The following is a 55624-nucleotide window of genomic DNA, read 5'->3' as shown; positions in this document are numbered from 1 at the left end:
ATAGCTGTCGTCCTTGTGCAGGCTCACCGAGGCGCGGCTCTGCAGGACGGCCAGCAGCATGGCCACGCGTGAGCTGTCGAGTCCGCTCGTGGCGCGTCGGGGCTGCGAGTTGGCCGACTCCGCCAGGAGCGCCTGCACTTCGGCGAGCAGGGGGCGGCGCCCCTCGAGGGTCACGGTGATGCAGGTCCCCGACACCGGGTCCTTGGTACGCGAGACGAACAACCCGCTCGGATCGGCCAGGCCCTCGATCCCGCCGTCGGTCAAATCGAAGCAGCCCACCTCGTCCGTGGGACCGTAGCGGTTCTTCACGGCCCGCAGCAGCCGGAGGCGCGAGTGCCGCTCACCCTCGAACTGGCAGACGACGTCGACCAGGTGCTCGAGCAGGCGCGGGCCCGCGATGGAACCGTCCTTCGTGACGTGCCCGACCAGCAGCGTCGTCATTCCGCGCGCCTTGGCGGCGCCGATGAGGGACGCGGCCACCTCACGGACCTGGGTGACCCCGCCGGCACTGCCGTCGACGGCCGCGCTGCTGAGGGTCTGCACGGAGTCGACGATCAGCAGCGCCGGATCGAGCGTCTCCACCTGGCCCAGTGCCTGCCCGAGATCGGTCTCCGCACTCAGGTAGAGGGAATCGGCCACCGCGTCGATGCGGTCCGCCCGGAGCTTCACCTGCGCGGCCGATTCCTCCCCCGTGACGTAGAGGACGTCCTTGCCGAGACGGGCGACGCGTGCGGCGACGTCGAGCAGCAGCGTGGACTTGCCGACACCCGGTTCACCGGCGAGGAGGATCACGGCACCGGGCACCAGCCCGCCACCGAGGACGCGGTCCAGCTCGTCGATCTTCGTCGGCTGGAAGCCGGACAGGGTGGCGTCGACGTCGGCGATCCGCCGGGCGGGCGTCGTCACGGCCGTGGCCGCCGTCGTGCGCGCCACCACCTGACCCGTCTCCTCGACCGTGCCCCAGGCCTGGCATTCGCCGCAGCGGCCCACCCACTTCGCCGTGGTCCACCCGCACTCCGCGCACCGGAAGTTGGGGGTGTTGGTGCGTCCCGCGCGCGCGGCGGTGGAGGTCTTCGTGGCCATCCTGTCAGGGTACCGGCGGTCACCGACAGCGACGCCCGGAGCCCGGTCCGGGACCCGAGCCCGGTCCGACGGACGGGATGGACGACGGACGGGGCGGTGTCAGAGGCGGGGGAGGTAGTCCGCGGCGTCCTCGTGGGACAGGCCCGTTGCCTCGAGCAGATCCACCACGAGCGGGCGGAGGAGGAGCACCAGCCCTTCACCTTCGAGCCGGCTGATGCCCATCGTCTCGGGGTGCAGGTCGGTCGCGACGGCCGCGAGATCATCCCGGGCCTGCCGCAGATTGGAGCGCCGCTCGGCCGCGTCCCGCGCCGAGAGGGCCCTGCTGAGGACGTCGACGGCGTCGGCCGTGTCCTCCACGCTGCGGCCGAGGCTCTCGATCGCCTCGTCGCTCAGCGCTGCGTGGTTGATGGCGGAGGTCAGCCGCCGCGAGAACACCCGGCTGTTGCGGATGGCGAGGTCGATGGACTCGACGGCGGTCCGCAGGGTGCCCAGCTCGTCGCGATGCCGCCGGTAGGCGGGGGAGATCCGCGCCACCTCCTGCGCGGCCTTCATGCTGCCCGTCAGGCCGTCCAGCTGCGCCTGGCAGTTCCGGGCCCTGATCAGCGCGTGCCAGGCCAGGGTGGCATCGCTCTGGCGCAGGGCCGCGGCGCTCTCCCGCAGGATTCCCGAGAGTTCGCCGAGCAGTCCGCGCACGTTCGTCTTCGGCTCGCCCCGCGGATCGCGTGGCAGCAGCATCGTCACCACGAGCGCGAAGATCCCGCCCACGATCGCGTCGACGCTCCGCGTGAAGGGGCCGCCCTCCGGCGCGGGCAGCAGTACCACGAGGAGGGACTGCAGGCCGAGCTGGGTGGTGAAGATGGTCCCGCTGTCGAGGAAACGCGCCAACAGGATGGAGATGAACAGCACGACGGCGGCCTGCCACAGACCGGTGCCGAAGAACGTGAGGAGCAGATCACCGATCGAGATGCCGAGCGTGCACCCGATGGCGACTTCGAGCACCCTGCGGATGCGCGGGTCCCGGGAGAACCCGAGGGAGATCATGGAGGACGTCGCAGCGAAGAGCGGCCCGTTGTGTCCCAGGACCTGCTCGGCGAAGGCATAGGCGCCCACGGCGCACACGGTCATCTGCAGTGCCGTCACGACCGAGGTGGAGCTCCGGCGCAGGCCCGTCCGGGACCGCTTGCGCAGGAAGGCAAGGGTGCTGGTGAGTCCCTGGCGCGGCGGCATGCCCCCAGTCTAGGAGGTGCGCCGGGCGAGACCCCGGTCTCATCCGCCGGCGCGGACACGCCGCGCGGCGCAATGGACCGGCGCTGTTCACCTTGCGTTCATGTCTCTCCGCCAGTCTCGTCACCTGCACTCCCTAGCGTCGAATCTGTACGGAAACGCGTACAACTTCTCCCGAGTGCCACTCGAGCACCGAAGAAACATCCCTGGAAGGGGCAATATCTAGTGAAGGCTCTTCGCATTGGCCGTGCCGCGGCGGTCGTCTCCGTCGCAGCGCTGGCGCTGACCGCGTGCGGTTCCGACAACGCCACCGGCGAGACCCCCGCAGGCAGCGGGGCTGCCTCGACCGCCGCGGGTACCGCTGTCTCGGGAACCCTCACCGGCATCGGTGCGTCCTCGCAGAACTCGGCCATGGAAGCCTGGCGTACCGGCTTCCAGAACCTGAACTCCGACGCCATGGTCCAGTACTCGCCGGACGGATCCGGCGCAGGCCGCGAGGCCTTCCTCGCCGGTGGCGCACAGTTCGCCGGCTCCGACGCGTATCTCGACGAGGACGAGATGGAGCAGGCCATGGAGGTGTGCGGCCCCGACGGCGCCATCGACATCCCGGCCTACATCTCCCCGATCGCCATCGCCTTCAACCTCGAAGGTGTCGAGAAGATGAACCTCGACGCGCCGACCATCGCGCAGATCTTCAAGGGCGAGATCACCACCTGGAACGATCCCGCGATCGCGGACCAGAACCCGGACGCCGAGCTCCCCGACACCCCGATCACCGTGGTTCACCGCTCGGACGAGTCCGGTACCACCGAGAACTTCACCGAGTACCTCGCGGCGGCTGCTGCCGAGGACTGGACCGACGAGGCCAGCGGGACCTGGCCGGAGGCGTACCTGTCCGAGAACGCGAAGGGCACCTCCGGTGTGGTGCAGACCGTGACCGCCACCGACGGCGCCATCACCTATGCCGATGCCTCGGCGGTCGGCGAACTCGGTACGGTGAACGTCAAGGTGGGCGAGGAGTACACCGAGCTCAGCCCGGAGGCAGCGGCCCGCGCCGTCGAGGTCGCCACGCCCGTCGAGGACCGCCCCGAGATGGACATGGCACTCGAGCTCGAGCGCGACACCACCGAGTCCGGTGCGTACCCCGTGGTCCTCATCAGCTACCACATCTACTGCACCACCTATGACAGCCAGGAGACCGTGGACCTCGTGAAGGCCTTCGGTTCCTATGTCATCAGCGAGGAGGGCCAGGCCGAGGCCGAAGCCTCCACCGGCAGTGCCCCGCTCTCCGAGTCGCTGCGCGAGCAGGCCCAGATGTCGATCGACTCCATCGAGGTTGCTTCCTAGATCCGGGCATCGCGGTCCCGTCTGGTCTAATGAAGACCGGGCGGGACCGTCCGCTGTCACGGCTGGAGTACGTCCTCGCCCCGGGTAGATGTTCGGCATCGGCCCGTCGTCCCACCTGAACCTGATCGCCCGGAAGGCAGCCACGTGTCAAGCAACTTGCTGAAAACGCCGAAGGATCGCGGCCGCGCCGGTGACAAGATCTTCTCCGGAGTCTCGCTCGGGGCCGGCATCCTGATCCTTGTCATCCTGTTCAGCGTTGCCATGTTCCTCGTGGTCCAGGCCTCGCCCGTCTTCACGGCCGACCCGGAGACCGTGACGGGCGGTGAAGGTTTCGCCGCCTACATCTTCCCGATCGTCGTCGGGACCGTGATCGCGGCAGCGATCGCACTGCTCATCGCCACCCCGGTGGGGATCCTGGTGGCACTGTTCATTTCGCACTACGCGCCGCGCCGGCTGGCTCGGATCTTCGGGTACGTCGTCGACCTGCTGGCTGCCATCCCCTCCGTCATCTACGGAGCATGGGGATACCTGGTCCTGGCGCCGCAGATGTCCACCATCTTCACCTGGCTGGCGGAGAACCTCGGTTGGATACCCATCTTCGCGGGGCCGGCCAGCCAGACCGGCAAGACCATTCTCACGGCAGGCATCGTCCTCGCCGTCATGGTGATCCCGATCATCACCTCGCTCAGCCGGGAGATCTTCCTCCAGACCCCCAACCTCCACGAGGAGGCGGCGCTCGCCATGGGAGCCACCCGCTGGGAGATGGTGCGCATGGCCGTCCTGCCGTTCGCGCGGCCCGGGATCGTCAGCGCCACCATGCTGGGACTCGGGCGCGCGCTCGGTGAGACCATGGCGGTGGCGCTGGTCCTCTCACCGGGCCTGCTCTCGGCGAGCCTCATCAGCTCCGGGAACCAGACCATCGCGGCAGAGATCGCCCTGAACTTCCCCGAGGCCTTCGGCCTTCGGTTGAGCGAATTGATCGCGGCCGGCCTCGTACTCTTCGTGATCACCCTGATCGTGAACATGATCGCCCGGCTCATCATCAGCAGGAGCAAAGAATTCTCGGGAGCTAACTAATGGCAGTCGACCAGAGCATCCAGCGCCGCCAATCGCAGCTCACGCGCGGCAAGCTCCCCTCCTATGCCGTGTGGGTGGTGCTCGCAGCCGCAGTGATCCTCGGGGCCGCGCTGTCCTCGCTCATCGGCTTCAGCGTGGCGGGATGGGCTGTCATCTCGGCGATCGTCTTCGTCATCGGAGCCACGCTCGTCACGGCGGTGGCCGAGGGCGGACGCAAGGCCACGGACCGCCTCGTCACGTACCTTGTCTACGGCGCCTTCATCCTCGCGCTGATACCCCTGATCTCGGTGCTCTGGACGGTCCTCGAGCGTGGCCTTCCCGGTCTCAGCTACAACTTCTTCTTCACCTCCATGAACGGGATCACCGGTGCCATCGACAACCAGACGGTCGAGGATGGCACTCCAGTGCTCGGTGGCGCCTATCACGCCATCATCGGGACGCTCCAGATCACGTTCTGGGCCACGCTGATCTCGGTACCCATCGGGCTGCTCACCGCGGTGTACCTCGTGGAGTACGGCCAGGGGAAGAGCCTCACCAGGGCCATCACCTTCTTCGTGGACGTCATGACGGGTATCCCGTCGATCGTCGCCGGTCTCTTCGCGGCGGCACTCTTCGCGCTGCTGTTCGGGCCCGGTACCCGCATGGGTTTCGTGGCCTCGGTGGCGCTCTCGGTGCTCATGATCCCGGTCGTGGTCCGCGCCACGGAGGAGATGCTGAAGATCGTCCCCAACGAGCTACGGGAAGCCTCCTACGCCCTCGGCGTGCGTAAGTGGCGCACCATCACCCGGGTAGTCATCCCGACGGCCATCTCCGGGATCGCCTCGGGTGTGACCCTGTCCATCGCCCGCGTGATCGGCGAGACCGCGCCCATCCTGGTGACGGCCGGGTTCGCCACCTCGATCAACTGGAGTGCCTTCAGCGGGTGGATGAGTTCGCTCCCCACCTACATCTACTACCAGATCCTCACCCCGACCTCGCCCACCTCTCCTGACCCGAGTACCCAGCGCGCCTGGGCGGCAGCACTCCTGCTGATCGTCATGGTGATGATCCTGAATCTGGCCGCCCGTTTCATCGCAGGCCTGTTCGCCCCCAAGACCAGCCGCTGACCACCCGCGGTACCTACCGATAAGGAAGAAATGTCCAAGCGAATCGACGTCAAGGACCTCAACGTCTACTACAGCAAGTTCCTTGCCGTGGAGGACGTCAACATCAACATCGAGGCCCGCTCGGTCACCGCGTTCATCGGCCCGTCCGGTTGCGGCAAGTCCACGTTCCTCCGCACCCTCAACCGCATGCACGAGGTCATCCCCGGCGCACGAGTGGAGGGTGAGGTGCTCCTCGACGGCGACAACCTGTACGACTCCGCCGTGGACCCCGTGACCGTGCGCGGCCAGATCGGCATGGTGTTCCAGCGGCCCAACCCGTTCCCCACCATGTCCATCCGGGACAACGTCCTGGCCGGCGTGAAGCTCAACAACAAGCGGATCAGCAAGTCGGATGCCGATGCGCTCGTCGAGAAGTCCCTGCGCGGCGCGAACCTGTGGAACGAGGTGAAGGATCGACTGGGCCGCCCAGGATCGGGCCTCTCCGGTGGGCAGCAGCAGCGCCTCTGCATCGCGCGCGCCATCGCCGTCTCGCCGCAGGTTATCCTGATGGACGAGCCCTGCTCGGCTCTGGACCCGATCTCCACCCTGGCCATCGAGGACCTCATCAACGAGCTCAAGGCCGACTACACCGTCGTGATCGTGACGCACAACATGCAGCAGGCCGCGCGGGTGTCGGACAGGACGGCGTTCTTCAACATCGCCGGCACGGGCAAGCCCGGCAAGCTGATCGAGTACGACGACACCACCACGATCTTCAACAAGCCCTCGATGAAGGCGACCGAGGACTACGTGTCCGGTCGCTTCGGGTGACCTCGGAACGGATACGCCCCGGGTCGCACTGACGATCCTCACCGGGTACGACGGCGGCTCCCTCCAGGGGGCCGCCGTCGTCGTCTTCCCGGGGCGGCCGCGCGGCTCGGCGGGTCAGGTGCGGCCGGGCGCTCCCGCGGATTCGACGCCGCGGCTCGGCGCGTCAGCGCAAAGGGTCGCGGACGGGGTCAGAGGAGGGGGGTCAGCGCCAGGAAGAAGACACCGCCCACGACGGCCGTCGCCGGCGCGGTACCGAGCCAGATCAGCAGGATCCGGACCACGTGGGGACGCTGCACCGAGGCGAACCGCTGATTGGCACCGGCCCCGACGATGGCGGAGGTCATGGTGTGCGTGCTCGAGAGCGGCATGTGCAGCGAGATGGCGCCGATGAATAGCATGGCCGAACTCACACCCTGCGCCGTCATCCCCCGCAGCGGGTCGATGTGCACCAGCCGGTTACCGAGCGTGTGCGTGATGCGCCAGCCGCCCAGGAGCGATCCACCGGCCAGGAGGACGGCGGCCGACACCTGCACCCAGACGGGCATGTCCGACCCGCTCGCGTACCCGGCGCCCACCAGGGCCAGCAGGATCACCGCCATGGTGCGCTGACCGTCCTGCAGCCCGTGTCCGAGGGCGAAGGCGCCGGCCAGGACGGACTGCGCCATGCGGTTCCCCCGGTTCACGGCCGAGGGGGAGCCGTGCCGCAGCAGCCATGTGGCGGGGAACACCGCTGCGTAGGCCAGGGCGTAGGCGAGGACGGGCGAGAGCAGGAGCGGCAGCACGATCTGCAGGAGGAGGGTCTGGCCGGCTCCGCTCATCGCGGGACCGCTGGTGAGCTGCGACGCCCCGCCCGCGCCGATGATCCCGCCGAGCAGGGCGTGGGTGGACGACGACGGCTTGCCCCGCCACCAGGTGAGGAGGCCCCACAGGCAGGCCGCCAGCAGCGCCGCGAGCAGGATCCCCAGGCCCGTGCTCCCCGCGGGCAGGCCGATCCCCGCGTCGGTGAAGAACAGGGCCAGCGAGGTGCTCAGCAGGGCGCCCACGAGATTGAAGACGGCGGCCAGCAGGACGGCGATCGTGGGCGTGAGGGCCCTGGTGCGGACGGCCGTCGCGACGGAGTTGGAGACGTCGTGGAAGCCGTTCAGGAAGGCGAAGCCGCCCGCGAGGACGATCACCACCCCGAGGAGGAATGGCTCCACCTACGATTCCTTGACCAGGATGCTGCCCACCTGTGTGGCCACACGCCGGATGTCCTTCGTGACGTCGACCAGCTGGTTCGCCACGTCGCGATGCCGGGCGTAGACGAGGGGTTTGTGGTCGCTCAGGAGTTCCGCGCACCAGCTGCGGTGGGTGCGCTCGGCCCGACGTGCGAGGCGGAGGATCTCGATCCAGTACTCCTCGAGGTCCTCCATCGAGTTCAGCCGCTGCATGGCGACGGCGGTCAACTCCGCCTGTCGGTTGATGACCTCCAGCTGGTCCGCCGCGCGCCGGCTCAGTTTGCTCAGCTTGTAGAGCGCGATGAGTTCACCGGCTCCGTCCAGTTTCTCGATGGCTTCGTTGAGGAGGCGGGAGAGGACGTAGAGGTCCTCCCGGGGAAGCGGATTGATGAAGGACGTGCGCATGGAGGTGAGGAGGGCGAAGTGCAGGTCCGTGGACGCCGACTCGTGCTGGTGCAGTTCTTCGGAGAGGCGGTCGTACTCCTGGGTCGAGGCTCCGAGGATGGCGGACATGGTGCCGACGCCGAGCACGAGTTGCTGCGCCATGCGGGAGAGCAGTTCCAGCCCGGCGTTCTCCTGGGGGAAGAGGCGTAGTTTCACGGAGTCTTCCTCGGAGGTTCAGGTGTCAGCGGGCCGGCCGTCGTCGCGTCGGAGGTGGCTGGACAGAGTAGTGGCGTCGAACCGGGAGCGCCTCTCGGCGGAAGGCCGCTCGAAGCGGCTGAGTGTTGAAGCCCGGGGGTTCCACGGTCCGACGCCGCGTTAAGTCTTGCCCTCCCCGGAGCCGCTGTCAACAGCGGCCCGAGTGGGCGGTTCAGTCGAGCTCACCGCGCCGCCAGGACGCGGCGGCGTGCTCGAGGTCCTCCGCCGTCCTGATGAGCTGGTGCGAGTTGCGTGTCAGCTTCGACGCGTGGGGGCCGTTCGCGAGCTCGGTGTCGTCGGCGTGGTTGGCCTGGCCGAGCGCCACCACCCGGCAGAAAGCGGCGAAGCGCTCCAGCGCGACGTCGAAATCGCCGTCGAACGCGCCGGACAGGATGGTGTCGGCCATGGTCGTCATCTCGGCGGCACCCGGGGGTTCGGCGACACCGGCGACGACCTTCGACACCTGGGCCACCTCCTTGCCCGAGGCGAAGTAGGCGGCGATCCGCTCGGGGTTCTGCTGGGTGGCCGCGCGCAGCGCGTAGAGCCTCCACAGTGCACCCGGCAGCGACCGTGCGGGGCTCTCCGCCCACATCTCCGCGATGGCTTCGAGGCCCTGCTGGTCGGCGAGTTCGACGAGGCGCCGGGTCACCTCGGGATCCTCCGCGTCACGGCCGTGGTGCACCAGGGCGTGGGCCGCCATGTGGGCGGCTTCGGAGACCCGCGAGGGATCGACTCCCCCTGCGAAGACCTCGAAGTCCGCGGGAGCGAATGGCTTCGGCTTGTGGGGCCGAGGGCTGTTGTTCGTGTAGTCGCCGTCCATGGGTCGAGGATACTCCTGCACACTCTGCACGCCCCCCGACCGCGGACCGGCCACGTGCTCGGGGCCCCGGTGATTGCGATAAAGTGGGCGGGTCGTCGGTGCCCACCGCCGGATCCCGAGGATCCGCCAGTGGAGTCGACGGGGCGGGCCCTTAGCTCAGTTGGCTAGAGCAACGGACTTTTAATCCGTGGGTCGTGGGTTCGAGCCCCACAGGGCCTACCCGAGTGGGGTCCCGGACGTGTCCGGGACCCCACTGCTGTGCCCGGCGCCGCGTCCTCCACCTCAGCCGGACAGGTCGTGCACCACGAAGGCCGCCAGGAACCCGAGGGCGGCGATCAACCCGGTGAACATGTGCTGGCGTTCGAACGCCTCGGGGATCATGGTGTCGGCCACCATCGCGAGGATGGCCCCCGCCGCGATGGCCGTGATGAACGCGATCGTCCCCCCGGACGCCCCGGCGAGCAGGGAGTACCCGGCGAGGGCGGCGAGCCCGGAGGCGAGCGCTATGTCGCCCCAGAGACCGAAGACGTAGCGGGAGCTGCGCCCGGAGTTCTTCATGCCCGCCGTGCTGGACAGGCCCTCCGGGACGTTGGAGATGAAGATCGCCACGAGGACGGCGGGATTGACGGCCCCACCGGCGACGAGGCCCAGACCCAGCACCACCGACTCCGGTATGCCGTCGAGCAGTGCACCGAGTGCGATCGCATTGCCGCTGCCGGCATCGTCGGACTCCGAGGGCTGCTGCGTGCCCGACCGCTTGCGGTGCCGAGCGCCCTGCCGCGCGAGGACGGCGTTCGCCCCGACGTAGGTCACGGCTCCCACGAGGAAGCCGGAGGCGGTCGGAGCAAGGCCTCCGACGTCCTGCGCCTCGTCCACGAGCTCGAAGGCGAGAGCCGAGATGAGGACCCCGGCGCCGAACGCCATCACGAACGAGACGATGCGAGGCGGAACCCGCCACCGCCACGCGATGGCCGAGCCGACGAGAAGTGCACCGCCCGCGAGGGCTCCCCAACCGAACGCCTGCAGCCACAGAGGCACGGACCGACTCCCTTCCGGTGCCCGACGGCACGATCCGGCGCCCGGGCACGATCCGGGAACCTGCTTCAGACTGCCACGGCTCGCGGCGGGAACACAGATTAGCGGTGGTCCCGGCGCCCCCGGAGAAGCCACTTGACGCCCGCCGCTTGGCACGTCGAGGAAGGGCGGGGGCAGGCTGCCGGTACGAATTTGTTGAGCTCGAATCGTTATCCGACGGCCCGTTCTCGGGCTGCCTGCGCCGCTACGCTCGAAGGACCGGCTCACGCAGCCGCTGGTACCGCACGTCCACCGGGGGCGTGGTGGTGCCCTCGAGGAGGAGGGACCGATGCGCATCCTGGCCCGTTGCTCGGCCGGCCTGCTGGCCGCCGTCCTCCTCGTGATCACGGCACCCACAGTGGCGGCCGCTCCGGCCGACGATTCACGATCGCCCCTGTCCACTGCGAAGTCCGCCCAGCAGGACGTCCGGTTCGCCACCTACAACGCGAGCCTCAACCGGTCGGCCGAAGGCGAGCTGGTGCGTGATCTGGCCGGTCCGGGGAATGCGCAGGCGCGGGCCATCGCGGAGGTCGTCCAGATCAACCGTCCGGACGTACTCCTTCTGAACGAGTTCGACTACGCCCCCGGGAACAGGGCAGCGGATCTCTTCAGCGCCAACTACCTCGGGGTAGGCCAGAAAGGCCGGGCGCCGATCGAGTACCCCTACGTCTACACGGCGCCGTCCAACACCGGCGTGCCGAGCGGATTCGACCTGAACAACGACGGCCGGGTGGGCGGTCCCGACGACGCCCTGGGCTTCGGCACGTTCGAAGGCCAGTACGGCATGGTCGTCTACTCCAGGTATCCCATCCGGACGGAGTCCGTGCGGACCTTCCAGAACTTCCTGTGGAAGGACATGCCGGGCGCGCTGCTGCCGGACAATCCGGTCACCGGGACTCCGGGCGACTGGTACTCCGCCGATGAACTGGCCGTCCTCCCGCTCTCGAGCAAGTCCCACTGGGACATCCCGGTCAGCGTGGGTGGCAGGACGGTCCACGTCCTGGCGAGCCACCCCACGCCTCCGGTCTTCGACGGCGAGGAGGACCGCAACGGGAAGCGCAACAGCGACGAGATCCGCTTCTGGTCCGACTACGTGACAGGAGGGCCCACGGCCTCCTACGTGTACGACGACGACGGCCTGGCCGGAGGGCTCAAGCGTGGGGAGCGATTCGTCGTGATGGGCGATCAGAACAGCGATCCCCTCGACGGTGATTCGCTTCCGGGATCGATCGGGCAACTCCTGGAGAACAAGCTGATCCAGGACCCGGGACCGTCGTCGGCAGGTGCGACGGAGGCCTCGGCGCTGCAGGGGGGCGCCAATGCCGATCACCGGAGCGATCCTCGGTTCGACACGGCGGATTTCGAGGACCGGGATGCCGGCAACATCCGGGCAGACTACGTGCTGCCGTCGCGCTCGCTGCGTGTCACGGACTCCGGCGTCTTCTGGCCCCAGGCGGGAACGCCCGGCTCGGAGCTGACCGGGATCTTCCCCTTCCCCACGAGCGACCACCGGCTGGTCTTCGTGGACGTCACGGTGACCGGCGTCAGGCTGCGCTGATCCCTTGTCGCCACAGCATGGGCGGGTGTACGGTTCTTGACCATGAGGACACTTCTCTTTCAGTAGGTGGTCCGGCTCCGGCCGCGGATCACGCCATGTGTCGATGACACTCCTCCACAGGGCGCCCACTGAATCTGTCCCATCCCCAGCACGCCGCGTCGTCGATGCGCGTCCCGCTGTGCCGTGCGACCTGTTCCGTGGACCCCACAGCACGAAAGGAACACCATGACCAGTTCACCTGAAACCAGCGGGCAATCAGGCGGGAGCCCCTCCGGGGCGCCCGGCGCCTCCTCGCAGGAACAGACGAGTGCGGAAGGATCGGCAGGCACCACCGCGCCTGCTGCCGGGCAGAAGCGCCGGCTGCAGGACGATCCCCGAGCGCAGCAGGCCCTGGCGAAGAAGGGCCATGCAGCAGCCCCGACGGCAGCCTCGGGAGCCAGCCATGTGAAGGCCGCCCACGAGAGCAGCAAGCAGGGGAAGAAGGAGAAGAAAGTCCGTTGGTGACCCCTGGCGGGGCGCCGTCGCAAGGGCCGCCTGAGCCGTTGACCTGAGGCGTTAACTGGAGCTGGCTCCGAGTTCTGCGTATGGGGGAATCGCAGAAATCGGAGCCAGCAATCTCAGTATACTTCGATGAGAGACCGGAAAGTCCAATCGAAAGGTGATGATGGCCGTCACAGCCAAGGCGTTCCAGCTGTGGCGTTCCCAGATAGCACCTCAGGACACCGTGTCGGATGTCTGCAGGGTTGCGGACATCAAACGGTCCACGCTCGCACAGCAACTGGTGCGCGGGAAGGTCTCGGTGTCGACCGTCGTCGCGATCGCCCGCGGGTACGGCCTGCCGATCGTCGGCGCCCTCGCCGTCTTCGACGGCTTCGAGGACGTGCCGGACGGCGTTCGCGATCCCACCGACGCGGAGCTCGTGAGCCAGGTGTCCCACATCGATATCCTGCGGTTGCTTGTCGCCCGGAGCCGGGACGAGGAATGTGCGGGCTCTGACCTGCAGCTCGATCTCGCGCCCTTCCCGCACCGGAACTCGGTCCGGGCCTGGATCGAGGCCATCGATCCCGGAGATCTCCGGCAGCGCCTGGCAACGAGCACGGGAGTGGCGCGTCAGAATCTCTCGGCGCAGCTCACCGCGGGCAGACTGGTGCCCGAGATCGCGGTCGAGGCTGCACGCATCGCCGGTGTATCGCTGACCAGCGGACTGGTGGTCACCGGACTGCTCACGCCTGCCGAGGGCGGGTGGCCGCCGGATGGGCGGAGCCGGGCGCTCTGCGCGATGTCGGACCTGGACCTCGTCTTCCTCGCGCGTGATCGACTCGACGTGCTCGGAAAGCAGATCCGGCGGGCTGAACTCGAGGACGGCCGCGACCGGACCATCTTCGCGGCGCTGGTTCTCCTCACGGTGGCGGTGGCCCTGTCGCTGGGCCCGATCTACGAGGGAGTGGACGGCGTCCTCGGGGGCGTGAACCTGGCGAACCTCCTCCTGAGGCTCGCGCTCTACGCCGTGTTCCTCCTCCTGGGCGTCCGGATGGCTGCGGCGTTCGGGTCCTCCCTGGCCCGTCGACTGATCGTCGGACCGGTCGGCCTCGCGATCCTGGGCCTCACCGTCGCTGCGACCGTCTATTTCTTCGTGACGAGTGACCTGCCCGTCAGTGCGGTCGGCCTCCGGGAGTACAACGGGCAGGAGACGGTGCAGCACTACGCGACCGTCGGGCGCCTGTACCCGGGTTACGTCGCAGCCTGTCTGGTCCTGCCCGCGGCCGCCGCCGTCGTCGACCGCCATGCGCTTCCCATCCACCGGGTGGCCAGCGCCTTCCTGGCAGGCGGCTTCTCCCTCGTCGTGGCGTTCGTGGTGCTGCGCCTCACTCCCCTCGAGGTGACTGCCTGGGACGTGATCCTCCCGTTCTCGGCCATCCTGATGACGGTGCTCGGGCTGAGCCTGATCTGGCTCAGCCACGTGCTCGGCCGACGCACCAGCCGTCGTGCCAACAATCTGGCGTGACATGAGTGCCGTCGCAGTGCCGGGGCGCAAGGAAAAGTGACTCAATCGTGTCCTACCGGCGTTCACGTTTTCATGACCATATGCAAAAATAATGATTATGTAACTGCCGCTGTCCGTGGGGGGACAGCGGATCGTTGCACGGCAGGTCGGTGCGTCCATTAGAACGGGTGGACTCGCCTGCCTGCTCCCAAGCGCTGGGGACGCCAGAAGGGCACCATCCGCCGTCATGCGGCGGATGGTGCCCTTCGTGGTTGGTGCGCCTATTCGGCGTCGTGGTCCGTCTCGATGATCCGGGCCAGGGCCTCCAGCGCCTCATCCGCGCCGTCGCCCTCGGCGCGGAGGACGACGACGTCCCCGTGCGAGGCGCCCAGGCTCATGAGCGAGAGGATGCTCGAGGCGTCCATCGCCTCCTCTGCCGGCTCGCCGTCCATGGCGATCGTCACCTCGAGGGGCAGGTCACCCGCGGCCTCGGCGAAGATCGATGCCGGGCGGGCGTGCAGTCCCACGCGACTAGCCACTGTTGCCTTGCGTTCTGCCATGATGTGCTCCTTGTTCGTGGGGTGGTATCCAGTACAGCCAACCGGACTGGGGGTCAGGCTGCAACCGGCTCGGCGACCGGGGCGGCCTTCTTGCTCGTTGCGTAGCGCTTCAGACCGATCACAGCGAGGGCCGAGATGATGGTTCCGACGATGATCGCGAGGACGAACATCACCACGTTGCCGATGGCGAAGAAGACGAAGATCCCGCCGTGGGGAGCCTGCGAGGTCACACCCGTTCCCATGACGATGGCACCCGTGACGGCCGAGCCGAGCAGTGAGGCCGGGATGACACGCAGGGGGTCGGCGGCCGCGAACGGGATGGCACCCTCGGAGATGAAGGCGGCGCCCAGCAGCCAGGCCGCCTTGCCGTTCTCGCGTTCGGCGACGGTGAAGCGGCGGCGGTCCAGCACGGTGGCGAGCGCCATCGCCAGGGGCGGAACCATGCCCGCGGCCATCACGGCAGCCATGATCTGCCACGGTGCCTGGTTGTCGATCGATCCCGTACCGAGACCGGCGACCGCGAAGGAGTAGGCCACCTTGTTGACGGGGCCGCCGAGGTCCACGGCCATCATGAGCCCGAGGATGACGCCGAGGCCGACGGCGGCCGTGCCCGTGAGGCCGGAGAGCCAGGTGTTCAGCCCGGCCGTGATGGCTGCGATGGGACCGCCGAGAAGGAGGAACATGAGACCCGACGCGACGATCGAGGCGAGGAGCGGGATGATGACCACGGGCATCAGGCTCCGCAGCCATCGTGGGACCGCCAGGCGGCCGATCATCATGGCCACATAGCCGGCGAGCAGGCCACCGACGATACCGCCGAGGAATCCGGCGCCCATGAAGCCTGCCACGGCGCCGGCGACGAAACCGGGCGCGATCCCCGGCCGGTCGGCCAGGGCGTAGGCGATGTAGCCGGCCAGGGCCGGGACGAGGAAGCCGAGCGACAGTTGGCCGATCTTGAAGGCGACGGCCCCGAGATAGGTGGCCAGACCGCCGTCGGGCAGGTTGGCGAGGCTGTTGTCGAGGACGACCGCGTCCGCCGTCTCGGTGATGAGGTATCCGCCGAGGAGGAATCCGAGGGCGATGAGGAGGCCACCGCCTGCGACGAACGGGATCATGTAGCTCACGCCCGTGAGCAGGGCCCGCTTCAGGGTGCTGCCGATGCTGTCCCTGCCGCCGTCGTCGTCCGCCTGCTGGTCACCGGCGGTGCCTGCGACGCGGCGGGCGTTCGGGTTACCGGCGGCAGCCACGGCTTCCTCGACCATCTCGCCGGGCTCGTCGATGCCCCGCTTCACGGGGGAGGAGATGACGGGGAGGCCGGCGAAGCGCTGCTTGTCGCGGACATCGACGTCGACGGCGAAGATCACGGCGTCGGCCGCCGCGATGACCGCTGGGTCCAGGGGTGTGGCGCCGGAGGAGCCCTGGGTCTCGACCTGGAGGTCGATGCCGCGCTCCTTCGCGGCCGCGACCAGGGAGTCGGCGGCCATGTAGGTGTGGGCGATACCGGTGGGGCACGCCGTGACGGCCACGAGTCGGCGGACCTCGCCGCCGCCGGTCGCGCTGCGCTCCACGGCAGGGCCCCTCGTGTCCGCCCCGGCCGGGGAGGTCTCGAGCGTGGCTGCCGCTTCGGCGGCACGGGCGTCCTCACCCGACGCAGCCCCGGAAGCCCCGGAAGCACCGGCGGTATGGGCCCCGGCGCCGACGGGGGCCGTTGCGGGCGAATCCCCGATCCCGAGTGCCCCGTTGACGAGCGCGACGACGTCGGCCGGGGACTGCGCGGCACGCAGGGACGCGGTGAAGTCCTTCCTGATGAGGGACCGTGCGAGCTTGGACAGGAGCTTCAGGTGCTCCTGGTCGGCGCCGTCGGGGGCGGCGATGAAGAAGACGAGGTCGGCGGGGCCGTCCTTGGCGCCGAAGTCGACGGCGGGCGACAGGCGGGCCATGGCCAGCGTCGCCTCGGAGACGGCCTTCGAACGGCAGTGGGGGATGGCGATGCCACCCGGAACTCCCGTGGACGTCTTCTCCTCGCGAGCGAGGGCGTCGGCGTACAGGCTGTCCACCTCGGTGGAGCGGCCCTGCGCGGCGACCTGCTCCGCGAGGAAGCGGATCACGGAGGAGCGTTCGCTCCCCAGGTCCCGGTCCAGAGCGACGAGCTCCGGAGTGATGAGATCGGACATCAGAATTCCTCCTGTGCTTGCGGTCCGGCGGATCCGGCAGCGCTTGGTTCGATCACGGGCAGCGTGACCATGAGGGGAGTGACCGCGACGGCGGCCGGCGTTGTCTGGTCGAGCGATGGAACGGTGGAACCGGGAAGGGCTGCTGCCGCCGACCCGTGGGCAACAGCCTGGCGCAGGCAGTTCTCCGGGAGTTCGCCTGCACTGTGCGCCAGCAGGTAGCCGGCCAGCGCGGAATCTCCCGCGCCGACCGTCGAGCGTGCCGTGACCGGAGGGTGCACGGCGTGCCATGCCCCCGCGTTGGTCACGAGGAGGGCGCCCTTCGAGCCGAGGGTCGCCAGGACCGCCCCGACCCCTGCGGTGATGAGCACCGCGCAGGCCTTGGCCGCCAGTTCGTGGTCCTGCTCCAGCTCGTCGCCGGAACCGATGCCTGTCAGTTCGCTGAGTTCCTCGGCGTTGGGCTTGAGCAGGTCGGGAGCAGGGAATCCGGCGGCGGCTTCGATGAGTGGCTCTCCGGAGGAGTCGATCGCGATGAGGGGGGCGGAGAGTCCGTGGGCGTTCCGGACCGCAGCGGTCACCGTCGTGTAGAACGTCGACGGCACCCCCGGAGGGAGCGAACCCGCGAGCACGAGCCAGTCCGCGCCGTCGCTCTCCGCCACCACGACGGCGAGCAGCTCGTCCAGCTGGGCCGGCGAGAGCACGGGTCCGGGTTCGTTGATCTTCGTCGTGGTGCCGTCGGGTTCGGTGATCGCCGTGTTGGTGCGCAGACCCGCCCGGATGGGCAGGTTGCGGAACGGGACCGAGGCGCTCCGGAGGCCCGTGAGTACGGGGTCGTCGTCGTCGCCCGGGAGGATGGCGAGCGTGCGCGTGCCCGACATCGCGAGCGACCGGCTGACGTTGACGCCCTTGCCGCCTGCCTCCTGCACCACGCGGACAGCACGCTGGACGGCGCCCCGGGCGAGAGGGCTGGTCAGTTCGACGGTGCGGTCGATACTGGGATTGGCCGTGAGTGTCAGGATCACGCGACGATCACCTCCACGCCGGCGTCGAAGAGTGCATCCACGAGGGGACCCCGGGGTGCCTGGTCTGTGATGAGTACATCGATGTCCTCCAGGTGGGCGAAGCTGACGAGTGTCTCCTCGTCGAATTTGGATGAGTGCGTGAGAAGGGCCACACGACGCCCGGAATGGACGATCGCCGTCTTGACGGCGGCCTCGTCCACGTCCGGGGTGCTCAGGCCGAAGTCTGCGCCGAGCCCGTTCACGCCGAGGAAGGCCACGTCCGCACGAAGCCGCGCGTAGTGGGCCACCGTGCTGCTGCCCACGGCAGCACTGGTCAGGGCGCGGACCCGGCCTCCCACGAGGTCCACGCTCAGGCCTGCCCCGGAGATCATCGCGGCGATCGGCACGGAGTGGGTGATGACCGAGAGGTCCTGCCGGGCCTCCTGCACGAGGAGTTCGGCCAGGGCGCCGGTGGTGCTTCCCGCATCGAGGACGACGGCGCCGGAGTCGGGTACCAGCGAGAGCGCGGCGTGGGCGATGCGCTTCTTCTCGTCGGCGTGGCGGGAGGAGCGGCTGGTGAGGCTGGACTCGGTCGTCGTGGCGCCGCTCCCGGCGATGGCGCCGCCGTGGACGCGGCGCAGGACGCCGTCGGTCTCGAGCAGGGCGAGATCCCGCCGGACCGTCTCCTTGGTGATGCCGAAACGGGAGGAGAGGCCGGCCACGGTGACACGGCCGTCGGTGGTGACGAGGCTGCTGATCTGCCGGTAGCGCTCTTCCGCGAACATGGTCGACTCCGTTGTCCTGGTGATGTTGCTTTGTCTTCGTTTGAGTGACTCTAGATCCGTTTTAGGTGTGACGTCAAGCACTATTTGCCACCGCACAGCGTGAAGCGGACACAAAGAAAGGGCCGGAGCTGTGCTCCGGCCCTTCTCTCGTCGTACGCGCAGCGGCGCGCGGGACTCAGAGGCCCGTGTCGCGCGACTCCCTGCGCGTGACGGTCTCGCCCGTGGCGGGGTCGACCATCGAGCGGGATTCGGAGACGCGGGCCTGCCTGCGGGGTGCCGCCAGCACCAGGGAGGCGATCAGGCCGACGACCCCCACGCCCATCAGGATGTACCCGACCAGGGCGAGATCGATGAAGCTGACCTGCACCTGCACGGCAAAAGCAACAATTGCACCGAGTGCAATTAGGAATATCGATGATCCGATGCGCATTCGTAAAACTCCTCCTGGTTGGTTCGATTGACAGTTTCGAGAGAATTCCCCAGCGATTTCACTGACTCTGCCGCTCACTCCCAGGGCGGCTCGCCTCCCGTCATCATACGGGCGGATGCGGGCGAAACCGCGCTCCGAGGGGGGAGCCGCCCTCGGCAACAGTTCGGCATATTTTCATCTCAATGCCTTGCTAAGGAGGATTATCGTGGTGCTAGGATTGCGTCCTAAGCATGCTGATGAAGTACAGTTGGAGCAAGTTGCGCTTCGGTGCATCGCATTATTGAACGGCTGCCCGTCCCCGGACGGGCAGCCCACATCACTCAAGGAGCATCACATGGGAATTATCGGCTGGCTTATTCTGGGACTCATCGCCGGAGCGATCGCAAAGATGATCCTCCCCGGCCGCCAGGCAGGCGGATGGATCATCACGCTGATCCTCGGCGTCGTCGGCGCACTGCTCGGCGGATTCATCGGTAGCGCCATCTTCGGAGTCGGAGTGGACAGCTTCTTCTCCATCTCCACCTGGCTGCTCGCCATCGGCGGTTCGCTGATCGTGCTCGTCATCTACGGCGCACTCACCGGCCGCAAGGGCTCGCGCGTCTAGCAGGTCCGGCTGGACCGTGGGGGACCAGCCACCGAAGGGCGTCACTGCGACAGCAGTGGGGCCCTTCGTCCTTTAACCGGGCCCGTCCGGTGACCGAGCCCGTCCGTCGGATGCCCACGGTCACCGGCACGGGCACAACGCCTGTGCCGTCGGCGGAAACACCCCGGCCCGGCCAGCCGCCCCGCCTAGACTCGGGGCAGCGCCCACCCAGCACTATCGAACGCACTGCGGAAGGACCACGATGTTTGGCCGTACCAAGGAGAATCCTGCCGTGAAGGCAGCCAACGGGTCCCTCTTCGACAAGGACGGCAACCCCAAGCCCGCCATCCTCCGGGGGATCGAGCGAGCCCTGGACGTCCAGCGGCCCCTGATCCTCTCCAACCTGCGCCGGCTGCGGAAGCGCCACCCCGAGGCCTCTCCGGCAGAGCTGGCGCGGCTGCTCGAGCGCGACTACCTGCGCGCGACGACGGTTGCCGGCGCCGCGGTGGGTGCGACCGCCGTGGTACCGACGGTCGGCACTCTGGCCTCGCTCGGGCTGTCCGCCGCGGCGACGGTCGGCTTCCTCGAGGCGACCGCCCTCTACGCGGAGTCCATCGCGGAACTGCACGGGGTCAACACCGATGACCCCGAGCGATCCCGGGCGATGGTGATGGCGATCCTCATGGGTGAGGAAGGATCGGCCCTGATCCGCTCGATCCTCGGCGCCTCCGCAGGGCAGGGCGCCCCCAGTACTGGGGGCAGCTCGTGAACAAGGCCGCGCCCACCTCGATGGTCAGGACCATCACGGGATCCATCCAGCGGCGCTTCCTCAGGAAGTTCCTGGCCAGGCAGGGCGGCTTCATGCTTGGCCGTGCGCTGCCGTTCGGAGCCGGTGCTGTGATCGGCGGGACCGGCAACCACCTGATGGGCAAGGCCGTCATCAAAACAACGCGCGAGGCCTTCGGGCCCCTGCCGCAGACCATCCCCGGCGAACTGGCAGGCGCCCTCGCGCTGTCCGGCCGGGACGCGCCGCAGAAGCGGGACTAACCGAAGACGGCATGGGCCACGGTGAAGATCACCAGCCCTGCCAGTGAGCCGACCACCGTGCCGTTGATGCGGATGAACTGCAGGTCCTTGCCGACCTGCAGTTCGATCTTGCGGGAGGTCTCCTCGGCGTCCCAGCGGCCCACGGTCTCGGAGATGACCCCGGCGATCTCACTGCGGTAGGTGCGGACGGCGTACGAGGCGCCATCGGCCACCCACCGGTTCACCTTGCCGGCGAGTTCGTCGTCGTTCGCCAGGCGGGAGCCGAAATCCCGCACGGCAGCCGTGAAGTTGGTGGTGAGCTCACTCTCGGGGTCGTTGACGGCCTCGAGGAGGGCCGCCTTGATGGTCGACCACGTGCGGGCGGTGAGATCCCGCACCCGCGGATCGTCGAGGAGCTGGCCCTTGATCTCCTCCGCTTTCGCAATGGTCTCCGGCTTGTGCTGCAGGTCCTGGGCCAGGTCCCGCAGATAGGTGTCGATCGAGATCCGGACGTCGTGCTGCGGGTCCGCCTGCACGGCCCGGATGAACTTCGAGAGCTCCGCGTGGACGCGGTCCCCGACAACGCCGTCGACCAGTCGGGGCACCCAGGTGGGAGAGCGCTGGGCCACGACACGCGTGACCACGGCGTAGTTCGCATCCACCCAGTCGGCCGTGCGGTCCACCAGCAGATCGACGAGGCGGTGATGATGCCCCTCCGCGAAGATCCGCTCTGCGATCGTGCCCAGCGGTGGTCCCCAGGGCGGATCGAGCAGGTGCTTCCGCACCATCGACTCGATCACCCTCTGGACGGCGTCGTCGTCCAGGACCGTGAACATGCCGCGGATCAGTGCCGCGCCCTCGGCGGCCACGCGGTCCGCGCTCTCCGGCTTCGACAGCCACGCCCCCGCCTTCTGGGCTATGCGCGCGGAATCCAGCTTGGAGCGCACCACCTCCTCCGACAGGAAGTTCTCCTCCACGAACTGCCCGAGCGACTCGCCGATCTGGTCCTTCTTGCGCGGGATGATCGCGGTGTGGGGGATCTTCAGCCCCATCGGGTGCTTGAAGAGCGCAGTGACGGCGAACCAGTCGGCGAGGGCGCCCACCATCCCGCCCTCGGCGGCGGCTCGCACGTACTGGAGCCATGGGTAGGTGTCCTGGAGCGCGAACGCGATCACAAAGATCACGGCCATCACGGCCAGCAACCCGGTGGCGACCAGCTTCATGCGGCGGAGGGCGGCCGCACGCTCCGTGTCGGTGGTGCTCATCGGATCATTCACCCTCCCGAGTCTATCGAGAGCACCGTCACCCACGGCGCCGGTGGTCCGGGGTCGGTCCGACGGTGGTCCGACGGTGGTTCGCCGGTGGTTCGCCGGTGTCGCGGTCACGTACCGTGGGAGCCACACCCGTGCGACCAGGAGAGGTGGCCCGTGCACCCTGTGATCTTCGCCCACCGGGGCAGCAGCGGAACCTACGCCGAGCACACCCGCGCCGCCTACCTGCAGGCGCTCGCCGACGGCGCGGACGGCGTCGAGTGTGACGTGCACCTGACCCGCGACGGAGAGCTCGTGTGCATCCACGACACGACGCTGGATCGCACGACCGACGGCTCCGGCGACGTCGCCGACCGCACCCTCGACGAACTGCGGACGGTGAACGCCTTCTCCTGGAAGGGCGTGCAGATCCCGGAGGACTTCGGAGACGCCTCGAACCAGTTCCTCTCCCTCGCCGACCTGCTCGTCCTCCTGCGACGCTCGGGCCGGCGCATCGCCCTCGCCATCGAGTTGAAGCACCCGAGCCCCTTCGGACTGCGGCTCGAGGAGGCACTGATCGCCTTCCTCATGGACGAGGGGTGGGACCCGGAGTCGTCGATGCTCGGCCTGGTCGAGGTCAGCTTCATGAGCTTCAACCCCGATTCCATGCGCCAGCTGGGCGAATCCGCTCCCCACCACATGCTGTGCCAGCTCGTCGCCGATGTGCAGCCGCACGAGGTCCGCGAGTCCCTGCGCTTCGGCTCCCTCGCGGAAGGGGCACTGATCAACGTGCTGCGGCGGGCGCTGAAGGAGGGCGAGGATCTGATCGACCGTCAGGAGGTCGGGATGGCCGGGCCCGGCGTCCAGTACGTCCGGGACCACCCCGAGCGGGTGCGGCGCTGGATCGAGGACGGCGTGCGCGTGCGGGTCTGGACGGTCAACACCGAGGAGGACGCCCTCTTCCTTGCCGCGCTCGGCGTGCAGGAACTCACCTCGGACTATCCCGCAAGGATCCGTCTGGCCTTCGGGGGCACGCGCCCGTACTCGTTCGGCATGACCGGGCCCCTGTGGTTGAGTGGGAAGATGCAGACCCCGATCGAGGACTACGCGCTCGTATCCGACCTCCACACCGGTGCCCTCATCTCCCGGGAGGGAAGCATCGACTGGCTGTGCCTGCCGCGCTTCGACTCCGAGTCCGTCTTCGCGGCGATGCTCGGCACGCCGGAGCACGGGCGCTGGCTCGTCTCGCCGTCCTCCGCCGACGCCGAGGTCGTGGAGCGGAGCTACATCGATTCCACCTTCGTCCTGCAGACCCATTGGCGGACGCCCGACGGCGACGTGCTCGTGACGGACTTCATGCCCGTCGGAGACCGCCGCGCCAACGTCATCCGCCGGGTGCAGGGGCTCACCGGGACGGTGACGATGCGGCAGGAACTCCAGATCCGGTTCGGCTACGGCGAGATCATCCCCTGGGTGAGCCAGAACGCCGAGGGCGGCCCGCCGGCGCTGCTGGCCATCGCGGGCCCCGACGCCCTCCTCCTGCGGGGACCACGACTGCACGCCTCGGACCACAAGCACGTGGGCGCCTTCGAGGTGTCGAAGGGTGACGTCGTCGACCTGGAGATGGTCTGGTATCCGTCGCATCGCGGCAAGCCGGAGCCGCTCGACATCGACGACGCCCTCGACGCAACCATCAGCTACTGGCGCGCGTGGGCCGCGAACTGTGCCGACGACGGCGACTATGCGCTGGCCGTCCGCCGCTCGCTCCTGGTGCTGCGCGCGCTGACGCACGAGGACACCGGTGGGATCGTCGCCGCGCCGACGACCTCCCTGCCCGAGCACTTCGGCGGGGCCAGGAACTGGGACTACCGCTTCTGCTGGCTGCGGGACGCGGCCCTGACCCTCGAGGCGATGATGACACACGGCCTCGCCGACGAGGCGCTCGGCTGGCGCAACTGGCTGCTCCGCGCCGTCGCCGGTGATCCCGAGGACCTCCAGATCATGTACGGGCTCGCGGGCGAGCGCAGGCTCCCCGAGCGCGAGCTCGCGCACCTTCCCGGGTACGCGGACTCCGTACCCGTGCGGGTGGGCAACGGCGCCGTGGACCAGTACCAGGCCGACGTCGTCGGCGAGGTGATGGTGGCGCTCGAGAAACTCCGCCGCCACGGTGTGAAGGAGGACAACTTCTCCTGGCCGCTCCAGCGTGCCCTGCTCGGCTTCGCGGAGAAGCACCTCCACGATCCGGACCACGGGATCTGGGAGATGCGCGGGGACAAGCAGTACTTCACGCACTCCCGGGTCATGATGTGGGCTGCCTTCGACTGCGCCGTCCGTGCCGTCCGCGACCACGGGCTCAGTGGCCCTCAGGACCACTGGACGGAGATCCGCGACCAGCTGCATGCGGAGATCATGGAACGCGGCTTCAACCGCGAGCTGAACTCCTTCACCCAGGTGTACGGCGGCACTGAGGTGGACGCCTCGCTGCTCCAACTACCCCAGGTGGGCTTCCTCGACTCCGACGATCCCGCGATGCTCGGCACCGTGGAGCGCCTGGAGCAGGACCTGCTGGACGGCGAGGGGCTGTTGCTGCGGTACCGCACCGGCAACTCCGATGACGGCCTTGCGCCGGGCGAGCACCCGTTCCTCGCCTGTTCCTTCTGGCTCGTGGAGCAGTATGCCCTCAGCGGACGTCATGCGGACGCCAAGCGACTCATGGATCAGCTCGTGGGCTACCTCAACGAACTGGGCCTCATGTCGGAGGAGTACGACGCCGTCAACAAGCGTATGGCCGGCAACTTCCCGCAGGCGTTCTCCCACCTGGCCCTCGTGCGTGCCGCGGACGCACTGCAGATGTCCGAGGGGGAGACAAGCGTCCACGAGACGATGGCGCGCGAGTAGTTCCCGTGCACACAGGAAACGGGAGCCCGGCCTGTCGGCCGGGCTCCCGTCCTCCGAGCGGTACAGCTAGACCGTCAGTCCCTGGGGCTTGAGGACCACCTTGATGGTGCCGTCCGTCTTCTTCTGGAAGTTCTTGTACGCGGCCGGTGCCTCGTCGATCGAGACCTCGTGGGTCATGAGGTCCGTGACGCCCAGGGGGTCCGAGGGCTCCTCGACGATCGGCAGCAGTTCGTCCGTCCAGCGGCGCACGTTGCACTGGCCCATGCGGAACTGGAGCTGCTTGTCGAACATGGTGAGCAGGGGCATGGGGCTGGCCGTGCCGCCGTAGACGCCGCTGAGCGAGACGGTGCCACCGCGGCGGACGGCGTCGATCGCGGAGTGCAGGGCGGAGAGGCGGTCGGTGCCGCCGGTCTCCATGACCTTCTGCGCCAGCTTGTCGGGCAGGATCCCGACGGCGTGCTGGGCGAAGGCGCCCACCGGCGAGCCGTGCGCCTCCATCCCGGCGGCGTCGACGATCGAGTCCGGCCCGCGGCCGCCCGTCATGCTGCGCAGTTCCTCCGCGGTGTCCTTCGAGAAGTCGATGGTCTCGACGCCGTGGCGCTTGGCCATCTCACGGCGCTCGGCGACGGGCTCGACGCCGATGACCCGGTGGCCGAGGTACTTGCCGATGCGCGCGGCGAACTGGCCGACGGGGCCGAGGCCGTACACGGCGAGGACGCCGCCCTCGGGGACGTCGGCGTACTGGACGCCCTGCCAGGCCGTCGGGAGGATGTCCGAGAGGTACAGGTAGCGCTCGTCGGGCAGTTCCGAGCCGACCTTCACGGGGCCGTAGTCGGCAAAGGGCACGCGCAGGAACGCGGCCTGGCCGCCCGGGACGGAACCGTAGAGCTCCGAGTAGCCGTAGATGGCGCAGCCGGAACCCGCGGAGTGCACCTGCGTGGTCTCGCACTGGGACTGCAGCCCCCGCTTGCACATGAAGCAGTAGCCGCAGGAGATGTTGAAGGGCACGACGACGCGGTCGCCGACCTTGAGGTTCGTGACGCCGGCGCCGACCTCCTCGACGATCCCCATGGGCTCGTGGCCCAGGACGTCGCCCTTGTTCATGAACGGCCCGAGGACCTCGTAGAGGTGCAGGTCGGACCCGCAGATCGCGGTCGACGTGACGCGGATGATCGCATCGGTGGGTTCCTGGATCGTGGGATCGGGCACGTTCTCGACGCTGACGTTGCGCTTGCCCTGCCATGTCACGGCTTTCATGTCGCACTCCTCCGGGTAGTAAGTAGGCTTTCCTTTCCCACTCTTCACCACTTGGACACGAATGTGAAGCCGGAATCCTCGTCACCTAGCCTTGTGCGGTGGCACTTCTCCAGTCCCCGGCGGTCCGCGTGGCCCTGTCCGTCGCCCTTGCGACGGGCTTGTACGGCGTGTCCTTCGGTGCGCTGTCGGTGGCTGCAGGCCTCGATCTCCTGCAGACCATGGCGCTCAGCCTGCTCCTCTTCAGTGGCGGCTCGCAGTTCGCCTTCATCGGGGTCGTCGCCGGAGGTGGCAGCGGTATCTCGGCGATGTCCGCGGCGGCCCTGCTCGGTATCCGCAACGGGGTGTACGGGATGCAGGTGAACGTGCTGCTGCGGCCTCCGCGTCGGCTCAGGCTTGCCGCCGCCCACGTCACCATCGACGAGTCGGTGGCGACGGCGACCGGCCAGACCGACCCCGACGAGCAGCGCCGCGGCTTCTGGGCCGCAGGTCTCGGCGTGTTCGTGCTGTGGAACCTCTTCACGGTCGTCGGAGCGCTCGCAGGGAACGCGATGGGGGATCCGGCGGGATGGGGCCTCGACGGCGCCGCGGTCGCCGCGTTCCTCGGGCTGCTCTGGCCACGCATCCGCGCCCGCGAGCCGGCAGCCATCGCCGTCGTCTGCGCGGTCGTGACGCTGATCGCCGTCCCGCTCGTTCCGCCCGGCATCCCGATCCTCATCGCCGCCGTGGTCGCGGCGGCGCTGGGGCTCTCGGGCCTCGGGCCGGCGACGGAGGGCCTGGAGCCCGACGTCGAGCCCTACCCCGCGGGCCAGGAGGACGGCGGGGATGCCCGCTCCCGCACCGCGCCTCCGGCGCCCCGGAAGCCGGATGCGGTGCCGGGGCCCCTTCCCCGGGCGGAGGACGCATGACGCTCTGGGGCTGGATCCTGCTCGCGTGCGCCATCTCGATCGCGACGAAGTTCCTCGGCTTCCTGGTTCCCGCGAGGCTGCTCGACAATCCGAGGATGCTGCGCGTCGCCGGGTCGCTGACGATCGGGCTGCTGGCGGCGCTCACGGCAGTGAACACCTTCGCATCGGGCCAGGCCCTGGTGGTCGACGCACGGGTGGCCGCCCTCCTGGCCGCCGCCGTCGCGCTGTGGCTGAAGGCACCGTTCCTCGTGGTGGTCGCGGTCGGTGCGGTCGCGGCCGGCATCGCGCGGCTGCTGGGAGCGGCGTGAACCCGCCTATGCCGGAACTGACCGCGGCATGAACATGATCAGCGCCACCCCGACCAGGCAGATGGCGGATCCGAGGATGTCCCAACGGTCGGGCCGGAAGCCGTCCACCAGCACGCCCCAGGCCAACGAGCCCGCCACGAACACGCCGCCGTAGGCCGCGAGGATGCGCCCGAAGTTCGGATCCGGCTGCAGCGTCGCCACGAAGCCGTAGGCGCCGAGGGCCATGATGCCCAGCCCCGCCCACCACCAGGGCCTGCCTTCCCGGACCGCTTGCCAGATGAGCCACGCCCCGCCGATCTCGGCGCCCGCCGCGAGGACGAACAGCAGGGTCATGCGGAGGATCGTCATCAGGGTCAGGACCGGCGGACGACGTCGGCCGTCGCCCCCGCGATCGCGGCCTCCTCGTCGGTGGGGACGACGAGTACGGGGAAGGCCGAGGCCGCGGTGCTGATGGTGCGTGCCTTCTTGCTGCGCTCGGCGTTGAGCCCCTCGTCGAGCTCGAGTCCGAGGGCGCCGAGCTTCGAGACGACCGCGGCCCGGAAGTCTCCGGCGTTCTCGCCGATCCCCGCGGTGAACACGAGCGCCTGCGCGCCCCCGACGGCCACGTGGTAGCCGCCGATGTACTTGGCCAGGCGGTAGGAGGCCACCTCGATGGCCAGGGTCGCGCGGTCGTCGCCGGACGCCGCCGCTTCCGCCACCGAACGCATGTCGTTGGTGCCGGCGAGACCCTTCAGGCCGCTGGTGCGGTTGAGCAGCGTGTCGAGGTCCTGCTCGCTGTACCCCTCGCGCAGGAGGAACAGCAGGATCGACGGATCGATGTCGCCGGACCGCGTGCCCATCACGAGGCCCTCGAGCGGTGTGAAGCCCATGGACGTGTCGATGCTCTCGCCCGCGCGCACGGCTGTCACCGACGCGCCGTTGCCGAGGTGGGCGATGACGCCGGTGAAGGCCTTCTCACCCAGCAGCTCGGCAGCGCCGCGCGCCACGTACGCGTGGGACGTGCCGTGGAACCCGTACCGCCGGATGCCGTACTTCCGGTACAGCTCGTCCGGTACGGCGTACCGCCAGGCGCGCTCGGGCAGGGTGCGGTGGAAGGCGGTGTCGAACACGGCGACCTGCGGCATGTCCGGCCATTTGTCCGTGATCGCCCGGATACCGGTGACGGCCGCCGGGTTGTGCAGGGGGGCGAGCGGGTTCAGCCGCTCGATGGCGCGGGTGATCTCGTTGTCGATCAGCACCGGTTCGCTGAACCGCTCGCCGCCGTGGACCACGCGGTGCCCGACGGCGTCGATCCCGCGATCGCCCAGGGCCGTCGCGACGTCCCGGTCCACGCGGTCCAGCGCGGCTGCGTGATCGGGTACCTCCGCTTCGCCGATGCGTTCGACCAGGCCTTCCGCCAGGACGTCGTCGCCCTCCCGCACCTGGTACTTGAGCGAGGAGGAGCCGGAGTTGATGACGAGGATGATCATGGGGTCCTGTCCGGTTGCGGTTCGGTAGGGGTAACTAGGAAGCTGTCGGCTGCTGCGCCTGGACGGCGGTGATGGCCACGGTGTTGACGATGTCCTCCACGGTGCAGCCACGCGAGAGATCGTTGACCGGTTTGCGGAGGCCCTGCAGTACGGGTCCGACGGCGACCGCCCCGGCCGATTGCTGCACGGCCTTGTACGTGTTGTTGCCGGTGTTGAGGTCCGGGAAGATGAACACCGTCGCCTGGCCAGCCACCGAGGAACCCGGCAGCTTGGACTCGGCCACCGAGGCGTCCACGGCGGCGTCGTATTGGATGGGACCCTCGACGGCGAGGTCCGGCCGCAGCTTCCGCACCAGTTCGGTGGCCCGCCGAACCTCGTCCACGGCGCCGCCGGAGCCGGATTCCCCGGTGGAGTAGGACAGCATGGCGACGCGGGGCTGCACGCCGAACTGCTCCGCGGTCTCCGCGGAGGCCACGGCGATGTCCGCGAGCTGCTCGTCGTTCGGACCCGGGTTGACGGCACAGTCGCCGTACACGAGCACGCGGTCCTGCAGCAGCATGAGGAACACGGAGGAGACGATCTTCACGCCGTCCTTGGTCTTCACGAACTCGAGCGCAGGGCGGATGGTGTTCGCGGTGGTGTGGGCGGCGCCGGAGACCATGCCGTCCACCTTCCCCAGCTGCACCATCATGGTGCCGAAGTATGCGCCTTCGAGCATGCGTTCGCGGGCCTGGTCGAGGGAGACGTTCTTGTGGGCGCGGAGCCGCGCGTACTCCTCCGCGAACTCGTCCCGCAGGTCCGAGGTGGACGGATCGATCAGCGTGATGCCCGTGAGATCGATGCCCTGACCGGAGGCCAGCTCGCGCACCGTGGATTCGGGGCCGAGGATCGACAGGTCGCACACGTCCCGCCGGCGCAGGATCTCCGCGGCCTTCAGGACACGGATGTCCTCGCCTTCCGGCAGCACGATGTGGCGGCGCTCCGCGCGGGCCCGCTGGATCAGCTCGTGCAGGAAACGCAGCGGCGTCATGTTCACGGGCCGGGGGAGTTCGAGGCGCTCGAGCAGTTCCGTCTCGTCGACCTGGCGCGACCAGGCGCCGAGCGCCGCCGCAGCCTTGCGGCGCAGTCCGCTCGCGATCTCGCCCCGCACCTCGCTAACCCGGCGAGCCACCGTGTAGGTGTCCTCGTCGAGCGTGAACACGGGGAAGGGTGCCTGCGCGAGGAGAGCGAGGATGTTCGGGTCCGGGGCGAGTCCGCCGGTGAGGAACATGCCCGAGGGCACCGGGAACTCGGCGGAGAACGACGACGCCAGGGTGGCCACGAGCACGTCCGCCCGATCGCCGGGCACGATCACCAGGGCGCCGTCCCTCAGCAGGTGCAGGAAGTTCCCGACGTTCATCGCCGCCACCCGGACGCTGGTGACGTCGCGCTCGAGATTCGAGTTCCCGGCGATCTGCCGCGCTCCGAGCTCGGTACTGACCTCGGAGACCGTGGGCTGCGAGATCTCCGTCAGTTCCGGGATCACGTAGACGGGGCGGCCGGAGCGGCCGGGCCGTACCTGCTCGCTGATGGCGGTGACGGCGTCGTCCGCGGCGCGGTTGACCATCATCGCGAGGAGAGACACCTTCGCGGCGTCGAGCTCGCGGCGGGCGACGTCGACGGCATCGGCCGCCTCGTCCACCGACATGTCCTTGGCGCTGACGACGGCGAGCACCATGGCGCCCAGGTTGTTGGCGAGGCGGGCATTGAGGTCGAACTCCACGGCGGCGTCGTTCCCGGAGAGATCGGTTCCCTCGACGATGACGACGTCGCACTCGGCCGCGATCTCGCTGTAGATGGCGACGCAGCGCGCGTCGATCTCCGCGCGGTCGCCCGTGACGAGGAGGGCGCGCGCTTCCGCCCGGGTGAGGCCGCCGCGCGCGCGGCTCTCGGGGAGGTCGAAGGTGCGCTGCATGAGCCGCACCATGGGGTCGGCGGAGGGATCGCCGCCCTCGACGATGGGCCGGAAGAAGCCCACGCGGTCGGCGTGCCGGTGCAGCATGTCGGCCAGCCCCAGGGAGATCAGGGATTTGCCGGAGCCGTTGGTCATGGCGCTCACATAGATTCCGCGGGTCATGCCGCCAGTCTTGCAGGGTCCTCCGACACCCGCCATAACGGGTGTCACGTCATCGGGCATCCCGCTGCGGGTGCCGAGAGGACACAAAAGACCGTGCGGAGGCGCTTTGGCGCGTCATTTCTGCCCTTTCGGCAGGTGGCGCCCTCCTGCTCGACGGCGACCCACCCTCGATCCCGCGGCCGAGAGGACAGGAATGACCGCCGAAGAGGCCCTTCGGCGGTCATTCCTGTCGTCTCGACGACTGGGGTCGGGCGCGGGACGCCGGGCGCCCTACGCCGTGGCGGCCCTGGCCTTGCGCGGGGGCAGCGCCAGCTTGAAGATCTTCGCCCAGGTGGAACCGACCTGCTTGGGGAGCGGGCCCGTGGTGTACGGCAGCTTGTAGCGCGTGCAGATCTCGCGGACCTTCACGGCGACCTCGGCGTACCGGTTGGAGGGCAGGTCGGGGAAGCAGTGGTGCTCGATCTGGTGGGACAGGTTCCCGGACATCAGGTGCATGAACTTGGAGCCGGAGATGTTGGCCGAGCCGATCATCTGGCGGACGTACCAGTCGCCGCGCGTCTCGCCGTCCACCTCCTCCTCCGTGAACGTGTCCGTCCCGTCGGGGAAGTGGCCGCAGAAGATGATGGCGTGCGCCCAGAAGTTGCGGATGGCGTTGGCCGCGAGCGTCCCGTAGAGGGCCTGCTTGCCGGAGCCCGTGAGCATCGCGACGGCGGGCGTGGCGGCGTAGTCCTTGGAGAACTGCTTGACCACCTTGACGCCGACGGCCTTGAGGTCCCGGTTCATGGCCTCCTTGGACTTCAGGCCCTCCTTGTACTCCGGGATCTCGAGGTCATAGAGGGCGATGCCCCACTCGAAGACCGGCGCCAGGATCGCGTTGTACAGCGGGTTGCCCAGGTTGAAGGGGCGCCATGGCTGGTCCGGGTCCATGCGCAGCAGGTTGTACCCGATGTCGCGGTCCTTGCCGATGACGTTGGTCCAGCGGTGGTGGAGATCGTTGTGGGTGTGCTGCCAGGACCGGGCCGGCGTGACGAAGTCCCACTCCCAAGTGGTCGAGTGGATGTCGGGATCCCGCATCCAGTCCCACTGGCCGTGGAGCACGTTGTGGCCGATCTCCATGTTCTCGAGGATCTTCGCGAGGCTCAGCATGGCGGTCCCGGCGAACCAGGCGGGCTTGTACTTGCTGAACAGGAGGGTGCCGCGGCCGGCGAACTCGAGCGAACGCTGGATCCGGATGATGCGCCGGATGTAGGCGGCGTCGGTGGAGCCCCGCTTGGCCAGGATCCCGTCACGGACGGCGTCGAGCTCGCGGCCCAGCTCCTCGACCTGCTCGTCGGTGAGGTGCTTGGCGGCATCGGGACGGACCAGGGGGTGGCCGGAAGCCGCGAGGGCGCCCGGTCGGGTCAGCGTGGTGGTCATGGGGACTCCTCTGTCGGGGGACTTAAAGGTCGAGGTTCACGGGTCCGGCGGCTGCCGAGACGCAGGTCTGGATGAGCTGGCCGGGCTCGTTGTGCAGCTCGCCGGTGCGCAGGTCGCGCACCTGGCCGGCACGCAGCGGGATGAGACAGCTGTGGCAGATCCCCATCCGGCACCCGCTCGGCATCAGGACGCCGGCGTCCTCGCCGATGTCCAGCAACGGGGTGTCGCCGTCGGCCTGGACCTCGCGGTCGGACTGCTCGAAGGTGACCAGGCCGCCGTCGTGGCCCGCGCCGGCTGTGAGGTCGGTGCTGAACCGCTCGATGGTGAGCGTTGCGGCACCCGCCGGCTGCGCGCCGGCTCCCGCACCGACGTCGGGAACGGTCCGTGCCGTCTCCAGCGCTGCCTCGCGCTGCCACAGGTCCTCGGCGTCATTGAGGAATCCTTCGGGTCCGCAGGCGTAGGCAGCACGCCCGCGCCAGTCGGGGCACAGATCGGCGATGGTCTTCGCGGTGAACTCGAGGCGGCCGCGGGCCGCCGTGAACCAGTGGCGGACGGTCAGGTTGGGGAACTGGTCCGCGAGCTCGTCCAGCTCCTCACGGAAGAGGCTCTTCTCCGGGGTGCTGTTGGAGTTGATGAGCACGACGTCGGCATCGGGCCGGCGGGGGATCAGTGTGCGGATCATCGACATCACCGGCGTGATGCCGCTGCCGGCGGTCAGCATGAGCAGGGAGCGGGGGTGCTCGGGGAGGATGAAGTCGCCCTGCGGAGGTGCGAGGAACAGGACGTCACCCGGCTTGGTCTCCCGCACCAGGACGTGGGACACGGACCCGGCGTCCTTCACGGTGATGGCGGGATCATGCCCTGCCGCGTTGCTGAGGGAGTAGGAGCGCCACTGCCGCACGCCGTTCAGCTCGACGCCGATCCGCGCCCACTGCCCGGCCTGGTGCGCGTGCCAGCCGTGGCCGGGGCGGAAATAGATGGTGGCCGAGTCCGCCGTCTCGTGCTCGACGCGCGTGACGACGCCGCGGAGCTGACGAGAGGAGAAGACCGGATTGAACAGGGACAGGAAGTCTTCCGGCGCGAGAGGGGTGGTCAGCGCGGAGGCTGCACGCGCCAGCTTGGTGAACCGGATCATTGAACTAACTTTATAACCTCTCCCGCTAAAAATCTTCGTTCGGGGCATACAGTTGATCGAGGCTGATTATTGCGACGAAATAGATGGGTGGCACGTGATGGGAGCGAACAGCGGAACGCCAGCACCTCCGGAACCGCCCTGGCTGGCGCTTCCCCCCGACGTCAGCGACCGCTTGAGGCCGCTGACGGGAGACCTCGTGGAGGCCATCATCCAGGCCGTCCCGCAGTTGGTCCCCGCGTACGCCCGCCCCATCGAGGGGAGCTTCGGGCGGGGCCTCCGGATGGGGGTGGCTGCCGCGCTCGAGCGGTTTCTCGAATTGCCGGGCACGAGGCTGCCCGCCCTGTCCGACCAGAGCCGCCAGTTGGTCGCGGGTCTCGGTCGAGGCGAATTCCGTCAGGGTCGCAGCATGGATTCGTTGCTCGGCGCCTACCGGATGGGGGCCCGCGTGACGTTCCGGGAGATGTCGCGGCGCTCCATGGACGCCGGCCTGGGGTCGGCCGTGGTGGTGGATCTCGGCGAATCGATCATGGCCTATATCGACGAACTCTCTGCCGTGAGCGCCGAGGCATACGCGTTCGAGCAGTCGGAGCGGGCCGGCGCGGTGGACCGCCGGCGTGCCGAACTGCTCGAGCTGCTCCTCCTCGGCAAGGCCGACGAGACGGCACTCCGCCAGGCGGCTCAATTGGCGGACTGGTCCGTACCGGCGGCGATCGCCGTCGTCACCCTCCCGCTCGAACGCGCCCAGGGGCTCCGGCAGCGGCTGGGTGCCGGTGCGATCGTGATCGAACGCGAAACCGACGCCGTCGCCCTGGTGCCTGACCGCGGCCCGGCGTCGCGCGCCGACCTGCACCGCACCCTCACCGGGCGCAGCGCGGCGGTCGGGCCGGCCGGGGAACTGGGGCAGGTCGCGGAGTCGCTGCGCCTCGCGGTGCTCGCCGCGTCGATGCTCCCGCCGCGGGCGGGCGATGACGACCCGCCCGTCTGGGCCGATGAGCACCTGACCGAGGTGGTCCTCGCGGCGGAACCGTCCGCCGTCGCGGAACTCGCGCGGCGTCGCCTGACACCGCTCGGGCAGTTGCCCGAGAACCAGCGCGAGAAACTCGAGGAGACGCTGCTGGTGTGGCTGCAGCACTGGGGCCAGCGGGCGCCGATCGCCGAGGAGCTCGGCATCCACGCGCAGACCGTCGGGTACCGGGTGCTGCAGCTGCGCGAGCTGTTCGGTGAGGATCTGAAGGATCCGCAGGTGCGTTTCGAGCTGGAGATAGCGCTCCGCAGCAAGCGGCGCGAGCGCGGCTGACCCAGCGTGCCGCACGGGGCGCCGTTCGCCGTCGGGCCCCTGCACGAGGCACCATTCACGCCGCACCGTTCGCCGTCGGGCCTCTGGACGCCTCAGTCCCCGCGGTAGGTCGCCGACGTCCAGAGGTGGAAGAGTGCGTAGGCGCGGAACGGCCGCCAGGGCTCGGCCCGGCGTTCCGCATCGCGGATGCTCGGGTTGCCCATCGCGCGGCGCGCCACGAGATCGCCGGGGGTGAAGGCGTCGGCGTCGCGCAGGACGCGCACCGTGAGGTAGTCCGCGGACCACGGACCGATGCCCGGTATCGCCAGGAGATCCTTCCTCAGCTGCCCGCGGTCCGCCAGGGGGTCGAGTGAGAGTCCGTCGACGACGGCGCGCGCCACGTTCTGGACCGTGGCGGCGCGCGTGCGCGTGACTCCGACGGCGGCCCGCAACTCCTCGTGCGGCGCGGACGCGATGACCTCGGGTGGGGGGAACAGGGTGAGGCCCGACGGCGTCGGCGTCCCGTAGGCCGCCGCGAGCCGGCCTCCGAAGGTGCCGCCCGCCGCGACGGAGACCTGCTGGCCGAGCACCGTCATGACGGCCGCCTCGAACGGTTCGGGATATCCGACGGCCCGCAGGCCCGGGCGCTCGCGGACCAGCGGGCCGAGGAGTGGGTCGTCGTCGAACGCCCGGGCGACGGCAACCGTGTCCGTATCGAGGTCCAGCCATGCCCGCGTGGTGGCCACGAGGTGGGCGAACTCGGCGTGATCGTCCGTCTCCGCGGAGAGCTCGACGTCGTGGGGCCGGATGGTGACCGTGATGCGACGGGGTCCGCCCGGCGTGCTGAGCAGACGCGTGTGCGTGGGGCCCGCAGCGCCGGATTCCGTCACCTCGCAGCCCGGGATGGCGTGGTTGGCGAGGATCGCGGCCATGGGTCCAGGCTCGAGTGCCCCGTGCGGTGTGAGGATCGCGCTGCGGGTCATGGCAGGAGGGTGCCCGCTGCCCCGATGCTCCTGCGGCGGGATGCGGGGGAGTCGACCCGAGCGGGCCCGGACTCCGCGACGGGAGCGATCCTGCTGCCGGGATGCGGTACCGATGCGATGGGAAGCTCCTGGAGCGTTCGGGGAGGGGGCTCGGCTCCCACCCTACGACGGCGGCGGACGAGGTCGGGGGCGGGGCGTACCATCCCGTGCATGACCGAACAGCAGCCGTACACCGTAATCGACGCCTACCCGGGGTTCGAGCTCCGTGCCTACCCCGCGCACGTCGTGGCGGAGGTGGACGTAGACACGGCCTTCGACGACGCCGGCAACGCGGCCTTCCGGACCCTCGCCGCCTACATCTTCGGGGCCAACACCTCGCAGCGGAAACTGGCGATGACGGCACCCGTCACGCAGGAGGCGGCGACCGTGCCCGGGGAGGAGTCGGAGGCCCTGGCGATGACGTCACCGGTGACGCAGCAGAAGGCCGCGGCAGGATTCACCGTGGCTTTCGTGCTCCCGGCCGATGTGACACTGGACACGGCGCCGGTTCCCGACGACGGCCGGGTGCGGGTACTCGAGAAGGCCGCGGCGACGACCGCCGTCGTGTCCTTCTCCGGCCGGGGCGGCAGCGAAACCTTCGCACGGCGCCTGACGGAGCTGCGTACGGCCGTTGGGAAGGCGGCGTTCACGCCCGTCGGCGAGCCCCGCTATGCACGCTTCGATCCGCCTATCACGCCTGGGCTGTTCCGTCACAATGAGGTGCAGCTCGACGTCGAGGCGATCGATGGAGAAAAGTCCTAGCGCCAACCGGTATATTGCTCCCCGTATCTGGAATACTTCCGCCTCTTCCGAGGTTGAGAGTGGCATCTGGGCGTCATTCCCGCCCATAGAAGGAGATCTACCCCCATGGCAACCGACTACGACGAGCCACGCGTTCGCCCGGAAGACCAGCCGGCCAACGAGTCACTCGAGGCTATCCAGGCTCAGCGCAGCGCCACCACGCAGACTGCCCTGATCGATGTCGAGGACGGCGAGACCGCCGAAGGCATCGACCTGCCCGGCGCCGACCTCTCGCACGAGGAACTGCTGATCCAGGTCATCCCGCAGCAGGAGGACGAGTTCACCTGCATGTCCTGCTTCCTGGTGCACCACCGCAGCCAGCTTGCGCGTGAGAAGAACGGCCAGAAGTACTGCACCGAGTGCGAGGGCTGACAGCTCTTCCCGACCGCACGTGAGCCCCTGGCCCTTCCGGCCAGGGGCTTTCATCGTTGACCCCGACCCCGGACACGATCCTTCCCGTAGCGCCGGCCCCCGCCGCAGTACGGTGGTCGCATGGAAACCTCGCACGTCATCGTCCTCCCCGGCGGCGGCTACAGCATGCTCTCGGACAACGAGGCGGAGATCGTCGCGGACCGGCTGCGCTCCCACGGACTCTCCGCGGACGTGTTCCGCTATCCCGTCCAGGCGCGTCACCCGGCACCGCTCGACGCCGTGCGCGCCGAGCTCCGGCGCGTCCGTGCAGCCGGCGCCACGCGGGTGGCGCTCCTCGGGTTCTCGGCGGGAGGTCACCTCGCGGGACACGCTGCGTTCACCGCCCGGCAGGGAACAGATGAGCGGGTCGACGCGGCCGTGCTCTGCTATCCCGTGGTCTCGATGGAACTCGCGACGCACCGGGGCTCCCAGGACGAACTGCTCGGAGCCGACGCCGGCAACGAGGTGCGCGGCGCCACCTCCCTCGACCGGCTCGTGACGGCCGACGCCCCGCCGGTCTTTGTGTGGCACACCGCCGAGGACGAAGCGGTACCGGTGCAGCACTCCTACCTGCTGGCCCAGGCGCTCGCCGCGCACCGCATACCGCACGCGCTGCATGTCTTCACGGAGGGCGAGCACGGTCTCGGGCTCGCCGAGGGGCAGGGTGCCGCGGAGCAGTGGGTACGCCTCGCGGCGGACTGGCTCCAGGCGCGGGGCTGGTGACCCGCCCGGCAGGGACCCCTGCCGGCGTCCCGGTCAGTGGCCCGGTGAGCGGCTCGATCGGCGTCCCGGCCGGGCCACCTGTCGCGCACGTCCGTCCGCGCGTTCAGCATGCCCTGCCGTCCGCCGCCCGCCCGTGATCCTGCAGACCGTCGTGGCCCTCGGGCCGGTCATCGGCCTGATCGCGCTCGGCTACGGGATCAGGGCGCGCCGTTTCCTCTCGCCGTCGTTCTGGCCGCCCGCCGAGCGCCTCTGCTACTTCGTCCTGTTGCCGGCGCTGTTCATCAACGGCACGGCGACGGCGGATCTCGCGGGTCTGCCGATCGGCCTCATGGCGCCGGTCCTGGCGGGGCCGGTGCTCGTCACGGCTCTCGGGCTCGTGGTCCTGCAGCGATGGCTGGACCTCGACGGGCCTGCCTTCACCTCGGTGCTGCAGGGCAGTATCCGGTTCAACAACTATCTGGGGCTCTCCGTGGCCCTGGCGCTCTTCGGCGCCGACGGCGTCGCGCTCGCGGCCATCGCCAACACCATCCTGGTGCCCCTCGTGAACGTCCTGTGCACCCTCGGGTTCGCCCGCTTCGGGTCGGTGCGACTCACGGTGGGCGGGACGGTCCGCAGCATCGTGACCAACCCCCTGATCATCGGCTGTGTGCTCGGTATCCTGCTCAACGTGACAGGGATCGGGCTGCCGCCCGGGATCGCCGAGTTCGTCCGGGCGCTCGGGTCCGCGTCGCTGCCTCTCGGGCTGCTGTGCGTGGGCGCGGCGCTGGAGCTGCGCAGCATGGGGCGCAATCTCGGCGCCGTGGGTCTTGCCTCCGTGGCGAAGTTCGCCGTGCTGCCGGGGCTCGGGATCGCCGGCTGCGTGATTGTCGGGCTGACGGGCGAGCCCGCCGCCACGGTGATCCTCTTCCTCTCGCTCCCCACGGCGTCCTCGGCCTACGTGATGGCCCGCGCGCTGGGCGGCGACTCGCAGCTGATGGCCTCGACCATCACGCTGCAGACCGTTGCGGGCATCCTCTATCTGCCCCTGGTGTTCCTCGGAATCCGGGCGCTTACGGGGTGAGGAGATTCCACCCGGGGTAGTAAGCATGCTTGCTATCGACCGGGGCGCAATCTACGGTGAGAGGAAGTCACCAGCTCCGAAAGGGCCATCATGATCACGATCGACCAGATGAAGGATTCGATGAACGCCGGCGCCAACGTGCTGAGCGAGGACGGCGCCGTGCTCGGTCCCATGGGGCAGCTGTATGTCGACGACGCCACGGGTGACCCGAGCTGGGTCACCATCGCCACGCACACCATGGGCAGCCCGGAGTCCTTCGCGCCGCTGCACGATGCGACGCTCGACGGGCACGACGTCCGCCTCCCGTACACCCACGCGAAGGTGTACGACTCCCCCAAGATGTCCCAGGACGGCCATCTCAGCCCCGAGGAGGAGCAGCACCTGCTGCGCTACTACGGGCTGATGGCAACCAAGGACGACGCCGCCGCGACGGCCGATGCAGCCCGGGCCGGCACTGCCGACACGGGCCGGGCAGTCGATACGGAGGGCGCCGGAGTGGGGCGCGGCCGGACCTCGCGCCCCGAGGGCGACTACTCGATGACGCGCTCGGAGGAGCAGCTCCGCGTTGGCACGGAACTCCGCGAGACGGAGCGCGTGCGCCTCGTCAAGCGGGTGGTCACCGAGGACGTCACCATGACCGTGCAGATCCGCCGGGAAGAGCTGGTGGTGGAGCGCCTGCCGGTCAAGGACGGCGAACCCCTGTACGACGACGGCCAGGGCACCTTCTCGAGGGCGGAACGCGAGCGCCTCTACTCGGCCGTGGAGACCGCGTTCAACGGCGACGTGGTCGAGGTGGTGCTGTACGAGGAGAAGCCGCGCGTAGAGATGGACGTGGTGCCGATCGAACGTGTCCGCGTACGCCGCGAGGCCCACACGCATGACGAGAACGTCACCGGCCAGGTGCGCAAGGAAGTCATCGAGACGGAGCGCGTGGAGTTGTAACGGACGGCGCCTGCTGCTCGCCCGCGAAGGGGGTGAGCAGTGGACGCAATGAGGACGAAGGCGGCCATCGGGAGCGGATCCCGGTGGCCGTTCCCTGTGGACGGAGGCGTCCCGGAGCTAGGAGTTCCGCGAGGACAGCACGCAGAACTCGTTGCCGTCGGGGTCCGCGAGGACCTCCCATGTGACGTCCGGTCCCTGCCCGACGTCGATCCGCGCGGCACCGAGCTCCACGAGACGATCGATCTCGCCGTCGCGGTCCTGGCTCGTGTGCGGCGCGAAGTCCAGGTGCAGGCGGTTCTTGCCCTCCTTGCGGTGCGGGACCGGGACGAACACGAGCCCCGGCGGCACCTGTTCGAAGGACAGCGTCGATCCGAGCTCGCGCGCCCAGGGAGGAACGAGCACGGCTTCGTCGTCGGATTCGAACATCACCTCCCAGCCGAGCGCTTCGGACCACCACCGGGCGAGGGAGCGGTGGTCGGTGGATTCGATGACGGTGGAGTACCAGCGCAGTGTCATGCGCCGATTCTGCTCCGTCATCCCGGCATGCGCAGGTCCCCGCGGACAGCCGGCGTCCGCAATCCGCGCCGCGCGGGGCTGGTTCGGGCGCGGAGAATAACGTCACGATCGCATGCGCTAATGCTGCTAAGGTAATCCTTACCTGATGCTCCGAGGCTCATTCCGGCCGGTAGCACGCCGGTATCCGCCCTCGTCGCCACTCCCGGAAGGACCCCATGCTCCGCGCTCCCAGACTCCTCGCCCTCGCCGCTGCAGCCTCGATGACCGTCGCTCTCGCGGCCTGCGCCACGCCCGCCACAGAGCCCGGCGCAGCGGTGTCCCCGGCCGCCGGTTCCGGTTCCGGCTTCGAACCCATCACGATCGAGCACAGCTTCGGCACCACCACCATCGAGGAGAAGCCAGAGCGCGTCGCGACCGTGGCATGGGCCAACCAGGAAGTACCCCTGGCACTCGGCGTCGTACCCGTGGGCATGGCGGCCGCGACCTTCGGCGACGACGACGGCGACGGTGTGCTCCCCTGGGTCACGGAGAAGCTCGACGAGCTCGGCGGCGAGACACCGGTGCTGTTCGACGAGACCGACGGCATCGACTTCGAGGCCGTCGCGGACACCGCACCCGACGTGATCCTCGCCGCCTACTCCGGCCTCACGCAGGAGGACTACGACACCCTCAGCGAGATCGCCCCCGTCGTCGCCTTCCCCGAGACGGCATGGGGCACCCCCTGGCGCGAGATGATCGAGCTCAACAGCGCCGGCATGGGCATGCCCGAGGAGGGCAAGGAGCTCATCGCGGATCTCGACCAGCAGATCAGCGACGCCACCGCGGAGTTCCCCGGCATCGCCGGGAAGAAGACCATGTTCATGACGCACGTCGACCCGACCGACCTCAGCGAGGTCAGCTACTACACCACGCACGACACCCGGGCGATGTTCTTCGAGGACCTGGGCCTCGCCACGCCGGAGAGCGTCGCGACCGCGTCCGCCGAGACAGACCTGTTCTCCGGCACCATCAGTACCGAGCAGGCGGACGTGCTCGACGACGTCGACATCATCGTCACCTACGGCGACGACGAACTCGTCTCGACGCTCGAGGCGGACCCGCTGCTCTCGCAGATCCCGGCGGTCGCCAACAAGGCCATCGTCAACCTGCCCGGCACCACCCCCGTGGGCACGGCCGCGAACCCCACGCCGCTGTCCATCTCCTGGGTCCTCGAGGACTACCTCTCGCTCCTCTCGGACGCCGCAGCCAAGTCGTAGTGGCACTGTCCGCTCCACCCGCCGTCGCAGCTCCCGCCCCCGCGCGGGGGCTGCGCCGTCGTCGGCTGCTCTGGCTCGTGATCGCCCTCGCCGTGCTCTGTGCCGTGGCAATCGCCTCCGTGGGCGTCGGCTCCCGCACCGTGTCGGTCGGGGACGTCCTCGCAGCCCTCGGCGGATCGGTGGACGGCTTCGACGAAGCCGCGGTGGCCAAGCGGATCCCGCGCACCCTCCTGGCCGTCCTCGCCGGCGCGGCCCTCGGACTCTCCGGCGCCGTGATGCAGGGCGTCACGCGCAACCCGCTCGCTGATCCGGGAATACTAGGCGTCAACACCGGTGCGTCGCTCGCCGTCGTCGCCGCGCTCGCCACGGTGGGTCTCAGCTCGGCGACGGGCTACATCTGGGTGGCGATCGCCGGTGCCTCGGTCACGGCGGTGTTCGTCTACACCGTCGGTTCGCTGGGACGCGGGGGAGCCTCTCCGCTCAAGCTCGCCCTGGCCGGCGCGGCCACCTCGGCGGCCCTGACCTCCCTCATCAGCGCCGTCGTGCTTCCCCGCGGAGACATCTCGGGCACCGTCCGGTCCTGGCTGATCGGCGGTGTCGGGGGCGCCACCTTCGCGAGCATCAGCCAGGTGCTGCCCTTCCTCGCCGTCGGCCTGCTGCTGAGCATGCTCTCGGCGCGGTCGCTGAACTCCCTCGCGCTCGGGGACGAACTCGCTGCCGGTCTCGGCGAACGCGTGGCGGTGGCGCGCGGGGCTGCGGCGTTCGGCGCCGTGCTCCTCTGCGGAGCGGTCACCGCCGTGACGGGTCCCATCGGTTTCGTGGGCCTCGTTGTCCCGCACGCCTGCCGCCTGCTGATCGGCGTCGACCACCGGTGGCTGCTGCCCCTCTCCGCCGTCCTCGGGGCCATCCTCCTCACCTCCACCGACGTTCTCGGGCGGATCGTGGCACGTCCGGAGGAGATCGACGTCGGCATCATCACGGCGCTCGTGGGTGCCCCCTTCTTCATCTACATCGTCCGCCGCCAGAAGGTGCGTGAGTTGTGACGGCGCTGCAGGCCCTCCCTCGGACCGGCATCTCCGCCGCCGAGATCGCCGGCGGGCGGCGGCGCCGCACCGCCCGGCGTCGCCTCGTGGTGGGGATCCTCGCCGCCCTGATCGTCGTCGCCTTCGTCGTCTCGCTGTGCGTGGGGCAGACCACATACACGCCGGGGGATGTCCTCGGGGTGATCCTGGGCCGGGACATCGACGGCGCGAGTTTCACGGTGGGCCGCCTGCGGCTGCCGCGCGCCACCCTCGCCGTCATCGCCGGTCTCTGCTTCGGGATCGGCGGGGTGACGTTCCAGACCATGCTCCGCAATCCGCTCGCCAGCCCGGACATCATCGGGATCAGCGCGGGTGCGAGCGCCGCGGCCGCCTTCGCCATCATCACCCTCGGCCTCGGCGCCACACAGGTCTCGATCTTCGCGATCGTCGCGGGCCTGGGCATCGCGCTGCTGGTGTACGGGCTATCCTTCAAGGACGGCGTCGTGGGCACGCGACTCATCCTAATCGGCATCGGGATCGCCGCCATGCTCGACAGCCTGACGGCCTACGTGCTCAGCAAGGCCGCGCAGTGGGACCTGCAGGAGGCCTCGCGCTGGCTGACCGGCAGCCTCAACGGCACCCGGTGGTCCGAGGTGGTGCCCGTCGTGATCGCCCTCGCCGTCCTCGCCCCCGTGCTCCTCACGCAGTCCCGGAACCTGTCCGCATCCCAGCTGGGCGACGACGCCGCGTCGGCCCTCGGCGTCCGCGTCGAGCACACACGGATCATCGTCATCATCGCCGCCGTGGGCCTCATCGCCTTCGCGACGGCGGCCGCCGGGCCCATCGCCTTCGTCGCCTTCCTCTCCGGACCGATCGCCGCGCGGATCGTGGGCCCCGGCGCCTCCCTCCTGATCCCGTCAGCCCTCGTGGGCAGCCTCCTCGTGGTGACCGCCGATTTCCTGGGGCAGTACGCGTTCGGCGTCCGCTACCCCGTGGGCGTGATCACCGGCGTGCTCGGTGCCCCGTATCTCGTCTATCTGATCGTGCGGACCAACCGCTCGGGAGGCTCGCTATGACCACTGCCCACACTCTGCACGCCCAGAACCTCACGGTGGGCTACGGGACCCGGACCGTCGTCCAGGACCTCGACCTGCGGGTCCCGATGGGCGGCATCTCCGTGATCGTCGGCGCCAACGCCTGCGGCAAGTCCACCCTGCTGCGCGCCATGTCCCGCCTGCTCGCACCCAGGGGCGGGCAGGTGATCCTCGACGGCCGAGCGGTCCACCAGACGCCGGCGAAGGAACTGGCCCGCACGCTCGGCCTCCTCCCGCAATCGCCCACCGCCCCGGAGGGCATCACCGTCGCGGACCTCGTGGGCCGCGGGCGGCACCCGCACCAGGGCCTGTTCTCGCGGTGGACTCCCGCGGACGACCAGGCCGTCGCGGACGCGCTTACCGCCACCGAGACCGCGGCCCTCGCGGACCGGCCCGTGGACGAGCTCTCCGGCGGGCAGCGGCAGCGCGTGTGGATCGCGATGGCCCTCGCGCAGCAGACGGACATCCTCCTGCTCGACGAGCCCACCACGTTCCTCGACGTCAGCCACCAGCTCGAGGTCCTCGACCTCCTGACGGATCTCAACCGGTCGCGTGGCACCACGATCGTGATAGTCCTCCATGACCTCAATCTCGCCGCACGCTACGCCGACCACCTGATCGCCCTCACCGACGGACAGGTCCACGCGCTCGGCACGCCGGCCGAGGTGCTCACCGAGGAGACGATCCGCGCCGTCTTCGGCCTGGACAGCCGGGTGGTGGTCGACCCGACGTCGAACAAGCCTCTGATGCTCCCGCTCGGCCGGCACCACACGACGGTGGAACGCTGACCGTCCGGTCCGGCGACGGACGGCCCGGGAACCCTGCCTCCACCCGCACCGATACCAAGCCTGCTGATGATGGGCGTACGCTGACACGACGACGCCGACCAGCACCGCGTGGCGTCGGACCGACCAGGCACCATCCCATCGGAAGGACGTCCCATGAGCACGCACGACGAGAAGCCCCAGCACGACCCGACTGCCGACGAGCAGCTGTCCGAGTCCCTCGCAGGGCACGCGGCCCTGTCCGAAGGCGACGGCGGCGACGACACCTCGCCGCTCGCCGAGAACGGCGACAGCCCGGTCCGCACCGACAACAGCTGATTCCGCCGGCCGGCACCGGCGTATCGGCGCAAGACCGGGAGGGGCGTCCGCAGCAGTTCACGCTGCGGGCGCCCCTTTTTCCTGTTCGGGGTCGCGGCTTCGCTCGCTTCCCGCCGCCGTCGGCCTCGCCGCGACGCGTCCTGCCCCCTAGGCTGGAAGCTCATGACGAGGGGGGCATGATGACCAGGAAGAACCTTCGGTGGTTCCTCGTCGCCGGCGGGTGCTTCGCGCTGGCGGTGCTGATCTTCGGCGGGCGATCGCTGCTGCTGGACTGGCTGGGGGAGTCCTCGGTCTACCGTGTGGTGATCTTCTCCGCCTGGGTGTTCCTCGCCGCGGGGGCGGGAGCGGTGACCAGGGGCCTTACGGATCGAGGGTCGGACGGCGAAGCGCCCGCGGGAGCAGTCCCAGGCAACGCGCCCTGACCTACTCCCCGGGTCCTCGGCAACCTCTCACGCTGGCTTCCGCCCCGTCGTCCCGATCCTGCTGCATGCCGCGAACAAACGGCTTCGCCGTGCTGGTCGTGTGCTGGGTACCTGGGGCCGTAGGCGCTCGAGTCAGCCCTCAGGCAGTGCGGCGAAGGCCTTCTTGGTGCCGTTGTACCAGCCCAGGCCCTTGATCGGATTGCGCCAGCGCGCCTTCATGGCGTCACGGGCCGTCTGATGCTCGGTGTCGCCGGCTGCGACGGCGTCCTTCAGGTGCTGGTCCTGGGCCTGGATGATGATGTCCGCGCTCTCGCCCGTGAAAGCGAGATCGCAGGGGCCGCCGAGTTGCTTGCAGGTCATGGTCTTCATGGCAGGTCCTCCGGTCGATGGACGGGCATCCGCGAGAACGGTGCCTCACCATCATGACGACGGGCGGGGCCGGGATGTGACAGCGGGGCGCTCTTTCCGGTTCGCCCCGGCGCGACGCGTGAGGGACGCCAGGACGTCGGGCTCTGCCCGGAACGTGATGGCCTGGACCAGCCCGTCGGCAACGGCGAAGTCGAAGGCCACGCGGGCTGCACCCCGATTGAACCAGGCAGCTCCCGGGCGTGCGTCGACGAAGACGGGCAGGGCAGCCGCCGCGGCGCCGTCGAACATCGCCGCGACGGACTGGCGCCCCTCGATCCGCTCGGGTGTCCCGGTCGCGATGGCCGCTGCGTCGGCGGAGACGACGACGTCGGGCGCGAGCAGGTGCAGGAGGCGCGTGAAGCTGCCGCCGCGGGAGGCAGCCAGGAAGGCATCGACCACCTGCCAGTCGGCAGCTGCGTCCCCCGGCGGGAAGGCAGCGACCTTCGCCCGAGCCCGGGAGGCCAGCTTCCGGGCGGCGTCGGCTGAGACGGCGAGGACGGCCGCGATGGTCCGGAATTCCACACCGAGCGTGTCGTGCAGGACGAAGGCCACGCGCTCACTGGGGGACAGGCGCTCGAGCACTGCCTGCAGCGCGACGCCCACCGCTGCAGCCTCCAGCACTCCGTCTGCCGGGTCCGTGGCGGTACCGCCGTCGTCGGGCAGGGTCTCGGCTGGTTCGGGCACTTTCGCGCGGAGCCGGTCGAGGCAGAGGCGTGTCGTCACGACCGTGAGCCAGGCGGGCAGATTCTCGATGGTGGTGCGCGTGCCGTGCAGCCGGAGCCATGCCTGCTGCACCATGTCCTCGCCTTCGGCGCGATCATCCAGCACCCCGGCGGCGATCCGCACGAGGCGGGGGCGTTCCGCCTCGAACTGCCCGGTCAGGTCCATACGCCACACCCTAGGCCGTCCGGCGTCGATCGGGTCCGGGGACTCTGGTGCCGGTAGCTTCACAGGCGTACAGTCCGGCCATGGCAGACGACCCAGTCCAGAGCAATCCGAACCATTACCGCGTGGCCTTCGAGAATGATCGCGTCCGGGTCCTCGAGTACACGGACGAGCCTGGCCACACGAGTGTGGAGCACCATCATCCCGACAGCGTCATGATCACCGCGAGCTCCTTCCGACGGCGGCTCTATGCCCGCGGTACGAGCCTGGATGTCGAGCTCCCCGAAGGTGCGGTCAGGTGGCTGTCCGCCCAGGACCACTACGGCGAGAACACCGGGACGACGCCGACGCACGCTTTCTTCGTCGAGTTGAAGGAACCTGACCCGAACCCGGCTCCCCGACCGATGTCACTCGGCCCGGAGGGAACCTGACCGTCGGGCAGGCTCTGCCGATCCCGATGCGGCCCCACCCCGACGACGACGGGGCGCCCGCTGCTGCGGACGCCCCGTCGTCGTGCATGTCTTACGAGACGGTGGTGCCGGCCTTCCTCGTGAGGACGCCGACGGAGCGGGGAGCCAGTTTGGCCTCCTCGCCGGCGAGCGTGTCGCCGTCGACGCCCGTGATGTCCACAGGTGCGTCGGTGCGGTTGATGAGGAAGACGTAGTCGGCGTCCTCGCCGGTGCGGATGACCTGCTCGACGGCGCCGCGGAGGTCCGCGGGCAGGTCGCTGGTCAGTCCGGCGCGGGCAGCGAGATCCGCGAGGACAGGCGTGACGCCATCCGCGCCGAGGCGGGCACCCACGTAGGCGGCGCTGCCGGCACCCGTCGCGGAGGGGCTCGCGCGCCGCGTCACGGCGGCGTCTCCCGCGTGATCACCGGTGGTGTAGCGGGCGAGGACCTCGACGTCGTCGACGCGGGGGAGCACGCGATCGGCCCACAGGGTCGCGGTGGCGCCGTTGTCCAGGGAGACGGACTCGCCGTCGAGCAGCGGGCCGAACTCCTCGATGCGGATGCCGAGCAGGTCCGCGAGGGCACCGGGGTAGCCGCCGAGCCAGATGTGGTCGTTCTCGTCCGTGATGCCGCTGAAGTAGGTGGCCACGAGGTGGCCCCCGCCGTTCACGTACCCCTCGAGGCGTTCCTTCAGCCAGACCGGGACGGTGTGGAGGACGGGTGCGACCACGAGCCCGTACCCGCTGAGGTCCGCACTGTGCGTGCGTGCCGGGATCACGTCGGCGCGGATGCCGAGGTTCAGGAACGCCGTGTACCAGTCCAGGGCCTCCTGCTTGTAGTGGAGGCGGTCAGAGGGGTGGGAATCCTGCTCGGAAGCCCACCAGGAGTCCCAGTCGAACAGGATCGCCGCGGGTGCCTGCCTGCGGGTGGAGCCGACGACGTCGGACAGTTCGCCGAGCTCGCGCCCGAGGTCCACGACGTCGCGGAAGATCGGGCTGTCCTCGCCGGCGTGGGGGACCATCGCGGAGTGGAACTTCTCGGCGCCGGCCTTGGACTGCCGCCACTGGAAGTAGCAGACCGCGTCGGCGCCGTGGGCCACATGGGTGAGGGAATCACGGCGGAGGGCGCCGGACTTCTTCGGGGTGTTGACGGGCTGCCAGTTCACGGCGCTCGTGGAGTGCTCCATGAGGAACCACGGCTTGCCGCCGGCGATGTTTCCGGTGAGGTTCGCGGAGAAGGAGAGCTCGTCCACGGCCTGCGGGCCCGGGATGAAGTAGTGGTCGTTGGCCACGAAGTCCACCTCGGCCGCCCAGTCGGCGTAGTCCATGCCCTTGGACTCGCCCATGACCATGAAGTTGGTGGTCACGGGGATATCCGGGGTGATGCGGTGCAGGATGTCGCGTTCCTCGCGCAGGTACTGCTTGAGGGCGTCGGAGGAGAACCGCTTGAAGTCCAGCTGCTGCGTGGGGTTGGGGTGCGAGGCGGCCTGGCGCGGGGGCAGGATCTGCTCGAACCGCGTGTAGCGCTGGGACCAGAAGTCGGTGCCCCACGCGTCGTTGAGGGCGTCGATGCTGCCGTAGCGGTCGGTGAGCCAGGTACGGAAGGCGCCGGCGGCGTCGTCGGAGTAGTCGTAGATGTTGTGGCAACCGAGCTCGTTGGAGACGTGCCACGCGCAGACGGCGGGGTGGTCCCTGTAGCGCTCAGCCATCGCTGTGACGAGCTTCAGGGCGTGCTCGCGGAAGACGGGGCTGGTGGGGCGCCAGTGCTGGCGGGCACCGGGCCAGAGGGTGCCGCCGTCGGCCGTGACGGGGAGGATCTCGGGGTGCTCGGTGGCGAGCCACGGCGGCGGGGAGGCGGTCGCGGTGGCGAGGTCGACGGCGATCCCGTTCGCGTGCAGGAGGTCGATGACCTCGTCCAGCCAGGCGAAGTTCCACTCGTCGCGCTCGGGCTGCAGGCGGGCCCAGGAGAAAATCGCCAGCGACACCACGTTGACGCCGGCCGCGCGCATGAGGCGGACGTCCTCGTCCCACGTCTCGCGCGGCCACTGCTCCGGGTTGTAGTCGGCGCCGTACGCCATGCGGGGACGGTTCGGCTCGGACGGCCAGCGCAGCCAGCGGTGGGTGGTGGGTGTCGACACGGTGAAGCTCCTTGAGGCGGGTTCAACAGGGGTGGAACAGGGGTGGAACGGACCGGGCGGGTGCGCGCGAGCTCCCGCCCGGCCCGGGCTTGGTGATTCAGATGGTGCGGGTACGAGCCGGGTACTACTCGGAGACGGTGAAGCCCTGGTCCGAGCCGTACTGGATCGTGGCGTCCTGCCAGGCCTTCAGGCCCTCGGTAAGCGGGGCGTCGGACACATAGGACTGACCCACTGTGTCGTTGAAGATGCTGTTCGCGTATACCTGGAAGGGCAGGTAGGACCAGCCCTCGACGACGTTCTCGGCCGACTCCGCGAAGAGCTCGTTGGCCTTCTGACCCCCGAAGTACTCGAACTCACGGTTCAGGAACTCCTCGGAGGCGAGGTCCTCCGTCGTGGACGGGAAGGCACCGCCATCGATGCGAGTCTGGACACCGTCGGCCACGCTCGCGTAGTCGAGGAAGGCGTAGGCGAGGGCCGCATTCTCCGTGGCGGACGGGATGGCCAGCGAACTGCCGCCGTTCTCGGCGGTGGCGGTGCCGCCCTCCTCCCACTGGGGAAGCGGGGCCACGCGCCACTTGCCGGCGCCTGCCTGCACGCCGGACTCGAAGTTGCCGGGCATCCAGGCTCCTGTGTTCAGGGTGGCGATGGTGCCGTCGCCGAGGCCCTGGTACCACTCGTCGGTCCAGGAGTTAATAGGGGCCACGAGCTCGCCGTCCACCAGTTCCTGCCACGTCTCGGCGAACTTCGTGGAGCCCTCGTCGGAGAAGTCGACGGTCACGTCGGTGCCGTCCACCTGGTAGGGCTTACCGCCGGCCTGCCAGATGAGGCTCGTGGTGAAGCCGGCGTCACCGGTGTCGTTGGTGATGTAGACGTCGGGGTCGGCCTCGTGGATGGTTCTCGCTGCCTCGATGTACTCGTCCCACGTGGCGGGGATCTCCACGCCGAACTTCTCGAACACCTCGGTGTTGTAATACATGACCATGGGCCCGGCATCCATGGGCAGGCCGTAGATGCCCTCGCCCTGCTGCACGGCGTTCCACGGGCCGGGGCTGAAGGTTCCCTCGAGGTCGCCGGCACCGAGGCCGCTGATGTCTGTCAGGGAGTCGGCGATGGCGAACTGCGGGAGGGCGAAGTACTCGATCTGCGCGACGTCGGGAACGCCGTCGCCGGCGGCGATCGCGTTCTGCAGGGCGGTGTACTGGTCGTTGCCGGTACCCGCGTTGACCACCTTGACGTCCACGTTCGGGTGCAGTTCCTCGAACTCGTCGGCGACGTCCTGGACCGTGAGGTCCCAGGCCCAGACGGTGAGCTCACCGCCCTCCTCCAGTGCCGCGGCGACGTCGTCGGCGTTCCCGGCGTCGGCACTGCCACCGGCGTCGCTACCGCCGCCGCCACAGGCGGTGAGCGCCAGCGTTGCCGCGAAGGCCAGAGCGGATCCTCGCAGTACTGCGGGGGCTATTCTCTTCTTCATGGGTTTCCTTATCACTTCGTTGTTGACGGGAAGGGGTTGTTCGTTCGGTCGCGGGGTCATTCCTTGACTGCGCCGGCGCTGAGGCCGGACTGCCAGTACCGCTGGAGGAGGAGGAAGGCGGCGATCAGCGGGAGGATGGTCAGCAGGGCACCGGTGATCACGAGGTTGTAGATGGCGTCCCCGCCCACCGTGGAGGCCTGGTTGTTCCAGGCGTTCAGGCCCAGGGTCAGCGGGTACCAGTCCGGGTCCTTCAGCATGATCAGCGGCAGGAAGTAGTTGTTCCAGGTGGCCACCATGGTGAACAGCAGCACCGTGACGATGCCCGGGCCCAGCAGCGGCAGGGAGATCTGGAAGAACGTGCGGAACTCGCCGGCGCCGTCCATGCGCGCCGATTCCAGCAGCTCGGCGGGGATGGCCTCAGAGGCGAACGTCCACATCAGGTACAGGCCGAACGGGGAGATCAGCGAGGGGATGATCACCGCCCACGGGGTGTTGGTGAGGCCCATCTCGCTGAACATGAGGAACGTGGGGACCGCGAGGGCGGTGCCGGGGACGGCGACGGCGCCGATGACGACGGCGAACACGGCCTTCTTGCCCGGGAAGGAGAACTTCGCGAGGGCGTACCCGCCGAGGACGGCGAGGAAGGTCGCGCCGCCGGCACCCGCCACCACGTAGAGCACGGTGTTGAGGAACCAGCGGCCGAAGATGCCGCCGTCGTAGGACAGGGTGTCACCGATGTTGCTGAACAGCGCGAAGTCCCCGCTGAACCAGAGCCCGAAGGAGCTGAACAGGCTCTCCTGTGTTTTCGAGGAGTTGATGAGCAGCCACACCAGCGGGATCAGGCTGTAGATGAGGATGACGCCGGTGAGGAGGGTCAGCAGCACGCTGCGGCGCGGGTTGTCCACGCCGCGGCGCGTGCTCTTCATGCGCACGTAGCCCGGCTTGGAGGTGCGCTTCCCGGCTGTGCGGGAGGGTTCGACGGCGACGCTCATGGTCAGCTTTCCTTCCGCATGCCGCGCAGCTGCACGGCGTAGGCGATGACCATGGTGATGATGCCCATGACGATCGCCACGGTGGCGGAGTAGTTGTACTGCTGGCCGGAGAAGCTCAGCGAGTAGGCGTACAGGTTCGGGGTGAAGTACGTGGAGATGGAGTTCGGGGCGAGGCTCTGCAGGATCGCGGGTTCGTTGAACAGCTGGAAGCTGCCGATCACCGAGAAGATGGAGGCCACCACCATGGCGCCGCGGATGGCGGGCAGCTTGATGGCCGTGACGAGGCGGAACTGGCTGGCGCCGTCGATCTCCGCGGCCTCGTGGAGGGACTTCGGGATGACGCTGAGCGCCGAGTAGAAGATCAGCATGTTGTAGCCGATGAACTCCCACGTGACGATGTTGCCGATCGAGGCGAGGATCAGGTCGGGGGAGAGCGGGTTGGGCAGGTTGATGCCGAACGCGCTGTTGATGTTGCCCACCAGACCGAAGCGCGTGCCGTACATGAAGCCCCACATGAGGCTGGCGACGACGGCGGGCACCGCGTACGGCAGGAAGATCGAGATGCGGAAGAAGGACTTCCCGTACAGCCGGCCGCTGTCCAGTGCCAGGGCCACGAGGAGGGCGATCAGGAGCATCACCGGGACCTGCACCGCGAGGAACAGGACCACCCGGATGAGGGAGGACCAGAACTGCGAGTCCTGCAGCACCTGTGCGTAATTGGCAAGACCCACGAAGCCGTTGCCGCCCACGAGCTGGTTGCGGAAGAAGCTCAGGTAGATCGAGTAGGCGATCGGTGCCAGGAACACGAGCGCGAAGACCGCCATGAAGGGGCCGATGAAGAGCCAACCGGACCAGGAGCGCGTCCTGGTGCGCCTCGGCGCTCGGGCCGCAGGTTCGGGCTGCGTGCCGAGCACGGCGGGTGGGGGTGACGCCGTCGTCATGTTCGTCCTTCGTCCGGTGCGATGTTTGCGCAAACACTGCCGTGCCTCGTGCTCGATGTTTGCGTAAACATTGTTGTTACGATGGTCACATGTCAGCACCGTCGCGTCAACACTCCCTCCGCGAGGACCGACGCGTCTCCATGTCCGACGTCGCCCGGCTGGCTGGTGTCTCGGCGCAGACGGTGTCACGGGTGTCCAACGGCAGCCCGGGCGTCATGGAGGCCACGCGGCAGCAGGTGATCGCGGCGATGAACGAGCTCGGCTACCGACCCAACAGTGCGGCGCGGGCCCTGAAGCGGGGAAGCTTCCGGACCATCGGCGTCATCCTCTTCACGCTCTCGACCACCGGGAACGTCCGCACGCTCGAGGCCATCGCGGCCCGGGCCGCGGAGGAGGATTACGCCATCACGCTGATCCCCGTGGCCGCGCCGACGCAGGCCGGCGTGCGGGGTGCGTTCTCGCGGCTGAACGAGCTGGCGGTGGACGGCATCATCGTGATCATGGAGGTCCACCTGCTCGACGCCGCCACGGTGTCCCTGCCGCCGGGCGTCCACGCCGTGGTGGTGGATTCCGATGCGAGTGACGGCTACAGCGTGATCGACACGGACCAGGCCGACGGCGCCCGGAAGGCCGTGGAGCACCTGCTGGACCTGGGCCATCCGACGGTGTGGCACGTGGCCGGGCCGTCGGCGTCCTTCGCGTCGGAGCGGCGCGTGAACGCCTGGCGGTCGGTGCTGTCCTCACGAGGGTGTGCTGAGCCTGCGTTGCTGCGGGGGGACTGGTCGGCGGACTCGGGCTACCTCGCGGGCCTGACGTTGGCCGCGTCCGACTGCACCGCGGTGTTCGTGGCAAACGACCAGATGGCACTGGGAGTGCTCCGGGCCTTCCACGAGAAGGGCATCCGGGTGCCGGAGGACGTCTCGATCGTGGGCTTCGACGACATCCCGGACAGCACCTCCTTCAGCCCGCCCCTGACCACGGTGCACCAGGACTTCGCCGAGGTGGGCCGGCGCTGCGTGGACAAGGTGCTGAAGCAGATGCGGGAGAACTCGACGGAGCCGGGCCTGGACCTCGTGCCGACACGGCTGGTGGTGCGGGAGAGCACCGCGGCCTCAAGCGGCGATTAGCTCTTATCCTTCGACTCGACCGGATACCGGTCTACTCAGGTACAGCCGCGTGTTTGGGGCCGACACAACAGGGCCTTCACCGTTGAGAGCAAGGTGCGAGCGTACTAATGCTCAAACTGGGGGGGTGTAGTAACCCTTGCTTACAACCATGCTGAATATGGATGTCCTACTCGCGGGCCCGGCATTTTACCGACATAATGAGCATCGTGACTGACACCGGAGCCAGCGAAGAAGACGAGGCGATGGAACCTGACGGTTCCCTGCCCAAGCACCCAGTTACCTCAGACGGCGATACAAGCTCTATCTCGCCCGACGGGATGCGCGAAAAACTTCGCTGATCTCGAAAAGCAACTCGTGCTTGGCAAAATCCGCGGAGTCGACGTCTGGGCAAACGGAGAAGCTGGCTTCAGAGTCGTAACAAAATCCTGGGACTCGTTCATTGATAAACTCTACCGCGTGAATTACGAGGAGAACAACGAAGGAGAGATGCCCCCGAAGATAAGAAGTATTCAGGAACAGGCCGACCGTATTCCTGACGATAATGCTAAGAACCAAGATTGGGTAACGCCTGAGCGAGGACATCTATTCCTCGACGATTTGGTGCGAACGAAATTTGTTGTGCCCTTCGCGGACGGCGTCGTTGATGCAAGTAATCGCGTGACAGCTTCCGCAAGAAAATTGGGTTTGAAGACCTATCGGCGCTACCACGCAAAAGACTCTGGCTATCATGCTCATCATGTTTACGTATTGCTGTCAGTACCAGGTCCGGAAGTTACTGAGACTGAAATAGCTTTCGAGATCAAAATTCTCACGAAGCTGCAGGACAACTTAAGCGAACTTACGCACCTTCTTTATGAATATAAAAGAACTGGCCAAATCGAGAAGAAGAAAAAACGAGCACTTGCCTGGCTCTTCGAATCTACCGACTTCGAAGCTTCTTACATAGGGCACAGCGCTCACTACATCGAAGCCTCTCTGGTTCGCCTGAAAGCGGAACTCGCGGAAATCGGAGAAGTATAAAGTGCAGAATCCTGAGCCAAGGGCGCAATATCTCAACATCGTGCTACGTCAGATCAGCCGAACGGCGCTTAGAATTCCACGGTTTCAACGACATTTCGTGTGGGGGGAAAGTGACGTCATTGAGCTGTTAGAAAGCATTCGGAAAGGGTATCCTATTGGAAGCATTCTCACATGGCGAGTGGAATCGTCGGATAACTACTTTTCGGGATATCGAGAAGGCCCATTCCCTCCCGCCGACCTGAACCTCAGTAGTTTCGAAGTAGTCCTCGATGGCGCACAACGAATGTCAACGCTCTATGGAACCCTTCGTGATCCAGGTAACAATCCCGTATATCGTGTGTATTTCGACGTACGGCTCGGTCAATTCATTCATGAAACAGCGATTAGACAGGGGGGCCCGTGGCTCGTGCCGATGAGTGCCCTCTTCGAGAGCCGTCCGTTCCTCGACGTTCAACGTGAAATTGCTGAGCTTGAGGACGGCGAAGAACTGCTGTCTCGTGTCCTAGACCTATACTCAACGTTTCAAGATTACCAGGTGCCGATCATCACTCTCTCGAACGCGGTTCTCGAGGATGTCGTCGAAGTTTTCCGTCGCGTAAATAGTAGCGGCACGCCTTTGTCGTCGGTTGACTTCGTAAGAGCTCTCACTTGGCGGTCAAGTTTCGACCTCGAAGAGACTTTCCGCGAGTTGACCGAACGATATGAGGGCACTGCGCTCGAGGGCATCTCAGAGGAATTCTTGATACGCTGCCTGGCAATTACGGCTGAGTTATCTCTCGATTCGCGTGAGGTGATTCAGCTTCGGGAACTTTCAAACCGGCCGAACGGTCTTCAGGCCGAAGTGGAGGCGATGGAACAAGCCCTTGATGCTCTGGCCTCATTTTTGGCTCCCCTTCAGATATCGCGAATGTCGGATGTGCCTTATGAAGTTCAGCGTTTGCTGTTGTTCGGAATCATGCAGTATGTACCAACCACTGATACGTCTCGCCTTAAGAATTGGCTTTGGGCTTCAACTTTTGCTGAGGAGCACCAGAGCAAGCCCGAGTCTTATGTCTCGCGACTCATCAAAGAGATTCGAAATGGGCAAATCGAGAATGCTCTAGAGATCCGAAAAACTATCGAACCTGGCATTTTCGCCGATCGCGTGCGGCGTGCTGGTTCGGCCATAACCGGCTCTTCTTACTTGAGGTGGGAGTGGCTGAGTCCGCCGCCGATGAGGAGCATGCGTAGGCGGTAGTTGTCTCGGTTGCGGAATCCTCGGGCGACGCGGCGGTGGAGTTCGATGAGTCCGTTCACG

54 protein-coding genes, 1 tRNA gene and 2 pseudogenes (1 of these 57 cut by a window edge) are annotated in these 55624 nt (G+C 68.4%); 31 read left to right on the top strand and 26 right to left on the bottom strand.

What is annotated here, in order from left to right; translation table 11 throughout:
- A protein-coding gene (gene radA, locus FJV46_RS05080) for a DNA repair protein RadA (protein ID WP_087029260.1) crosses the window boundary here: on the bottom strand, window positions 1-1083 show its 5' portion. The gene continues 303 nt to the left of window position 1, outside the view; the window shows 1083 of its 1386 coding nt (coding positions 1-1083); it begins with the start codon at window positions 1081-1083; its stop codon lies off the left edge, out of view.
- A 99-nt stretch (window positions 1084-1182) separates the two neighbouring features.
- On the bottom strand, window positions 1183-2310 hold the full coding sequence (locus FJV46_RS05075; protein WP_087029262.1) for an FUSC family protein: 1128 nt from the start codon (window positions 2308-2310) through the stop codon (window positions 1183-1185).
- Between the two features lie 222 nt (window positions 2311-2532).
- Here FJV46_RS05075 and pstS point away from each other — a divergent pair, with 222 nt between their 5' ends.
- The 4 genes from pstS (at window position 2533) to pstB (ending at window position 6647) form a co-directional block, all read left to right on the top strand.
- Window positions 2533-3654, top strand: a complete 1122-nt coding sequence (pstS, locus tag FJV46_RS05070; protein ID WP_087029263.1) for a phosphate ABC transporter substrate-binding protein PstS — start codon at window positions 2533-2535, stop codon at window positions 3652-3654.
- A gap of 144 nt (window positions 3655-3798) precedes the next feature.
- A complete protein-coding gene (gene pstC, locus FJV46_RS05065; RefSeq protein WP_087029266.1) occupies window positions 3799-4731 on the top strand; it encodes a phosphate ABC transporter permease subunit PstC in 933 nt (310 codons plus the stop codon).
- Window positions 4731-5837: a phosphate ABC transporter permease PstA gene (gene pstA / locus FJV46_RS05060; protein WP_087029267.1), complete on the top strand. Its 1107-nt coding sequence runs from the start codon at window positions 4731-4733 to the stop codon at window positions 5835-5837. The genes pstC and pstA overlap by 1 nt, the downstream gene beginning before the upstream one ends.
- A 30-nt stretch (window positions 5838-5867) precedes the next feature.
- The gene (pstB, locus tag FJV46_RS05055) at window positions 5868-6647 is read left to right on the top strand and encodes a phosphate ABC transporter ATP-binding protein PstB (protein ID WP_087029269.1); all 780 of its coding nucleotides are present in this window, start codon (window positions 5868-5870) and stop codon (window positions 6645-6647) included.
- 188 nt (window positions 6648-6835) lie between these two features.
- On the opposite strand, the gene FJV46_RS05050 is transcribed toward pstB, so the two are convergent.
- From FJV46_RS05050 to FJV46_RS05040, 3 genes are all read right to left on the bottom strand, one after another.
- Complete coding sequence (locus tag FJV46_RS05050) at window positions 6836-7846, bottom strand: inorganic phosphate transporter (protein ID WP_087029271.1); 1011 nt, start codon at window positions 7844-7846, stop codon at window positions 6836-6838.
- Window positions 7847-8464 carry a DUF47 domain-containing protein gene (locus FJV46_RS05045; protein WP_087029273.1) on the bottom strand — a complete coding sequence of 206 codons (618 nt, stop codon included), beginning with the start codon at window positions 8462-8464 and terminating at the stop codon, window positions 7847-7849.
- Between the two features lie 211 nt (window positions 8465-8675).
- Entirely contained in the window at window positions 8676-9323 is a 648-nt protein-coding gene (locus FJV46_RS05040; RefSeq protein ID WP_087029274.1) for a hypothetical protein, read from the bottom strand.
- A 145-nt stretch (window positions 9324-9468) separates the two neighbouring features.
- Between FJV46_RS05040 and FJV46_RS05035 the strand changes: the two genes are divergently transcribed.
- Window positions 9469-9542, top strand: a tRNA-Lys gene (locus tag FJV46_RS05035).
- A 63-nt stretch (window positions 9543-9605) separates the two neighbouring features.
- Here the strand turns inward: FJV46_RS05035 and FJV46_RS05030 are convergent.
- Window positions 9606-10361, bottom strand: coding sequence for a ZIP family metal transporter (locus tag FJV46_RS05030; protein WP_087029276.1), 756 nt, complete (start codon window positions 10359-10361; stop codon window positions 9606-9608).
- A 325-nt stretch (window positions 10362-10686) separates the two neighbouring features.
- On the opposite strand from FJV46_RS05030, the gene FJV46_RS05025 reads away from it, so the two are divergent.
- The 3 genes from FJV46_RS05025 (at window position 10687) to FJV46_RS15740 (ending at window position 13960) form a co-directional block, all read left to right on the top strand.
- Window positions 10687-11955, top strand: coding sequence for an endonuclease/exonuclease/phosphatase family protein (locus tag FJV46_RS05025; protein WP_087029278.1), 1269 nt, complete (start codon window positions 10687-10689; stop codon window positions 11953-11955).
- Between the two features lie 225 nt (window positions 11956-12180).
- A complete protein-coding gene (locus FJV46_RS05020) occupies window positions 12181-12459 on the top strand; it encodes a hypothetical protein (protein WP_087029280.1) in 279 nt (92 codons plus the stop codon).
- A 160-nt stretch (window positions 12460-12619) separates the two neighbouring features.
- The gene (locus FJV46_RS15740; protein ID WP_306298287.1) at window positions 12620-13960 is read left to right on the top strand and encodes a hypothetical protein; all 1341 of its coding nucleotides are present in this window, start codon (window positions 12620-12622) and stop codon (window positions 13958-13960) included.
- Between the two features lie 260 nt (window positions 13961-14220).
- Here FJV46_RS15740 and FJV46_RS05010 read toward each other — a convergent pair whose 3' ends face one another.
- The 5 genes from FJV46_RS05010 to FJV46_RS04990 form a co-directional block, all read right to left on the bottom strand.
- The gene (locus FJV46_RS05010) at window positions 14221-14499 is read right to left on the bottom strand and encodes an HPr family phosphocarrier protein (protein WP_087029281.1); all 279 of its coding nucleotides are present in this window, start codon (window positions 14497-14499) and stop codon (window positions 14221-14223) included.
- 53 nt (window positions 14500-14552) lie between these two features.
- Window positions 14553-16673, bottom strand: coding sequence for a PTS fructose transporter subunit IIABC (locus FJV46_RS05005; RefSeq protein ID WP_087029283.1), 2121 nt, complete (start codon window positions 16671-16673; stop codon window positions 14553-14555).
- Complete coding sequence (locus tag FJV46_RS05000) at window positions 16673-17692, bottom strand: 1-phosphofructokinase family hexose kinase (protein ID WP_087029285.1); 1020 nt, start codon at window positions 17690-17692, stop codon at window positions 16673-16675. Before FJV46_RS05000 ends, FJV46_RS05005 begins: the two co-directional genes overlap by 1 nt.
- Complete coding sequence (locus FJV46_RS04995) at window positions 17689-18456, bottom strand: DeoR/GlpR family DNA-binding transcription regulator (RefSeq protein WP_087029286.1); 768 nt, start codon at window positions 18454-18456, stop codon at window positions 17689-17691. Before FJV46_RS04995 ends, FJV46_RS05000 begins: the two co-directional genes overlap by 4 nt.
- Window positions 18457-18631: 175 nt before the next feature.
- Window positions 18632-18886, bottom strand: a complete 255-nt coding sequence (locus tag FJV46_RS04990) for a DUF6458 family protein (protein ID WP_087029288.1) — start codon at window positions 18884-18886, stop codon at window positions 18632-18634.
- A gap of 334 nt (window positions 18887-19220) precedes the next feature.
- Here FJV46_RS04990 and FJV46_RS04985 point away from each other — a divergent pair, with 334 nt between their 5' ends.
- From FJV46_RS04985 to FJV46_RS15535, 3 genes are all read left to right on the top strand, one after another.
- The gene (locus FJV46_RS04985) at window positions 19221-19490 is read left to right on the top strand and encodes a GlsB/YeaQ/YmgE family stress response membrane protein (protein WP_087029290.1); all 270 of its coding nucleotides are present in this window, start codon (window positions 19221-19223) and stop codon (window positions 19488-19490) included.
- A 241-nt stretch (window positions 19491-19731) separates the two neighbouring features.
- Window positions 19732-20238, top strand: coding sequence for a hypothetical protein (locus tag FJV46_RS15540; protein ID WP_240046475.1), 507 nt, complete (start codon window positions 19732-19734; stop codon window positions 20236-20238).
- Window positions 20235-20516, top strand: a complete 282-nt coding sequence (locus FJV46_RS15535) for a hypothetical protein (protein ID WP_232008542.1) — start codon at window positions 20235-20237, stop codon at window positions 20514-20516. Before FJV46_RS15540 ends, FJV46_RS15535 begins: the two co-directional genes overlap by 4 nt.
- Here FJV46_RS15535 and FJV46_RS04975 read toward each other — a convergent pair.
- The gene (locus tag FJV46_RS04975; protein ID WP_087029426.1) at window positions 20513-21760 is read right to left on the bottom strand and encodes a DUF445 domain-containing protein; all 1248 of its coding nucleotides are present in this window, start codon (window positions 21758-21760) and stop codon (window positions 20513-20515) included. The two genes, FJV46_RS15535 and FJV46_RS04975, sit on opposite strands and share 4 nt — an antisense overlap.
- A 96-nt stretch (window positions 21761-21856) precedes the next feature.
- On the opposite strand from FJV46_RS04975, the pseudogene FJV46_RS15530 reads away from it, so the two are divergent.
- Both FJV46_RS15530 and FJV46_RS04970 read left to right on the top strand, forming a co-directional pair.
- Window positions 21857-22741: pseudogene (locus FJV46_RS15530) on the top strand (glycerophosphodiester phosphodiesterase); the annotation flags it as partial.
- A 57-nt stretch (window positions 22742-22798) separates the two neighbouring features.
- Entirely contained in the window at window positions 22799-24643 is a 1845-nt protein-coding gene (locus FJV46_RS04970) for a glycoside hydrolase family 15 protein (protein ID WP_256940817.1), read from the top strand.
- Between the two features lie 66 nt (window positions 24644-24709).
- Here the strand turns inward: FJV46_RS04970 and FJV46_RS04965 are convergent, their stop codons facing one another.
- Entirely contained in the window at window positions 24710-25900 is a 1191-nt protein-coding gene (locus FJV46_RS04965; RefSeq protein ID WP_087029294.1) for a zinc-dependent alcohol dehydrogenase, read from the bottom strand.
- A gap of 98 nt (window positions 25901-25998) precedes the next feature.
- Between FJV46_RS04965 and FJV46_RS04960 the strand changes: the two genes are divergently transcribed.
- Together FJV46_RS04960 and FJV46_RS04955 are read left to right on the top strand one after the other, a co-directional pair.
- Window positions 25999-26805, top strand: coding sequence for an AzlC family ABC transporter permease (locus FJV46_RS04960; RefSeq protein WP_087029296.1), 807 nt, complete (start codon window positions 25999-26001; stop codon window positions 26803-26805).
- Window positions 26802-27113, top strand: a complete 312-nt coding sequence (locus FJV46_RS04955; protein ID WP_087029299.1) for an AzlD domain-containing protein — start codon at window positions 26802-26804, stop codon at window positions 27111-27113. The genes FJV46_RS04960 and FJV46_RS04955 overlap by 4 nt, the downstream gene beginning before the upstream one ends.
- Before the next feature lie 6 nt (window positions 27114-27119).
- On the opposite strand, the gene FJV46_RS04950 is transcribed toward FJV46_RS04955, so the two are convergent.
- From FJV46_RS04950 to FJV46_RS04930, 5 genes are all read right to left on the bottom strand, one after another.
- Window positions 27120-27461, bottom strand: coding sequence for a YnfA family protein (locus tag FJV46_RS04950; protein ID WP_087029302.1), 342 nt, complete (start codon window positions 27459-27461; stop codon window positions 27120-27122).
- A 5-nt stretch (window positions 27462-27466) separates the two neighbouring features.
- The gene (locus tag FJV46_RS04945) at window positions 27467-28582 is read right to left on the bottom strand and encodes an acetate/propionate family kinase (RefSeq protein WP_087029303.1); all 1116 of its coding nucleotides are present in this window, start codon (window positions 28580-28582) and stop codon (window positions 27467-27469) included.
- A 34-nt stretch (window positions 28583-28616) separates the two neighbouring features.
- Window positions 28617-30698, bottom strand: coding sequence for a phosphate acetyltransferase (gene pta / locus FJV46_RS04940; RefSeq protein ID WP_087029305.1), 2082 nt, complete (start codon window positions 30696-30698; stop codon window positions 28617-28619).
- A 270-nt stretch (window positions 30699-30968) separates the two neighbouring features.
- Window positions 30969-32114 carry a fatty acid desaturase family protein gene (locus FJV46_RS04935; RefSeq protein WP_087029306.1) on the bottom strand — a complete coding sequence of 382 codons (1146 nt, stop codon included), beginning with the start codon at window positions 32112-32114 and terminating at the stop codon, window positions 30969-30971.
- 22 nt (window positions 32115-32136) lie between these two features.
- Complete coding sequence (locus FJV46_RS04930; RefSeq protein WP_087029308.1) at window positions 32137-33249, bottom strand: ferredoxin reductase; 1113 nt, start codon at window positions 33247-33249, stop codon at window positions 32137-32139.
- Window positions 33250-33346: 97 nt separating this feature from the next.
- Here FJV46_RS04930 and FJV46_RS04925 point away from each other — a divergent pair, with 97 nt between their 5' ends.
- Window positions 33347-34546, top strand: coding sequence for a PucR family transcriptional regulator (locus FJV46_RS04925; RefSeq protein ID WP_087029309.1), 1200 nt, complete (start codon window positions 33347-33349; stop codon window positions 34544-34546).
- A gap of 92 nt (window positions 34547-34638) precedes the next feature.
- Here the strand turns inward: FJV46_RS04925 and FJV46_RS04920 are convergent, their stop codons facing one another.
- Window positions 34639-35508 (bottom strand): DNA-3-methyladenine glycosylase family protein, encoded by an 870-nt coding sequence (locus FJV46_RS04920; RefSeq protein WP_087029311.1) that lies wholly within the window; start codon window positions 35506-35508, stop codon window positions 34639-34641.
- Window positions 35509-35718: 210 nt separating this feature from the next.
- On the opposite strand from FJV46_RS04920, the gene FJV46_RS04915 reads away from it, so the two are divergent.
- The 5 genes from FJV46_RS04915 to FJV46_RS04895 all read left to right on the top strand — a co-directional run bounded on the left by FJV46_RS04915 (window position 35719) and on the right by FJV46_RS04895 (window position 39484).
- Window positions 35719-36309 (top strand): SOUL family heme-binding protein, encoded by a 591-nt coding sequence (locus FJV46_RS04915; RefSeq protein ID WP_087029313.1) that lies wholly within the window; start codon window positions 35719-35721, stop codon window positions 36307-36309.
- A 105-nt stretch (window positions 36310-36414) separates the two neighbouring features.
- Window positions 36415-36720, top strand: a complete 306-nt coding sequence (locus FJV46_RS04910; protein WP_087029314.1) for a DUF4193 domain-containing protein — start codon at window positions 36415-36417, stop codon at window positions 36718-36720.
- A gap of 120 nt (window positions 36721-36840) precedes the next feature.
- Window positions 36841-37482: an alpha/beta hydrolase gene (locus FJV46_RS04905; protein ID WP_087029316.1), complete on the top strand. Its 642-nt coding sequence runs from the start codon at window positions 36841-36843 to the stop codon at window positions 37480-37482.
- Between the two features lie 133 nt (window positions 37483-37615).
- Window positions 37616-38542 (top strand): AEC family transporter, encoded by a 927-nt coding sequence (locus FJV46_RS04900; RefSeq protein ID WP_087029318.1) that lies wholly within the window; start codon window positions 37616-37618, stop codon window positions 38540-38542.
- Between the two features lie 90 nt (window positions 38543-38632).
- Window positions 38633-39484, top strand: coding sequence for a YsnF/AvaK domain-containing protein (locus tag FJV46_RS04895; RefSeq protein ID WP_087029320.1), 852 nt, complete (start codon window positions 38633-38635; stop codon window positions 39482-39484).
- 117 nt (window positions 39485-39601) lie between these two features.
- Here the strand turns inward: FJV46_RS04895 and FJV46_RS04890 are convergent, their stop codons facing one another.
- Entirely contained in the window at window positions 39602-40000 is a 399-nt protein-coding gene (locus tag FJV46_RS04890) for a VOC family protein (RefSeq protein ID WP_087029322.1), read from the bottom strand.
- Window positions 40001-40215: 215 nt separating this feature from the next.
- On the opposite strand from FJV46_RS04890, the gene FJV46_RS04885 reads away from it, so the two are divergent.
- The 6 genes from FJV46_RS04885 (at window position 40216) to FJV46_RS04865 (ending at window position 44897) form a co-directional block, all read left to right on the top strand.
- Window positions 40216-41256, top strand: coding sequence for an iron-siderophore ABC transporter substrate-binding protein (locus FJV46_RS04885; RefSeq protein WP_087029324.1), 1041 nt, complete (start codon window positions 40216-40218; stop codon window positions 41254-41256).
- Window positions 41257-41261: 5 nt separating this feature from the next.
- On the top strand, window positions 41262-42299 hold the full coding sequence (locus FJV46_RS04880) for a FecCD family ABC transporter permease (RefSeq protein ID WP_232008726.1): 1038 nt from the start codon (window positions 41262-41264) through the stop codon (window positions 42297-42299).
- Complete coding sequence (locus FJV46_RS04875) at window positions 42296-43354, top strand: FecCD family ABC transporter permease (RefSeq protein WP_197715705.1); 1059 nt, start codon at window positions 42296-42298, stop codon at window positions 43352-43354. Before FJV46_RS04880 ends, FJV46_RS04875 begins: the two co-directional genes overlap by 4 nt.
- Complete coding sequence (locus FJV46_RS04870; RefSeq protein ID WP_087029326.1) at window positions 43351-44160, top strand: ABC transporter ATP-binding protein; 810 nt, start codon at window positions 43351-43353, stop codon at window positions 44158-44160. Before FJV46_RS04875 ends, FJV46_RS04870 begins: the two co-directional genes overlap by 4 nt.
- A 153-nt stretch (window positions 44161-44313) precedes the next feature.
- Window positions 44314-44475, top strand: coding sequence for a hypothetical protein (locus FJV46_RS15185; protein ID WP_158250153.1), 162 nt, complete (start codon window positions 44314-44316; stop codon window positions 44473-44475).
- Window positions 44476-44651: 176 nt separating this feature from the next.
- Window positions 44652-44897, top strand: a complete 246-nt coding sequence (locus FJV46_RS04865; RefSeq protein WP_087029327.1) for a hypothetical protein — start codon at window positions 44652-44654, stop codon at window positions 44895-44897.
- A gap of 132 nt (window positions 44898-45029) precedes the next feature.
- Here FJV46_RS04865 and FJV46_RS04860 read toward each other — a convergent pair whose 3' ends face one another.
- Window positions 45030-45266 (bottom strand): hypothetical protein, encoded by a 237-nt coding sequence (locus tag FJV46_RS04860; RefSeq protein WP_087029329.1) that lies wholly within the window; start codon window positions 45264-45266, stop codon window positions 45030-45032.
- Window positions 45267-45317: 51 nt separating this feature from the next.
- Window positions 45318-46193 (bottom strand): sigma-70 family RNA polymerase sigma factor, encoded by an 876-nt coding sequence (locus FJV46_RS04855; protein WP_087029331.1) that lies wholly within the window; start codon window positions 46191-46193, stop codon window positions 45318-45320.
- Between the two features lie 80 nt (window positions 46194-46273).
- Here FJV46_RS04855 and FJV46_RS04850 point away from each other — a divergent pair, with 80 nt between their 5' ends.
- Window positions 46274-46621: a cupin domain-containing protein gene (locus tag FJV46_RS04850; RefSeq protein ID WP_087029333.1), complete on the top strand. Its 348-nt coding sequence runs from the start codon at window positions 46274-46276 to the stop codon at window positions 46619-46621.
- A 91-nt stretch (window positions 46622-46712) separates the two neighbouring features.
- Here the strand turns inward: FJV46_RS04850 and FJV46_RS04845 are convergent, their stop codons facing one another.
- From FJV46_RS04845 to FJV46_RS04830, 4 genes are all read right to left on the bottom strand, one after another.
- Complete coding sequence (locus FJV46_RS04845) at window positions 46713-48776, bottom strand: beta-galactosidase (protein ID WP_232008543.1); 2064 nt, start codon at window positions 48774-48776, stop codon at window positions 46713-46715.
- A gap of 124 nt (window positions 48777-48900) precedes the next feature.
- Window positions 48901-50247, bottom strand: a complete 1347-nt coding sequence (locus FJV46_RS04840) for an ABC transporter substrate-binding protein (protein WP_087029335.1) — start codon at window positions 50245-50247, stop codon at window positions 48901-48903.
- Between the two features lie 56 nt (window positions 50248-50303).
- On the bottom strand, window positions 50304-51173 hold the full coding sequence (locus FJV46_RS04835; protein ID WP_232008727.1) for a carbohydrate ABC transporter permease: 870 nt from the start codon (window positions 51171-51173) through the stop codon (window positions 50304-50306).
- A gap of 68 nt (window positions 51174-51241) precedes the next feature.
- Window positions 51242-52180: a carbohydrate ABC transporter permease gene (locus FJV46_RS04830; protein WP_087029339.1), complete on the bottom strand. Its 939-nt coding sequence runs from the start codon at window positions 52178-52180 to the stop codon at window positions 51242-51244.
- Between the two features lie 89 nt (window positions 52181-52269).
- On the opposite strand from FJV46_RS04830, the gene FJV46_RS04825 reads away from it, so the two are divergent.
- The 3 genes and pseudogenes from FJV46_RS04825 to FJV46_RS15525 all read left to right on the top strand — a co-directional run.
- The gene (locus FJV46_RS04825) at window positions 52270-53307 is read left to right on the top strand and encodes a LacI family DNA-binding transcriptional regulator (protein WP_232008544.1); all 1038 of its coding nucleotides are present in this window, start codon (window positions 52270-52272) and stop codon (window positions 53305-53307) included.
- Between the two features lie 456 nt (window positions 53308-53763).
- A complete protein-coding gene (locus tag FJV46_RS04820; protein ID WP_126130541.1) occupies window positions 53764-54327 on the top strand; it encodes a hypothetical protein in 564 nt (187 codons plus the stop codon).
- Between the two features lies 1 nt (window position 54328).
- Window positions 54329-54961 (top strand): annotated as a pseudogene (locus tag FJV46_RS15525) (DUF262 domain-containing protein); the annotation flags it as partial.
- Between the last annotated feature and the right edge of the window lie 663 nt (window positions 54962-55624).

It is taken from the genome of Arthrobacter agilis (assembly GCF_006494655.1).
In the GTDB taxonomy this organism is placed as follows: Bacteria; Actinomycetota; Actinomycetes; order Actinomycetales; family Micrococcaceae; genus Arthrobacter_D; species Arthrobacter_D agilis.
This window is presented reverse-complemented; position numbering and strand designations above follow the sequence as displayed.

Excerpts from the sequence above, each read along its gene's own strand:
- FJV46_RS04995 (WP_087029286.1), bottom strand. The coding sequence starts at position 18,456 with ATGTTCGCGGAAGAGCGCTACCGGCAGATCAGCAGCCTCGTCACCACC.
- FJV46_RS04920 (WP_087029311.1), bottom strand. The coding sequence starts at position 35,508 with ATGACCCGCAGCGCGATCCTCACACCGCACGGGGCACTCGAGCCTGGA.
- FJV46_RS04850 (WP_087029333.1), top strand. The coding sequence starts at position 46,274 with ATGGCAGACGACCCAGTCCAGAGCAATCCGAACCATTACCGCGTGGCC.
- FJV46_RS04870 (WP_087029326.1), top strand. The coding sequence starts at position 43,351 with ATGACCACTGCCCACACTCTGCACGCCCAGAACCTCACGGTGGGCTAC.
- FJV46_RS05075 (WP_087029262.1), bottom strand. The coding sequence starts at position 2,310 with ATGCCGCCGCGCCAGGGACTCACCAGCACCCTTGCCTTCCTGCGCAAG.
- FJV46_RS04970 (WP_256940817.1), top strand. The coding sequence starts at position 22,799 with ATGACCGGGCCCCTGTGGTTGAGTGGGAAGATGCAGACCCCGATCGAG.
- FJV46_RS04950 (WP_087029302.1), bottom strand. The coding sequence starts at position 27,461 with ATGACGATCCTCCGCATGACCCTGCTGTTCGTCCTCGCGGCGGGCGCC.
- FJV46_RS15740 (WP_306298287.1), top strand. The coding sequence starts at position 12,620 with ATGGCCGTCACAGCCAAGGCGTTCCAGCTGTGGCGTTCCCAGATAGCA.
- FJV46_RS04890 (WP_087029322.1), bottom strand. The coding sequence starts at position 40,000 with ATGACACTGCGCTGGTACTCCACCGTCATCGAATCCACCGACCACCGC.
- pstA (WP_087029267.1), top strand. The coding sequence starts at position 4,731 with ATGGCAGTCGACCAGAGCATCCAGCGCCGCCAATCGCAGCTCACGCGC.
- FJV46_RS04895 (WP_087029320.1), top strand. The coding sequence starts at position 38,633 with ATGATCACGATCGACCAGATGAAGGATTCGATGAACGCCGGCGCCAAC.
- FJV46_RS15185 (WP_158250153.1), top strand. The coding sequence starts at position 44,314 with ATGAGCACGCACGACGAGAAGCCCCAGCACGACCCGACTGCCGACGAG.
- FJV46_RS04930 (WP_087029308.1), bottom strand. The coding sequence starts at position 33,249 with ATGATCCGGTTCACCAAGCTGGCGCGTGCAGCCTCCGCGCTGACCACC.
- FJV46_RS05020 (WP_087029280.1), top strand. The coding sequence starts at position 12,181 with ATGACCAGTTCACCTGAAACCAGCGGGCAATCAGGCGGGAGCCCCTCC.
- FJV46_RS04860 (WP_087029329.1), bottom strand. The coding sequence starts at position 45,266 with ATGAAGACCATGACCTGCAAGCAACTCGGCGGCCCCTGCGATCTCGCT.
- FJV46_RS04825 (WP_232008544.1), top strand. The coding sequence starts at position 52,270 with ATGTCAGCACCGTCGCGTCAACACTCCCTCCGCGAGGACCGACGCGTC.
- FJV46_RS04935 (WP_087029306.1), bottom strand. The coding sequence starts at position 32,114 with ATGACCACCACGCTGACCCGACCGGGCGCCCTCGCGGCTTCCGGCCAC.
- FJV46_RS15540 (WP_240046475.1), top strand. The coding sequence starts at position 19,732 with ATGTTTGGCCGTACCAAGGAGAATCCTGCCGTGAAGGCAGCCAACGGG.
- FJV46_RS05025 (WP_087029278.1), top strand. The coding sequence starts at position 10,687 with ATGCGCATCCTGGCCCGTTGCTCGGCCGGCCTGCTGGCCGCCGTCCTC.
- pta (WP_087029305.1), bottom strand. The coding sequence starts at position 30,698 with ATGACCCGCGGAATCTATGTGAGCGCCATGACCAACGGCTCCGGCAAA.
- FJV46_RS04990 (WP_087029288.1), bottom strand. The coding sequence starts at position 18,886 with ATGCGCATCGGATCATCGATATTCCTAATTGCACTCGGTGCAATTGTT.
- FJV46_RS04855 (WP_087029331.1), bottom strand. The coding sequence starts at position 46,193 with ATGGACCTGACCGGGCAGTTCGAGGCGGAACGCCCCCGCCTCGTGCGG.
- FJV46_RS04965 (WP_087029294.1), bottom strand. The coding sequence starts at position 25,900 with ATGAAAGCCGTGACATGGCAGGGCAAGCGCAACGTCAGCGTCGAGAAC.
- FJV46_RS04865 (WP_087029327.1), top strand. The coding sequence starts at position 44,652 with ATGATGACCAGGAAGAACCTTCGGTGGTTCCTCGTCGCCGGCGGGTGC.
- FJV46_RS04975 (WP_087029426.1), bottom strand. The coding sequence starts at position 21,760 with ATGAGCACCACCGACACGGAGCGTGCGGCCGCCCTCCGCCGCATGAAG.
- FJV46_RS05005 (WP_087029283.1), bottom strand. The coding sequence starts at position 16,673 with ATGTCCGATCTCATCACTCCGGAGCTCGTCGCTCTGGACCGGGACCTG.
- FJV46_RS04835 (WP_232008727.1), bottom strand. The coding sequence starts at position 51,173 with ATGAAGAGCACGCGCCGCGGCGTGGACAACCCGCGCCGCAGCGTGCTG.
- FJV46_RS05040 (WP_087029274.1), bottom strand. The coding sequence starts at position 9,323 with ATGGACGGCGACTACACGAACAACAGCCCTCGGCCCCACAAGCCGAAG.
- pstB (WP_087029269.1), top strand. The coding sequence starts at position 5,868 with ATGTCCAAGCGAATCGACGTCAAGGACCTCAACGTCTACTACAGCAAG.
- FJV46_RS04945 (WP_087029303.1), bottom strand. The coding sequence starts at position 28,582 with ATGATCATCCTCGTCATCAACTCCGGCTCCTCCTCGCTCAAGTACCAG.
- FJV46_RS04830 (WP_087029339.1), bottom strand. The coding sequence starts at position 52,180 with ATGACGACGGCGTCACCCCCACCCGCCGTGCTCGGCACGCAGCCCGAA.
- FJV46_RS05010 (WP_087029281.1), bottom strand. The coding sequence starts at position 14,499 with ATGGCAGAACGCAAGGCAACAGTGGCTAGTCGCGTGGGACTGCACGCC.
- FJV46_RS04915 (WP_087029313.1), top strand. The coding sequence starts at position 35,719 with ATGACCGAACAGCAGCCGTACACCGTAATCGACGCCTACCCGGGGTTC.
- FJV46_RS04910 (WP_087029314.1), top strand. The coding sequence starts at position 36,415 with ATGGCAACCGACTACGACGAGCCACGCGTTCGCCCGGAAGACCAGCCG.
- FJV46_RS04885 (WP_087029324.1), top strand. The coding sequence starts at position 40,216 with ATGCTCCGCGCTCCCAGACTCCTCGCCCTCGCCGCTGCAGCCTCGATG.
- FJV46_RS04925 (WP_087029309.1), top strand. The coding sequence starts at position 33,347 with ATGGGAGCGAACAGCGGAACGCCAGCACCTCCGGAACCGCCCTGGCTG.
- FJV46_RS04840 (WP_087029335.1), bottom strand. The coding sequence starts at position 50,247 with ATGAAGAAGAGAATAGCCCCCGCAGTACTGCGAGGATCCGCTCTGGCC.
- FJV46_RS04985 (WP_087029290.1), top strand. The coding sequence starts at position 19,221 with ATGGGAATTATCGGCTGGCTTATTCTGGGACTCATCGCCGGAGCGATC.
- FJV46_RS04955 (WP_087029299.1), top strand. The coding sequence starts at position 26,802 with ATGACGCTCTGGGGCTGGATCCTGCTCGCGTGCGCCATCTCGATCGCG.
- FJV46_RS04905 (WP_087029316.1), top strand. The coding sequence starts at position 36,841 with ATGGAAACCTCGCACGTCATCGTCCTCCCCGGCGGCGGCTACAGCATG.